General features: G+C 60.2%; 59 protein-coding genes (2 of these 59 cut by a window edge). 30 read left to right on the top strand and 29 right to left on the bottom strand.

Translation table 11 applies throughout. From position 1 onward, the window contains the following. A protein-coding gene (locus AB6B39_RS02545; RefSeq protein ID WP_284371472.1) for a S41 family peptidase crosses the window boundary here: on the top strand, positions 1-1,274 show its 3' portion. 49 nt of this gene lie to the left of the window's left edge; only the last 1,274 of its 1,323 coding nucleotides appear in the window; its start codon lies off the left edge, out of view; the stop codon is at positions 1,272-1,274. A gap of 152 nt (positions 1,275-1,426) precedes the next feature. Next, positions 1,427-2,896, top strand: a complete 1,470-nt coding sequence (locus AB6B39_RS02540) for an alanine/glycine:cation symporter family protein (protein WP_284371470.1) — start codon at positions 1,427-1,429, stop codon at positions 2,894-2,896. A 98-nt stretch (positions 2,897-2,994) separates the two neighbouring features. Here the strand turns inward: AB6B39_RS02540 and AB6B39_RS02535 are convergent, their stop codons facing one another. Beyond that, entirely contained in the window at positions 2,995-4,236 is a 1,242-nt protein-coding gene (locus tag AB6B39_RS02535) for a hypothetical protein (protein ID WP_284371468.1), read from the bottom strand. A gap of 57 nt (positions 4,237-4,293) precedes the next feature. Then, entirely contained in the window at positions 4,294-4,653 is a 360-nt protein-coding gene (locus AB6B39_RS02530; protein WP_284371466.1) for a hypothetical protein, read from the bottom strand. A 225-nt stretch (positions 4,654-4,878) separates the two neighbouring features. Here AB6B39_RS02530 and AB6B39_RS02525 point away from each other — a divergent pair, with 225 nt between their 5' ends. Then, on the top strand, positions 4,879-5,151 hold the full coding sequence (locus tag AB6B39_RS02525; protein ID WP_284371464.1) for a 4a-hydroxytetrahydrobiopterin dehydratase: 273 nt from the start codon (positions 4,879-4,881) through the stop codon (positions 5,149-5,151). 71 nt (positions 5,152-5,222) lie between these two features. Further along, on the top strand, positions 5,223-7,106 hold the full coding sequence (locus tag AB6B39_RS02520) for a DUF885 domain-containing protein (RefSeq protein WP_284371462.1): 1,884 nt from the start codon (positions 5,223-5,225) through the stop codon (positions 7,104-7,106). 109 nt (positions 7,107-7,215) lie between these two features. On the opposite strand, the gene AB6B39_RS02515 is transcribed toward AB6B39_RS02520, so the two are convergent. The 3 genes from AB6B39_RS02515 to AB6B39_RS02505 form a co-directional block, all read right to left on the bottom strand. Next, on the bottom strand, positions 7,216-8,070 hold the full coding sequence (locus AB6B39_RS02515; protein ID WP_284371460.1) for a hypothetical protein: 855 nt from the start codon (positions 8,068-8,070) through the stop codon (positions 7,216-7,218). A gap of 259 nt (positions 8,071-8,329) precedes the next feature. Then, the gene (locus AB6B39_RS02510) at positions 8,330-9,655 is read right to left on the bottom strand and encodes a hypothetical protein (protein ID WP_284371458.1); all 1,326 of its coding nucleotides are present in this window, start codon (positions 9,653-9,655) and stop codon (positions 8,330-8,332) included. Positions 9,656-9,812: 157 nt separating this feature from the next. Further along, a complete protein-coding gene (locus AB6B39_RS02505) occupies positions 9,813-11,159 on the bottom strand; it encodes a hypothetical protein (protein ID WP_284371456.1) in 1,347 nt (448 codons plus the stop codon). 255 nt (positions 11,160-11,414) lie between these two features. Here AB6B39_RS02505 and AB6B39_RS02500 point away from each other — a divergent pair, with 255 nt between their 5' ends. From AB6B39_RS02500 to AB6B39_RS02485, 4 genes are read left to right on the top strand one after another with little or no spacing between them, the layout of a single operon-like run. Further along, positions 11,415-12,254, top strand: a complete 840-nt coding sequence (locus tag AB6B39_RS02500; RefSeq protein WP_371398682.1) for a bifunctional hydroxymethylpyrimidine kinase/phosphomethylpyrimidine kinase — start codon at positions 11,415-11,417, stop codon at positions 12,252-12,254. After that, the gene (locus AB6B39_RS02495) at positions 12,251-13,399 is read left to right on the top strand and encodes a serine hydrolase domain-containing protein (RefSeq protein ID WP_284371452.1); all 1,149 of its coding nucleotides are present in this window, start codon (positions 12,251-12,253) and stop codon (positions 13,397-13,399) included. The genes AB6B39_RS02500 and AB6B39_RS02495 overlap by 4 nt, the downstream gene beginning before the upstream one ends. A 13-nt stretch (positions 13,400-13,412) precedes the next feature. Further along, positions 13,413-13,925 carry a PaaI family thioesterase gene (locus AB6B39_RS02490; RefSeq protein ID WP_284371450.1) on the top strand — a complete coding sequence of 171 codons (513 nt, stop codon included), beginning with the start codon at positions 13,413-13,415 and terminating at the stop codon, positions 13,923-13,925. After that, positions 13,922-14,350: a PaaI family thioesterase gene (locus AB6B39_RS02485; RefSeq protein ID WP_284371448.1), complete on the top strand. Its 429-nt coding sequence runs from the start codon at positions 13,922-13,924 to the stop codon at positions 14,348-14,350. The genes AB6B39_RS02490 and AB6B39_RS02485 overlap by 4 nt, the downstream gene beginning before the upstream one ends. A 62-nt stretch (positions 14,351-14,412) precedes the next feature. On the opposite strand, the gene AB6B39_RS02480 is transcribed toward AB6B39_RS02485, so the two are convergent. Then, positions 14,413-15,198, bottom strand: coding sequence for a SapC family protein (locus AB6B39_RS02480; protein ID WP_284371446.1), 786 nt, complete (start codon positions 15,196-15,198; stop codon positions 14,413-14,415). Positions 15,199-15,395: 197 nt separating this feature from the next. On the opposite strand from AB6B39_RS02480, the gene AB6B39_RS02475 reads away from it, so the two are divergent. Together AB6B39_RS02475 and AB6B39_RS02470 are read left to right on the top strand one after the other, a co-directional pair. Beyond that, on the top strand, positions 15,396-15,815 hold the full coding sequence (locus tag AB6B39_RS02475; RefSeq protein ID WP_284371444.1) for a transcriptional repressor: 420 nt from the start codon (positions 15,396-15,398) through the stop codon (positions 15,813-15,815). Between the two features lie 13 nt (positions 15,816-15,828). Then, positions 15,829-16,752 (top strand): thioesterase family protein, encoded by a 924-nt coding sequence (locus AB6B39_RS02470; protein ID WP_284371443.1) that lies wholly within the window; start codon positions 15,829-15,831, stop codon positions 16,750-16,752. Here the strand turns inward: AB6B39_RS02470 and AB6B39_RS02465 are convergent. The 5 genes from AB6B39_RS02465 to AB6B39_RS02445 form a co-directional block, all read right to left on the bottom strand. Beyond that, positions 16,721-17,611, bottom strand: coding sequence for an alpha/beta hydrolase (locus AB6B39_RS02465; RefSeq protein WP_284371441.1), 891 nt, complete (start codon positions 17,609-17,611; stop codon positions 16,721-16,723). The genes AB6B39_RS02470 and AB6B39_RS02465 overlap by 32 nt on opposite strands. A 20-nt stretch (positions 17,612-17,631) precedes the next feature. Beyond that, a complete protein-coding gene (locus tag AB6B39_RS02460; protein ID WP_284371439.1) occupies positions 17,632-18,330 on the bottom strand; it encodes a crotonase/enoyl-CoA hydratase family protein in 699 nt (232 codons plus the stop codon). Then, positions 18,327-18,932 (bottom strand): FMN-binding negative transcriptional regulator, encoded by a 606-nt coding sequence (locus AB6B39_RS02455; RefSeq protein WP_284371437.1) that lies wholly within the window; start codon positions 18,930-18,932, stop codon positions 18,327-18,329. Before AB6B39_RS02455 ends, AB6B39_RS02460 begins: the two co-directional genes overlap by 4 nt. 434 nt (positions 18,933-19,366) lie before the next feature. Further along, positions 19,367-19,750 (bottom strand): GFA family protein, encoded by a 384-nt coding sequence (locus AB6B39_RS02450; RefSeq protein ID WP_284371435.1) that lies wholly within the window; start codon positions 19,748-19,750, stop codon positions 19,367-19,369. A gap of 2 nt (positions 19,751-19,752) precedes the next feature. Continuing rightward, positions 19,753-22,143, bottom strand: a complete 2,391-nt coding sequence (locus tag AB6B39_RS02445) for a zinc-dependent metalloprotease (RefSeq protein ID WP_284371434.1) — start codon at positions 22,141-22,143, stop codon at positions 19,753-19,755. Between the two features lie 136 nt (positions 22,144-22,279). Between AB6B39_RS02445 and thiE the strand changes: the two genes are divergently transcribed. Together thiE and AB6B39_RS02435 are read left to right on the top strand one after the other, a co-directional pair. Then, positions 22,280-22,918 carry a thiamine phosphate synthase gene (gene thiE / locus AB6B39_RS02440; RefSeq protein WP_284371432.1) on the top strand — a complete coding sequence of 213 codons (639 nt, stop codon included), beginning with the start codon at positions 22,280-22,282 and terminating at the stop codon, positions 22,916-22,918. A gap of 107 nt (positions 22,919-23,025) precedes the next feature. Next, positions 23,026-23,892, top strand: coding sequence for a tetratricopeptide repeat protein (locus AB6B39_RS02435; RefSeq protein WP_284371430.1), 867 nt, complete (start codon positions 23,026-23,028; stop codon positions 23,890-23,892). A 3-nt stretch (positions 23,893-23,895) separates the two neighbouring features. On the opposite strand, the gene AB6B39_RS02430 is transcribed toward AB6B39_RS02435, so the two are convergent. Both AB6B39_RS02430 and AB6B39_RS02425 read right to left on the bottom strand, forming a co-directional pair. Beyond that, positions 23,896-24,096, bottom strand: coding sequence for a helix-turn-helix domain-containing protein (locus AB6B39_RS02430; RefSeq protein ID WP_284371428.1), 201 nt, complete (start codon positions 24,094-24,096; stop codon positions 23,896-23,898). Then, a complete protein-coding gene (locus AB6B39_RS02425) occupies positions 24,096-24,614 on the bottom strand; it encodes a DUF2975 domain-containing protein (protein ID WP_284371425.1) in 519 nt (172 codons plus the stop codon). The genes AB6B39_RS02430 and AB6B39_RS02425 overlap by 1 nt, the downstream gene beginning before the upstream one ends. Positions 24,615-24,673: 59 nt before the next feature. Between AB6B39_RS02425 and AB6B39_RS02420 the strand changes: the two genes are divergently transcribed. From AB6B39_RS02420 to AB6B39_RS02395, 6 genes are all read left to right on the top strand, one after another. Continuing rightward, positions 24,674-25,267 (top strand): hypothetical protein, encoded by a 594-nt coding sequence (locus AB6B39_RS02420; protein ID WP_284371423.1) that lies wholly within the window; start codon positions 24,674-24,676, stop codon positions 25,265-25,267. 71 nt (positions 25,268-25,338) lie between these two features. After that, the gene (gene cobT, locus AB6B39_RS02415) at positions 25,339-27,171 is read left to right on the top strand and encodes a cobaltochelatase subunit CobT (RefSeq protein WP_284371421.1); all 1,833 of its coding nucleotides are present in this window, start codon (positions 25,339-25,341) and stop codon (positions 27,169-27,171) included. A gap of 102 nt (positions 27,172-27,273) precedes the next feature. Continuing rightward, the gene (locus AB6B39_RS02410) at positions 27,274-27,792 is read left to right on the top strand and encodes a hypothetical protein (RefSeq protein WP_284371420.1); all 519 of its coding nucleotides are present in this window, start codon (positions 27,274-27,276) and stop codon (positions 27,790-27,792) included. A 252-nt stretch (positions 27,793-28,044) separates the two neighbouring features. Beyond that, complete coding sequence (locus AB6B39_RS02405; protein ID WP_284371419.1) at positions 28,045-28,365, top strand: hypothetical protein; 321 nt, start codon at positions 28,045-28,047, stop codon at positions 28,363-28,365. A gap of 42 nt (positions 28,366-28,407) precedes the next feature. Continuing rightward, positions 28,408-29,592: a serine hydrolase domain-containing protein gene (locus AB6B39_RS02400; RefSeq protein WP_284371418.1), complete on the top strand. Its 1,185-nt coding sequence runs from the start codon at positions 28,408-28,410 to the stop codon at positions 29,590-29,592. An 89-nt stretch (positions 29,593-29,681) separates the two neighbouring features. Next, positions 29,682-30,830 (top strand): nitrilase-related carbon-nitrogen hydrolase, encoded by a 1,149-nt coding sequence (locus AB6B39_RS02395; RefSeq protein ID WP_284371417.1) that lies wholly within the window; start codon positions 29,682-29,684, stop codon positions 30,828-30,830. Positions 30,831-30,861: 31 nt separating this feature from the next. On the opposite strand, the gene AB6B39_RS02390 is transcribed toward AB6B39_RS02395, so the two are convergent. Further along, positions 30,862-31,887, bottom strand: coding sequence for a hypothetical protein (locus AB6B39_RS02390; RefSeq protein WP_284371416.1), 1,026 nt, complete (start codon positions 31,885-31,887; stop codon positions 30,862-30,864). 224 nt (positions 31,888-32,111) lie between these two features. On the opposite strand from AB6B39_RS02390, the gene AB6B39_RS02385 reads away from it, so the two are divergent. Beyond that, positions 32,112-32,459, top strand: a complete 348-nt coding sequence (locus AB6B39_RS02385) for a VOC family protein (RefSeq protein ID WP_284371415.1) — start codon at positions 32,112-32,114, stop codon at positions 32,457-32,459. A gap of 32 nt (positions 32,460-32,491) precedes the next feature. On the opposite strand, the gene bfr is transcribed toward AB6B39_RS02385, so the two are convergent. The 6 genes from bfr to AB6B39_RS02355 all read right to left on the bottom strand — a co-directional run bounded on the left by bfr (position 32,492) and on the right by AB6B39_RS02355 (position 39,655). Then, on the bottom strand, positions 32,492-32,977 hold the full coding sequence (gene bfr, locus AB6B39_RS02380; RefSeq protein ID WP_284371414.1) for a bacterioferritin: 486 nt from the start codon (positions 32,975-32,977) through the stop codon (positions 32,492-32,494). A 139-nt stretch (positions 32,978-33,116) separates the two neighbouring features. Further along, positions 33,117-33,326, bottom strand: coding sequence for a bacterioferritin-associated ferredoxin (locus AB6B39_RS02375; RefSeq protein ID WP_284371413.1), 210 nt, complete (start codon positions 33,324-33,326; stop codon positions 33,117-33,119). Positions 33,327-33,441: 115 nt separating this feature from the next. Next, positions 33,442-37,533: a DUF4214 domain-containing protein gene (locus AB6B39_RS02370; protein WP_284371412.1), complete on the bottom strand. Its 4,092-nt coding sequence runs from the start codon at positions 37,531-37,533 to the stop codon at positions 33,442-33,444. Between the two features lie 316 nt (positions 37,534-37,849). After that, positions 37,850-38,251, bottom strand: coding sequence for a hypothetical protein (locus AB6B39_RS02365; protein WP_284371411.1), 402 nt, complete (start codon positions 38,249-38,251; stop codon positions 37,850-37,852). Further along, positions 38,251-38,934, bottom strand: a complete 684-nt coding sequence (locus tag AB6B39_RS02360) for a helix-turn-helix transcriptional regulator (RefSeq protein ID WP_284371410.1) — start codon at positions 38,932-38,934, stop codon at positions 38,251-38,253. Before AB6B39_RS02360 ends, AB6B39_RS02365 begins: the two co-directional genes overlap by 1 nt. Before the next feature lie 154 nt (positions 38,935-39,088). After that, on the bottom strand, positions 39,089-39,655 hold the full coding sequence (locus tag AB6B39_RS02355; RefSeq protein WP_284371409.1) for a hypothetical protein: 567 nt from the start codon (positions 39,653-39,655) through the stop codon (positions 39,089-39,091). Between the two features lie 101 nt (positions 39,656-39,756). Here AB6B39_RS02355 and AB6B39_RS02350 point away from each other — a divergent pair, with 101 nt between their 5' ends. The 3 genes from AB6B39_RS02350 to AB6B39_RS02340 all read left to right on the top strand — a co-directional run bounded on the left by AB6B39_RS02350 (position 39,757) and on the right by AB6B39_RS02340 (position 42,390). Further along, entirely contained in the window at positions 39,757-40,455 is a 699-nt protein-coding gene (locus AB6B39_RS02350) for a response regulator transcription factor (RefSeq protein WP_284371408.1), read from the top strand. Between the two features lie 2 nt (positions 40,456-40,457). Next, the gene (locus tag AB6B39_RS02345) at positions 40,458-41,783 is read left to right on the top strand and encodes a sensor histidine kinase (RefSeq protein WP_284371407.1); all 1,326 of its coding nucleotides are present in this window, start codon (positions 40,458-40,460) and stop codon (positions 41,781-41,783) included. A gap of 94 nt (positions 41,784-41,877) precedes the next feature. After that, positions 41,878-42,390 carry a hypothetical protein gene (locus AB6B39_RS02340; protein ID WP_284371406.1) on the top strand — a complete coding sequence of 171 codons (513 nt, stop codon included), beginning with the start codon at positions 41,878-41,880 and terminating at the stop codon, positions 42,388-42,390. 106 nt (positions 42,391-42,496) lie between these two features. Here the strand turns inward: AB6B39_RS02340 and AB6B39_RS02335 are convergent, their stop codons facing one another. From AB6B39_RS02335 to mtaB, 3 genes are all read right to left on the bottom strand, one after another. Next, complete coding sequence (locus tag AB6B39_RS02335) at positions 42,497-43,294, bottom strand: SDR family NAD(P)-dependent oxidoreductase (RefSeq protein WP_284371405.1); 798 nt, start codon at positions 43,292-43,294, stop codon at positions 42,497-42,499. An 88-nt stretch (positions 43,295-43,382) separates the two neighbouring features. Beyond that, positions 43,383-45,176: a signal recognition particle-docking protein FtsY gene (ftsY, locus tag AB6B39_RS02330; protein WP_284371404.1), complete on the bottom strand. Its 1,794-nt coding sequence runs from the start codon at positions 45,174-45,176 to the stop codon at positions 43,383-43,385. Further along, the gene (mtaB, locus tag AB6B39_RS02325; RefSeq protein ID WP_284371403.1) at positions 45,169-46,464 is read right to left on the bottom strand and encodes a tRNA (N(6)-L-threonylcarbamoyladenosine(37)-C(2))-methylthiotransferase MtaB; all 1,296 of its coding nucleotides are present in this window, start codon (positions 46,462-46,464) and stop codon (positions 45,169-45,171) included. Before mtaB ends, ftsY begins: the two co-directional genes overlap by 8 nt. Before the next feature lie 134 nt (positions 46,465-46,598). Between mtaB and AB6B39_RS02320 the strand changes: the two genes are divergently transcribed. The 6 genes from AB6B39_RS02320 to AB6B39_RS02295 all read left to right on the top strand — a co-directional run bounded on the left by AB6B39_RS02320 (position 46,599) and on the right by AB6B39_RS02295 (position 50,422). Further along, a complete protein-coding gene (locus AB6B39_RS02320) occupies positions 46,599-46,964 on the top strand; it encodes a DUF6249 domain-containing protein (RefSeq protein ID WP_284371402.1) in 366 nt (121 codons plus the stop codon). Positions 46,965-46,969: 5 nt separating this feature from the next. Continuing rightward, positions 46,970-47,491 (top strand): RNA polymerase sigma factor, encoded by a 522-nt coding sequence (locus tag AB6B39_RS02315; RefSeq protein WP_284371401.1) that lies wholly within the window; start codon positions 46,970-46,972, stop codon positions 47,489-47,491. After that, a complete protein-coding gene (locus AB6B39_RS02310; protein WP_284371400.1) occupies positions 47,488-47,835 on the top strand; it encodes a hypothetical protein in 348 nt (115 codons plus the stop codon). Before AB6B39_RS02315 ends, AB6B39_RS02310 begins: the two co-directional genes overlap by 4 nt. A gap of 76 nt (positions 47,836-47,911) precedes the next feature. Then, a complete protein-coding gene (locus tag AB6B39_RS02305) occupies positions 47,912-48,736 on the top strand; it encodes a UDP-2,3-diacylglucosamine diphosphatase (RefSeq protein ID WP_284371399.1) in 825 nt (274 codons plus the stop codon). A 37-nt stretch (positions 48,737-48,773) separates the two neighbouring features. Next, a complete protein-coding gene (locus tag AB6B39_RS02300) occupies positions 48,774-49,685 on the top strand; it encodes an aminotransferase class IV (protein ID WP_284371398.1) in 912 nt (303 codons plus the stop codon). A gap of 20 nt (positions 49,686-49,705) precedes the next feature. Beyond that, positions 49,706-50,422, top strand: coding sequence for a hypothetical protein (locus tag AB6B39_RS02295; protein ID WP_284371397.1), 717 nt, complete (start codon positions 49,706-49,708; stop codon positions 50,420-50,422). Here the strand turns inward: AB6B39_RS02295 and AB6B39_RS02290 are convergent. The 5 genes from AB6B39_RS02290 to AB6B39_RS02270 form a co-directional block, all read right to left on the bottom strand. Continuing rightward, entirely contained in the window at positions 50,398-51,330 is a 933-nt protein-coding gene (locus tag AB6B39_RS02290) for a sterol desaturase family protein (RefSeq protein WP_284371396.1), read from the bottom strand. The two genes, AB6B39_RS02295 and AB6B39_RS02290, sit on opposite strands and share 25 nt — an antisense overlap. Positions 51,331-51,432: 102 nt before the next feature. Beyond that, the gene (locus AB6B39_RS02285) at positions 51,433-51,852 is read right to left on the bottom strand and encodes a Fur family transcriptional regulator (protein ID WP_284371395.1); all 420 of its coding nucleotides are present in this window, start codon (positions 51,850-51,852) and stop codon (positions 51,433-51,435) included. A gap of 65 nt (positions 51,853-51,917) precedes the next feature. After that, entirely contained in the window at positions 51,918-52,349 is a 432-nt protein-coding gene (locus AB6B39_RS02280; RefSeq protein WP_284371394.1) for a GNAT family N-acetyltransferase, read from the bottom strand. Continuing rightward, positions 52,346-52,942, bottom strand: a complete 597-nt coding sequence (gene tsaB / locus AB6B39_RS02275) for a tRNA (adenosine(37)-N6)-threonylcarbamoyltransferase complex dimerization subunit type 1 TsaB (protein WP_284371393.1) — start codon at positions 52,940-52,942, stop codon at positions 52,346-52,348. Before tsaB ends, AB6B39_RS02280 begins: the two co-directional genes overlap by 4 nt. A gap of 21 nt (positions 52,943-52,963) precedes the next feature. Then, complete coding sequence (locus tag AB6B39_RS02270; protein ID WP_348520169.1) at positions 52,964-53,542, bottom strand: NifU family protein; 579 nt, start codon at positions 53,540-53,542, stop codon at positions 52,964-52,966. A 143-nt stretch (positions 53,543-53,685) separates the two neighbouring features. Between AB6B39_RS02270 and AB6B39_RS02265 the strand changes: the two genes are divergently transcribed. After that, positions 53,686-54,672, top strand: a complete 987-nt coding sequence (locus tag AB6B39_RS02265) for a M48 family metallopeptidase (protein ID WP_284371392.1) — start codon at positions 53,686-53,688, stop codon at positions 54,670-54,672. After that, positions 54,665-55,657: a M48 family metalloprotease gene (locus AB6B39_RS02260; RefSeq protein WP_284371391.1), complete on the top strand. Its 993-nt coding sequence runs from the start codon at positions 54,665-54,667 to the stop codon at positions 55,655-55,657. The genes AB6B39_RS02265 and AB6B39_RS02260 overlap by 8 nt, the downstream gene beginning before the upstream one ends. On the opposite strand, the gene AB6B39_RS02255 is transcribed toward AB6B39_RS02260, so the two are convergent. Next, on the bottom strand, positions 55,632-55,729 hold the final stretch of the coding sequence (locus tag AB6B39_RS02255) for a copper chaperone PCu(A)C (protein WP_284371390.1). The gene runs 379 nt beyond the window's last position; only the last 98 of its 477 coding nucleotides appear in the window; the start codon falls outside the window, past its right edge; the stop codon is at positions 55,632-55,634. The two genes, AB6B39_RS02260 and AB6B39_RS02255, sit on opposite strands and share 26 nt — an antisense overlap.

The following is a 55,729-nucleotide window of genomic DNA, read 5'->3' as shown; positions in this document are numbered from 1 at the left end:
CTCTGGCGCTGAGCCTGGGCGCGTCTCCCCTTCGCGCTGCGCCGGATGATCCGGCATCCGTTGAGGATGAAACCGCCGCCTTTGATGCATCGGCCCTGTGGGACGAGGTGCGCGCAGACTTCGATCTCTTCTATGCCTATCGCGACCGCAGAGGGTTCGATGCCGATGCCTATCTCAACCGGGTCGGCGCTTATGTCACCGCAGCGGACAAGCAGGCGGAATTCCGCCGTCGCCTCAACCGCGCTACCTATGCCTTTACCGATCCGCATCTGGGCTTCGGCCCGTCGGACGATCAGGACTTCAATGTCATTCCGACCGCGTCCGACCTTCAGATCGGGTACGAAGCCGGGCGGTATGTCGTGCTGGATGTGCGAGCCGGATCTGCTGCGATGGCCGCTGGCGTTCGCCCCGGCTGGATGTTCACCCACGCAGGTGATGAGCCTGTCGATGATGCGACTCGCAAGGTTTTCGACCCTTTGATCGACAATCCTTCTGACGCACAGCGTGCCTATGCCGCGACCTTGCTGGCCAATGGTCGGCGTACGGGCGACCGCGCGCTGGGGTTCAAAACGGCTGATGGCGAGGCCATCGATCTGGTTCTCGCCAATCCGCGAAACTTCGCGTGGGTGGTGACAACCCAACCACACATTGAAACAAGATGGATCGTTCAGGATGACGGCACGGACATTGCCGTGTTGCGGATCAACAACCGCTTGGGCGACAATGATCTGATCATCGGCTTCGATGCCGCCATGCGCGCGGTTCTGGACGCGGACGGGTTGATTCTGGATCTGCGAAACACACCGAGCGGCGGCAACACGGAAGTGGGCCGTTCGATCATCGGGCATTTCGTCGAGGCCCCGACGCCCTACCAGATGCATGAACGGCCATCGCTGGAGCGCGAGTTCGGCGTGCCGCGTCGCTATGTCGAATATGTCCTGCCCCGCAGGCCTGCCTTCGATCCGAAGCGGACCGTCGTGATCGGCGGATACTGGACCGGCAGCATGGGCGAAGGCATCATTGTGGGCATGGACGCAGCCGGCGTGCAGACGATTGCGTCCGATATGGGCGATCTTTTGGGCAATAAGAGCGATTTTACTTTTGCCGGAGGAGCGATCACCCATTCGATCCCGACCGAGACGCTGTTTCATGTGGACGGGACGCCCCGGGAAGACTTCGTGGCGGACATCGCCCTTGCTGCGGCTGACAGCGATGAAAGAGGCAGCGATCCGGCGATAAGGGCCGCCCTCGATTATCTAAGCGCTGATAATTAGCCTGCAATCCATGGGATTTGCGTTTTGGCCTTGCGCGAGCCTTGGCGCTTGCGGCACAGGGTCCCAAACGTCATGACGACATGCGGGCCAGGGGATTGAGCCCGGATGAACATTGTCAACGCGACACGCCCTGAGGGGCCAGAGGGGAATTCATGGAAAGTCTGATTCAATGGGTCAATAACCAGGTCTGGGGTTGGCCTATGCTGGGATTATTGTTGCTGACGGGAGCGTTCCTTACGGTTGGCCTCCGCTTCATCTCGATCTACAAGATTCCCTACGCCTTCAAGCAACTGTTCCGGAAGCGTGGTGCCAACACCGATGACGGCGATGTCTCGCCCTTTGCCGCTTTGATGACGGCCCTGTCATCGACGATTGGCACCGGCAATATTGCCGGCGTTGCCGCCGCGATCGCCATTGGCGGTCCCGGGGCTGTCTTCTGGATGTGGGTTACAGCCGTTCTGGGGACTGCCACCAAATTCTCCGAAGGGGTTCTCGCCGTCCGTTACCGCGAGATCGATTCCAACGGAAACCGGGTCGGGGGTCCGATGTATTACATCAAGAACGGACTTGGCTCGAAGTGGATGCCGCTGGCCTTGTTGTTCTCATTTTTTGGCATGTTCGCATCTTGGGGCACGGGCAATTCCATTCAAGCCAACTCTGTCGCGGACGTTCTCAATGCAGAATATAATCTGTCACCATGGATCACGGCAGTGTTCCTTGCGGGCGGCGCTGCTGCGGTGATTCTGGGCGGCATCAAGCGAATCGGGTCGGTCGCGTCCAAAGTCGTACCGTTTATGGCTGGAGCCTATATTCTTCTCGGATTGCTGGTCGTCATCATGAATATTTCTGCGGTCCCCGGCGCCTTCTCGACGATCTTCAAAGGGGCCTTTGGCCTGCAGGAGGCCGGAACCGGCATCAGCATCGGCCTCATGGTTCTGGCCATGCAGAAGGGTGTCGCGCGCGGTATTTTCTCGAACGAAGCCGGACAGGGCTCCGCTCCTATCGCGCACGCGGCGGCGCAGAATAATGACCCCGTCAATCAGGGCACGATCGCCATGCTGGGCACGGTGATCGACACACTATTCGTCTGCACGATCACGGCGCTGGTCATTCTGACATCGGGCGTGGTTTCGCCGGAATGTCTGGCTGGACCAGAAAATTACCAACAGCTCATGACCGGGATGCAGCCTGCGGGCTGTGATACGGGCGCGCCGCTGACCAGTTCCGCCTTCGCCGCGCAATATGGTGAAATGGGACGCCACCTCATCCCAATCGCTCTGACGATCTTCGCCTTCACGACCATCCTCGGTTGGAGCTATTATGGGGAGCGCTGCGCGGCCTTCATGTTCAGCGAAAAGGCCATTCTGCCTTACCGCATCATCTACATCGCCGTCGTGTTCTTCTCGGCTGCTGCGATCGCGCTGGAAGATCAGATCGGCAATATCGTCAATCTGTTCTGGCTGATGGCCGATACGCTCACCGGACTGATGGCCGCGCCCAACCTGATCGCGCTGATATTCCTGTCTCCCGTCGTGTTCAAACTGACGCGCGACTATTTCGACAGGGACAAGGAAGCGACCGATGGTCTGATTGATCAGGACGATCTGCCTCGCGGCAGCTGATCAGGCTTGATCGAGGTCGGTCTTCAGACCGACCAGCGAAAAGCCCGCCTCACTGAGGCGGGCTTTTTCATGGCTGATCTAAACGACCGTCGCGGCGATCAGCGCCTCAAACGGGCGGGTCCCACGGGCACCGGATCGGGCCGAGGCGGGGTATAGGCCGGGGCCGACGCGCCATAATTATTCGTGCGGAAACGATCCGTTTCGTGGCCAGATGCCGTCGAGGGGGACGCGGCGTTGTAGCTCTTCGTCGCCGGATCGAAATGATAACCCGACATCTTTCGGTGGACCGTCGGCTGAGACGTTGTCGATTGATGTGTCGTCCGGCTGGTCGTCACATACGTTTTATGGCGGGTCGGAATCTTCATCGTGCCCTGGTAGCGTGACGAATGCAGGTTCGACGGCGGATGGCTGCGAGTCACAATTGGTGATTTCACGGTCGGTACTGTGACAGTTGGCGCCTGCATTGTCCGGGTGGCGCAGACAACCCGTCGCCATTCATAGCGCTCATCCTCGATCAACTGACGAGTCTGAACCTGTGCAAATTCGGCTGGGACCTCGACCCGGCTTTCGCCGCCCGGATGAACCAGCGTATCGATATGCAAGCTCCGATATTGTGCAGGGACAGGAATTTTACGAACCCCGCCCGGATCCGTCACCACTTGTTTTGCGATGGTTTCCGTTCGGGCTGGGACCCGTGTGCGGTGGATTCGGCCCGGCTCGCTCATGACCTGACGCTTCACGGTCACGGACTGACCCGGTTCTTCGACCAGGCACCAGATTTCGCACATGGGGCCGCATTTGGTTCCGCCCGACGCGCCATATTGCGTGGTGGACCGATAACCCTGACCTTTGATTCCAGCGTCGGCGGTTGAATGAATGATGTAGCCCTGTGCCCTTAACTGTGCTGGATTGCCGCGTTTCCAGACCAGCCGCGGAGCCGATGTCTGCAGCGTCTCCACCCGTGTCTGGAAGCGCGGGGTCGTTACACTCAGTTTGTCATACGCGGGACGCGTGACGATCTGTTCCGTTACGGTTTCATAGGTCGGTTGGCGCACTTCATAGCGGACACTGGCTTCCCGGACCATGACAGCCTGACTGCGCGTTTCGAATTTTGGCGGCTGGATCTGCGGGACGCTATAGGCGTCGCGCGTCAAGACCTTCTGCGTCGCATTCTGATAGCGTGCCGGGATTTTCACCCGAGCATAACATTCCCCGGCGACCGGGTTAGGCGGCACCAGATCAGGCGTATAGGCAGGCCCGCCTGCCAGTGCGGGTGACGCCACAAGGGGCAGGGTGAGCAGCCAAAGTGCAGTTCCGGCGAGAGCGCGGCAGTCGGTCATGTCGATCCTCCTGAAGGTCCAGACTAGTCGAGAACCATCACAGGGTGCAAGTTATGGTTAACGCATCCGCTCATTACGTCTTCGCAACAATGAACGCGCCCGTGGCAGGGCGAAACTGGCCAGAAGAGCGCCGATCAGATTGGCGAGCGCGTCCAGCCCGGAGGCGGTGCGGCCTTGGGACATAACGCCCTGAGCCAGTTCGACCCCCAATCCGAATAGCGCTGCGATGGCAACGATCCAGACCGGTCTGCAGCGCGGCCAGCCGAGCGCCATAAGTCCTGCGAGTAGGCCGTAGGCCAGCAAATGCTGCACCTTGTCGGCATGATTGACACCAAGCGACCCGGTGAAAGGCTGTAGCGACAGGACCAGAATCACCGTCGCGACAGCGACGGCGAGTATGCGAAATACCCAGATCATATGGCCGCGCAGTGACCTGCTTCTCTGGCGATTGGAAGGCAAAATCGCGGCACGGACATGAAAACTGTCAAATGAAGCCAGGCCCATCATGACCCGTGCATGGACCGGATATGATTAACTCCGACTGAACGACACCCTTATAGTTAATCTGGTCAGACGTTCTGAATAGGGTTAGGATGGGTCCGTGTACGGCCAATATCTGCCGTCTAGACATAAGGATGGCTGATGGAACGGCTCGACCCAAAGGACGTCGCAGACGCCTTGCCCGGATGGACAGGCGGTGATGACTTCATCACCAAAGTCTTCAAATTCGATGATTTTGCGCAGGCCTTCGGCTTCATGACCCGTATCGCGATCACGGCGGACAAGATGGATCACCATCCGGAATGGTTCAATGTTTATAATCGCGTCGATGTCACGCTAACGACGCATGATGCGGGTGGCGTCACCCAAAAGGATGTCACCCTGGCCGAAGCCATGGAAAAAGCGGCGGGCTGACGCACGCCACCATTGTGATTCCGGGCGTCAGCCACAAGTCTGCGCTCCGACCATTCAGACTGGATATTCCGATGACACTCATGCTTTCCCGACCCGTTCTGTCGCGTCACCTGCGCCTGTCCGCCGCCAGTGTTCTGGCGAGCCTGTTTCCCCTGATGGCAACAGCGCAGATCAGCGATGCGCCACTCACCGACTATAGCTGCCCGGAAGGCCGATTCGTCAGCACTGAACCCGGTGCCGCCTGTGCTTTGCAGGATTCACTGGACCGGCTGATTGCGGATTTTCATGCGACCGAATTGATCAACAACCCGATCACGGCGGGGGAGCGCGGCGACCGCGACGCTCTGCGAAGATTGCCGGATGTCAGTGTCGAAGCGCGACAGCAGGCACAGGCTAGACTCGAGGCCATCCTCCGACGGCATACGGCGCTGCAGCGACGTCCGGCCTTTGCCGACCTGTCCGAAACCGATCGCATGAATTATGAAATTCTGGGCTTCGTTCTGGACCAGCGTCAACGCCTCGCCCCGTTCGATTCCTCCCGTCTGCCCTTCGTCAACGATAGCGGCTTCTTCAATCAGATGAGTTATGTCTCGCGGCAGACACGCTTCGCAACGGCCGACGACTATCAGGCCTATGCGGCGCGACTGACGAAACTGCCGCGCTTCTTCGCGCAGAATCGCGACAATATGCGGCGCGGCATGGCCGAGGGTTACACGGCCAATGCGGGAATCCTGACCGGTGTCATCGATACGGTCCGGGCCCTGTCCGAAGGGTCGGCACAGGACCATCCGCTATTTGCGCCGTTTAAGGACTACCCGGACACGATTTCGGCCGATGAGCGCGACCGGCTGACCGCTCTGGGCCAGGCCGCATTGGAGACATCGGTGCTGCCAGCCTATGCCGAGCTGCTTGAATTTCTGGAACAGGAATATGCCCCAACGGCCCGGACAGAAGCCGGGATTGGCGGCACGGAAGCGGGGCGCGACTATTACCGCGCTCTGGTAAGGGATTTCACGACGCTCGACCTGTCGCCTGACGAGGTTCACGAGATCGGCCTGCAGGAAGTCGCGCGGATCCGTAGTGAAATGGACGCGGTCATCGCCGAGTCCGGTTTCGAAGGCAGCTTCGCCGAGTTTCTGACATTCCTGCGAACCGATCCGCAATTCTACGCCAAGAGCGAGGAAGAGCTGCTGAAACATGCGTCCTGGCTTGCCAAACGCATCGATGGGGCCATGCCGAAATTCTTCGGTCGCATGCCGCGCTTGCCTTACGGCGTCATCAAGGTGCCGGACGAGATCGCGCCCAACTATACGACGGGCCGTTACTGGCCAGGGTCACTGGAGGCCGGGCGGTCCGGATCTTACGTGGTCAATACCTATAATCTGGCGATGAGGCCCCTTTACAATCTGCCAGCATTAACGGCGCATGAGGGCGTTCCGGGCCACCATCACCAGATCGCTCTGGCGCAGGAACTCGACGACCTGCCGGAATTTCGTAAATCGCTCTATGTCGTGGCCTTTGGCGAAGGGTGGGGACTCTACACGGAAAAGCTCGTCGCCGAGATGGGGCTTTACGACAATCCCTACGAAAAGTTCGGCCAGCTGACCTATGAGATGTGGCGCGCCTGCCGACTGGTCGTCGACACCGGCATGCACTGGAAGGGCTGGACGCGCGAGCAGGCGGAAAGCTGTTTTCTGGAAAACTCCGCCCTCTCGGAGAGCAATATTCGCACCGAAGTCGACCGCTATATCAGCTGGCCCGGTCAGGCTCTGGGTTACAAGATCGGCGAGCTGAAGATCCTGGAACTTCGCGAACGCGCCGAAAACGCGCTGGGTAGCGATTTCGATATCCGGGCCTTCCACGACGCGGTTCTGGAGAAGGGCAGCCTGCCCCTGTCTCTGCTCGAACGTCAGATCGACCGTTATATCGCCGAGACCCGCACAGGAACAGAATAGCTCCGTTCGAAGCAGCCCTTTTCCGATCGGGAATTGGCGACACCGCAAACAAAAGGGCCCCGGACGTTACGTCCGGGACCCTTTGCAATTACGTATGTGTCCAGTTGGACTAGAAGCGATAGCGACCGCGCAGCATCAGCGGAACGGAGATGCGCTCGCCGCCCTGATTGACACCGGCCAGACCGTTCGCCACATTGATCGACGTCGTATTGGCATCACCACCACCTGTGTAGCGGATACCCGTCTCAAGGCCGATCGTGCTGTAGCGCGTCAGAGGCGTTTCGAGACCGACGAGACCTGCCGCGGAAGGTACCCAGCCAGAGTCCTGGAAGGCGATCGGCGCACCGACAGCAACGCCGCCGATTGTCGCGTTTTGAATGGCAATGCCATCCTGATAGGCAGCCCCGACACGACCTTCGACATAAGGTCGGACAGACCGCACGATCGGCGCGGCTGTCGGGCGGAAATACTTACGCAGCCCCAGCTCGACACCCGTCGAACGATAGTCTGACAAGGCACCGGTCATGACCTGACCACCATTCACTGTGCCCCAGTTGAACACGCCGGCGCTGTCCGCTTCGTCGATGAAGCCCATCGCCGTCACTTTCGTGTCAGGCGCCAGAGCATAGGACAGACCCAGCTCAGCCCGCTGACCCGTGTCATAGGCTTCGTCGAAGTCGACATCGCGAACGGCGGATGCCGCAACAGTGCCGTCGCTGCCAGTGACGGCATCACCGCCAACATTGAAGGACGCGCCAATGCCGCCTTCAAGGTTCCAGCGGGAAATACATCCCGATGGAGCTGGACGGTGCTTTTTCACCGTGACGCCGCATTTCGATGTCGGCGCGGCAGCATAGTAGCCACCATAAGCCGGTCCGGCATTATAGGAGCTATGGCCCCCAATTCCCAAGAAAGAGCACCCCGAAAGCGAAATAGCGGCGGCTCCAAGAAGCAGTTTGCGCATGATTGTCATCCCTGATCCGTCAGTCCCGGATCGGCACGATGCCAATGGGACACTGTCTCACGGACCGGACCGTTGCAACGTCCGTGCCAGACTGTGCCGAAATGAATCGAAAAAAGAGATTTCTTGAGGAAAAAACGCGGCAGGCTTTGGACAAAGGCTTTGCGAGTTCCGTGCCAAGGTTAACGCCTGCGCTGACAACCAGGTGCATGAAACTGCAGATCGGACCTTGCCGACCTGCATAGGGATGATGAGACTGGAATCAGAAGGACAGACGTCCGCGCAGTGTTAGCGGAATGGTGACCCGATCTTCGGACGGGGCCGCCGAGTCCATATTGTCGCGCCAGCGCACGCCGGTTTCGACACCGATCGCAGCCCGCGGACCCAGTGCAAGCTCGGTCCCCAGCACGGCAGAGGCGGTCGGGCTCCAGCCCGCATCGATAAAACGTCGCTGACCGTAAACGGTGCCGTCATCATTATAGGTCTGCACGAAATCCACGTCATTATTGTGTGCGATGCCGGCGGATGCGGCGAGATAAGGGCGGAAGGCGGGGTCGTGACCGACATAGCGGCGCACGCCGGCTTCGATCGTCGTCAGGTTCAAATCAGAGAAGGTGCCGTCGAGGCTGCGCGGCGTACTGCCCGCATCAGGCGTGAATGTGGTTCCGGCCCACGTACCCGGCTGCACGGTCGTATAGTTGGTCACCGTCTGCCCTTCGGCAGAGCTGGTGCTGATCGATCCGAGGACGGTCGTATTGCGTGACAGATCATAGGATAGCGCACCGCCAATCGTAGTCGCACTGCCGAATGCGTCTTCATAGGCGATTGGCTCGATTTCGCCGACGCGAATACCGATGGATGTGTCGCCATCCGGCGGACCGGAGCTTTTCTTGGTGAAGAGCTTGCCGGAGCTGTCAAATTCCGTGCCGACGAAAAGCTCGACGCCGAACGGCATGCTGGCACCGCCACCACCCGTGACGCCGCAACAGACCGGACCGCGCAATTGCGGAACGCCGTAAGGGGCCGGATAGGGCTGCGGGACATAGATCGGCGCGCCGATGACCGTCTGGACGCCGCCACCTGCAACGTTTCCGCCGGCAAATCCGCCGCCTGCCTGTGTTGTCACGGCTGCGCCAAAGGGTGCGCCCGCACCCAACGTCGTCACCGGCTGCTGAAACCCGCCAATGGCTTGACCTGGTGCTGCAAAGCCCTGAGCCGCAAAGCCCTGAGCCGCATAACCCTGAGTCCCATACCCTTGGGCCGCAAATCCTTGCGCGCCGTAGCCTTGCGACAGACCGGCTGTTTGGGCCCCGTAAGATTGCGCCCCTTGGGTTTGAAACCCGTATCCGGCTGCGCCGTAAGGCTGCATGGGCTGACCGGCGCTATAGGCACCCATCTGGCATCCAGCAGTCCCGCCATATCCGTAGGACATGTGCTGATAGCCCTGCATGCCGCCTTGACCGGACGCCGCTGCCTGACAGGCCGGATGACCCGCCATAGATGGGTGCGTACCGTAATGTCCGCCACTGCCATACCAGGAACACCCTGTCAGGGCCGCTGCCGAAATCGCCAGGAGTGCAAGCCGCATCTTAGGCCTCCGTATCCTCATGTTCGCGATGACGGCGAATCCTGCCGATACGAACGTTTACTTTGTTATGGTTAAAGGCTGTTAGCCTTAAGAAACCGTTCTCAAAGGCCGAACAAATCCTTAACAGAGCGGGTTTTTTCACCCGCCCCACCGGTCTCTAGAAGTTGAAGCTGCCGCGCAGCGTCAGCGGCACGGAAATATTTGTGTCGCCCTTCGCGCCATTCGAATAATCACGCGCACCTTCGACCCGCAGACCGGTTTCGAAGGCCAGGGCCGTCGCAGGCGTGACCTGCCATTCGACACCGGCGCTCAGACGACCGGAGGGAACCCATTGTGCATCATAAAGGGCCACTCGGCGCGTCGGCGGTGTGGCCGCGTTGCCGTCCAGATCATAGCCTGCAATGTCGAGATCGTAGGAGTTGGGCGTTTCAGCCTCATAGACGGACCGATAGGATAATTGCCGCTGATCGATGGTGAAGGAGGCATCATTATAGCGAGACGCGCCTGCCGACGCGCCGAGGAAAGGCGTCACAGTCCGGCCCGTATCCTGTCCCGCGACGGGATTGAGATAGAATCGACCGCCCGCTTCGAGGTCGAGCCGTTCCATATCGGAGAAATCATAGGAATATTCGCTCAAGGTCTGCCCGGTCCGGAAGCCGGTCGCCTGCGACGTCGCGACCAGAACGAAATCATCATAGATACGCGTTGTCGCCTCTTCGAACACCGTGCCCTCGACGCTCACTGCTCCGCCGCTTGTACCCTCGGCCCGCGTATAGCCGACCCGGCCAAAGACAGTCGCCCGGTCGCCGAGAATGAATTCGCCGCCAACACCGATCGTCGTCGGGGTCGACCAAGCATCCGACAGCGAGATCGATCCCTGCGATACGTCGTCCCAGTCTTCCGGATTGGTCTGAAGCCGGTCATCGGCATAATAACGGTAGGTCGTGACAGCGCCGTCGGCGATCGATCCTTCCGTGCGACCTTCCTGATAGAGATTGGGCTGATAGCCATTGGTCGGGGCCAGCGGAAAAGCAGTATAGTCGATCGCATTGCCCGAAATGCTGCGTTCAGCCCCCAGATCCAGGCTGGCGCGGAATTTGGGACGGCGCAAGGTCGGCGCGGATGTCCGGGCCGGAGCCTGGGCATAGGGGTTGCCACCGGCATGGCTGCCATATCCGCCCGACGTATATCGCGGTTCTCCGAATTGCGGTTGCTGCGGAAAGCCCGTGGGATTGGCCGCGCCGGGGTACGCTTCGGCCTGTGGGCGGACCACAACCTGTGACGGATGACAACCGGGAGGCAGCGGCGCGCGCGCATGGGTCACGACACAGCGACCCGCCGCATCATAGGGCGCAGTGCTATAGGGCGAACGGCCATAGGGTGCGTTAGCCGCCTGACCGGATGATCCGGAAAAAAGGCCGCCAACCCTGTCGCCAAATCCCCCCAGATAGGAGCATCCCGACAGGAGAAACGCCGAAAAAGCCAAAGCTGCAAGACGCATCACGTCCCCCGCACAGTCGAACATAGAAGGCGGACAGGGCCCGCCATGGTTAACGGCTCATGGACTGTCTTGCTTAACAAGCGGTTTAGCCCGGCGAAGTTTGACGATTCGGCCTTTGCGACGAACCGTCACGGGATTGCGTCAACCAATTGCCGCGCGGACGATTGTTGAGAGGCGGTTGCTGACAGGTGAACGACGGGCAGGCGATTGACGGGCAGGCGAACGACGGGCATCGCGCCAAACGTGACCCGCGTTCTGATGATATCCTCTTTCACGGCGACCAGCCACGTCGGCTCTGTCGTCAGCGCCTTCGTGCTGCGCCGTATGGGCATCGATGTGACGGTCCTGCCGACGACCCTGTTCGGGCGGCATCCCGGCTGGGGTTCGCCGGGTGGCAATATCGTCCCGTCCTCACAGCTGGAGGATATGTGGGACGCCGTGCAGACCCAATCCCGGGAGCAGGGCCTGCCCTTCGACGCCGTCATGACCGGCTATATGGGCGAAACGGGGCATGTCGAATTGGCGGAAACGATCATCCGGACGCTGAACCCTCCACTGGTTCTCGTCGATCCTGTCATGGGCGATGGCAGTCGGGCGCGCGAAGGACTCTATATCGATGCGGATCGCGCCGAGGCGATCTGCGACAGGCTGATCCCGCTCGCCAATATTGCCACGCCCAATCTTTGGGAGTGGCGTTTCATGACCGGCAATCTGTCGGAAGACGACCCGATCCCGCCGCGCCCGCTGACCGGGATCAACGAGACGCTCGTTACCTCCGTTACCTCCGGTCCGCAGATCGGGGCCATGCTGTTCGAGGCGGGTCGGACACATACGATCATGCATGACCGTTTCCAGGGCGTTCCCAATGGCGGCGGCGATGCGCTGGCTGCCGCCTATCTGGGCCATCGCCTGTCCGGAACTCCGCCCCGCGAAGCGATGGGACGCGCCGTGTCGGCGATCTTTGCCGTCATGCAGGCCGCCAATGCCGCCGACGCCGGAGAACTCCCCTTGATCCGGGCTCAGCATTTTCTCCAATCCGCAGCGACGGGTGCGCATGACGACGCAGCCCCCAACCTCACCATAAAGACCACGCCATGAGCGATACTATCCCGCTATCCGGAACGATCGATCCTGGCTTCGAAGCCGTGCGAACGGCCATCCTCGATAACTTCGCGCAAGAGGAAGAGCTGGGCTGTCAGGTCGCAATCTTCAAAGACGGCGAGCCCGTCGTCGACGTGCAGGCGGGGTGGTCCGATCGCCAGAAGACGCAGCCCGTCGCGCCGGATACGCTGTTTTCCGTCTATTCTTCCGGCAAGGCGATGGCGGCGCTCGTCATCGCCTGGCAGGTCGAACAGGGCCTTCTCGACTATGAACAGCCCGTCGCGGAAATCTGGCCCGCCTTCGGCGCGCACGGGAAAGGTGCGTTGACCCTTGGACAGATGATGAGCCATCAGTCCGGCCTGTCCGGTATTCGCAATCCGGATTTCGCGCCCGAGGACTGGATCGACTTTGACGTCGTGATCAAGATTCTGGAAGATCAGGCCCCCTTGTTCGAGCCAGGCAGTCAGAGCGGCTACCATCCGATCACGTTCGGCTTTCTGGCCGGCGAAGTCGCACGACGGGTTGATCCGGACGGGCGGCATCTGGGGCAAATCTTGAGTGACGAGTTGGCTGGACCGGCCAAAGCCGATGTCCATATCGGTCTTGACCCGAGCGATCACGTCCGTGTGGCCCAGGCCGTCAAACCCCGTGCCATGGCCGATCTGGGGCGCCTTACCGAGATCAAACGGATCGCCTTTCTGAAACCCTGGTCATCGCCGGCGCGCATCTCCGGCGAACAATGGCGTGAGGCAGAAATGGCCGGGTCCAATTGTCAGGCCACGGCTGCCGGGATTGGGCGGATGATGGGGGCTTTCGCCCATGGGCAGATCGCCGGGCGCAGAGTTCTGAGCGAAGCGACAAGAGACGCGGCGACGGCGTCGCGTATCAAGGGACTGGACGCCGTCCTTCCGTTTACCATCGACTTTGCCGCAGGCGTAATGCGCAACGATCCGAATTATGCCTACGGTCCGCACCCTGACACGGTCGGTCATTCCGGTTGGGGCGGATCGGCCGTCTTCGCCGATGCGAAAACGGGGCTGCACGGGGCCTATGTCATGAACCGTCAACGTAACTATCTGATGGGCGACCCCCGGGCCAACCGGGTTATCGATGCGGCCTTTGCCGCGCTCGACGCCGCATAAAGGACGACATCCCATGGATATGAATGAACGTCTGAAACTATTCTGGGATGTCGGGGCGGCGATGGTTGCCAGCACGCCCCACGCCAATGAGCTCGGCATCAAATTCGTCGCGATCGACGAAGGGCAGGCCACGCTCTCCCTGCCCTATTCGACGCATCTGATCGGCGATGCACGGACGCGTGTCGTTCATGGCGGTGCGGTTACGACCCTGCTGGATCAGGCTTGCGGGCTGGCCGCCTTCACCGGCTTCGACACGATGGGGGCACTGGCGACCCTGTCGCTGCGGATCGATTATCAGCGCGCCGCCAAACCGGGCGAGACCATTATCGGATTGGCCGAATGCTACAAGACGACCAAACATGTCGCCTTTCTGCGGGCCGTTGCACATGACGGCGATGAGAGCGATCCGATCGCGACGGCGCAGGGCACTTTCATGAGCACGGGGCCGCGCCTGTCCTTCGAAGATGCCATCAAGGCGCGATTGTCGAAAGGCCAACGACCCGACACTGCGGGAGACCCGTCATGAGCCTGTCCGACATTCCATCCGAGAAGACCATTCGCGATCTGCTGACCCGCATTCCCTATGCACAGACATTGGGGATCGAGCCGCATTTCATGGGCGAGGAATTCACCCTGATCCTGCCCTACCGTAAAAGCAATATCGGCAATGCGACACTTCCGGCCCTGCATGGCGGTGGGGTTGGCGGCTTCATGGAAGTCTGCGCCATCGTCCAGATCATCCTGAACAATCCCGACCGGCAATTGCCCAAGCCAATCGGCATTACGGTCGACTATCTGCGCCGTGGGCATCCGGTCGACACGTTTGCGCGCGCACAGATCTTTAAACAGGGCGCCCGCGTTGCCAATGTCCGCGTTCGGGCCTGGCAGGACCGGTTCGACACGCCGATCGCAGCCCTGTCGGGTCAGTTTCTGATGGGCAAGGAAAGCTGACGGGCCAATAAAAAGCCCCGGCAAGGGCCGGGGCTTGATGACATCAATCGTCTGGCTTTGCTTTAGGCTTTGCCAGCCTCCTGTTCCGCCGTCGCGCGACGCAGCGTCATATTGACCAGGCGCTGCCAGTTGGACAGCGACACCAGATGCGCATAGGCCACGGCCAGAATGCCGCGATCAGCCAGGCTCTTGGTCGTTTCGGCATCAAGCGCACGCAGCTTATCTTCGGAAATCGCGAAATAGTCGGCGATTTTCTGACGCTCGGCCAGGCTGCCATCCGGGTTATTGCCCTGAAAGTTCATTTCCTTCGGCTCGAACAGGTCCAGACGCTTCAGCTCTTCGACCATGGTGGCCGTCGCCTGACGGTCACGTTCGAAGTTCTGCAGGAATTCAAAGGCTTCCTTCGTATATTGCGATGTGTCGTCCTTTTCGAAGAAGCTCTGTGCGGGTTTCTTGTCGGTGACGCAATCGGCGGCCTCGTCGACACAGACGACGAAACGCTCATTATTGGAATCGTTGGCCAGCACGAACGGATAGCGGCGGGCAAAGGCCGGCATGTAGAAATCCGTATGATAGACGCCGTTCTCGATGAACAGGTTCTCGCCCGTGCGGATGCCCATCACGGCCAGCGGAGAGCGGTCTTCACCGGCAAAAATGATCGGGAAGGAGGCTGCAGCCGAGCCGAATTCCGGGGCTGTGATCGGCAGAAAATGCTGATCCGCCATGAATTCAAACGGCTTGTCGGTCGGCGTGACGCCGAATTTTCCGTGCTTACCGCGGCTCAGCGGAACCGGGTTTTCGTAGAACATGACATTGCCAGTCACGCTGATCTGCTGCTCTTCAGCCATTTTCGCCTCTTGATGAAGTCGGAGAGTGGAAGGGAGAAACGCCCGTCCCGTTCGTGCGGCGCCGCCCATGGGTCATTTATTAAGCCCGCGCCATAGCCGAACCGTCTGCCCCCATCAACCGGGCTTTTCAGGTCGGGCCATTGCCCTTTGCCATCCGGGCGCACATCCCCTATCTGTGCGCTATGGGAACCGCGAACATGACAGACAGGCTGGCAGCGGCACGGGCGCTTTGTGAAGCCAGTGGCGAGCGGTTCACCCCGCTGCGCGAACATGTGCTGGAACTGGTCATCGCCGATGGCGGAGCCGTCAAAGCCTATGACCTACTCGACCAGCTCAAGCCCGAACGCGGCAGCCCCAAACCGCCCACCGTTTACCGCGCGCTCGATTTCCTGTCGCGCCTCGGTCTCGTGCACCGGGTCGAAGCGCTCAATGCCTTTATCGCCTGCGATCATAGCCATGAGGGCGATCTGGCCGAGTTCTTCATTTGCGAAGCCTGCAGCCATGTCGAGGAGCGCCACGCCCACGATCACGCTGACTGCAAGCCGGACGGGTTCGAAATCACCCGGTCCGTGATTGAGCATTACGGCACCTGTGCCGATTGCCGCGCGGCGGCCTAGGGCCTGTCCGACAATGTTTCGCACGACATGGGCTGGCGAATGTTCAGCATGGGAATGTGATGAGCTCGGCCATCTCAACATGTCGATCTATCTGGAAAAATTCGAACAGGCCCGCATGATCCTGTTCGTCCGGCTGGGTCTGGAAACCGCGTTCCAGCCTAAAGCCGTATCGACCATCCGGTCCCGGGACGTGCACATCAAATATTTGGCCGAAGCCCGGCCCGGTCAGCCGTTGCGTATCGAGAGCGCGCTGATCGATCTGGAGGCCAGCACGGCCCGGGTCGGCCATGTCATGTACCATCTCGATGGTCGGATTGCCGCGACGCTGAGCGAGCATATCGAACATGTCTACCTGCCGGAGAACCGGACATTCCGGTGGCCGTCCCGCCTGCGAGAGTCGGCAGACAAGATGCGCGACCAGCTGCCCGCCCCGGCGCGCGCCAGAAGCATCGCCATCGATACGCCAGTCCCGGCCTTCGATGCCGCCACCTTGGACCAGGCGGGTGTGGGGACACTCGGAGGCGGAATATTCCGGCCCCATGAAACACTGGCCGCCGGTCACATTCCCTTTTCCCAGATCTTTCGCCGGGTAACGACCACACTCGGCTGGTTTCGGGAAGGGTGGGGGGAATTTGCCGATCCAGACTTCATCGCCGCCGGCTTTTCAGCCGTCGCGCTGGAAATGCGTCTGGTCATGCACCGAATCATCACGCCTGGAACTGCCTATGAATTGCGTTCGGGCGTAGCGCAGAGCGACGGCATGGTCCGCACGATCATGCATAATTTCGTCGATCAGACCGATGGCGCGGCCTTGGCGGGCGGTTACGCGGCTGGGGCGCTGTTCGATCTGAATACGCGCCGTCTGGTGATGCCGACCCGGACACAGCGCGACGCGCTCGACGCGGTCACGATCGCGGATCTTGCCCCGCCCGCTTGAGGACGGACTGCAGGACGCGGCCGGCGAAATCCGGATCGTGCAGCGGAAAGAGGTGGGCCCGTTCGGGCTCGAATTCGACCGATATGCGTGGTTGCAGCCTTTGCAGCGTCCCGCGTTGGGACCGCGTACTGACGCGCCCGCGCGCCCCGGCGAAAATCAGCCGCGAATTATCCGGAAGTCGCGGCACCTGTTCGAATAGATCATGGGACTGCGCAACGAAGATCGCCTGCTCCCACGCCGGATCGCAGGCCAGGCGCACACGCCCCTCATCCGTGGGGGACAGACCGCCTTCCAGATAATTGCGCAGGACGGGATCGGGCACACCTTTGAAAGCGCCGCGGCCCTGATAGCGCTTGAACGCGGCCTCAAGACTGTCAAACTCGGTACGACGCTGCCCGGCTTTGCGCGCAATCGGTATGCGGCGCTTCATATAGGCCCGGCCCCGGCGCGTCGCGGCAATCGTGCGAAACAGCCACGGGACCAGCACGGGATCGAAGCCGACATAGCCGGAAAGGTGGTGTGCGATCTGCGGCAACGCCAGGATCGCACTGACCGCCCCGTAACTATGCCCGGCCAGCACGACGGGCCCGTCGACGCATTGATCGAAAACCCGGGCAATATCCGCGGCGAATATCTGCCAGTTCGGCAAGTCGGACACAGGCGTCGGCAGGGCTGTGCGGCCATGTCCGCGCAGATCCAGCGCCAGCGCTGCGATGCCGAGCGGTTCGATGATCGCGCGGTAGCTCTGTGCATTGAATCCATTGGCATGACAGAAGACGAGCCGGAGCGGCGCGCCCGAATCGCCGAAGCGCAAAGCCGACATATCGCCATCCGGCAGCGTGATGCTGACGCGCTGCATGCGGTCGTCCGGGTCGACGCTCAGCCGATCTGCAGATCCATATCGTCGATAATGGCCTGTTTCAGCACGGGCAGCAGTGTCTGATGACCGCGCGGCTTGTTGATCGCAAAGGCATGCAGGCTGACGCTTTTGAAGAAGGCGACGGCCTTGGCCACGCCGGCATCGACATCATCCACGGCGGCGTCCAGATAGCCGACATCGACCGCCGCGTCCGGCGAGAACATTTCGCCATTGATAAAGGCACGCGAGAAATAGCGCTGATTGAGACGCGGCGCCGCCAGTTCGCGACCGAAATTATGCATGGGAAGACCCTTGGCCGTTTCCGGCAAGCCGACCTGGAACGCGGTTCCAGAATGATCGCTGCACCCAATCCTGTAATCCGCCGCCAGAAACAAAAAGGCTCCCAAGGCGACGATATGACCATCGCCAGCCGTAATGACGGGCTTACGTGTTTCCATCATCCGGACCGCAAAGTCGGACCCCCGCTTGACGAGTTGCACGGCTGTGTCGCCGCCCTGCATCAGTTCCTTCAGATTGTATCCGGCAGAGAAAATACCGTCACGTCCGCGAATGACGATGATCTTCGCCTCCCTGTCGGCGCGGTCCATCGCCGCATTGATCGCGTCAAACATCAGATTGGAAAAGGCATTCGCCTTGCCATCGTCGAGACGAATGGTCGCGACATCATCAGTGAGGTCGTAGCTTAGAAGGTCGGTCACGGCGTTTCCTTTTTCATTATGCGAGTCATCTCGTCGGCAAATGCGTGTTCACCGCGCATGCGCGCCGCGTCAATAATACGTTTTTGCATGGCGGGACCCGCCTTTGCAGACATTTTCCGGAGTGGCTGACATGTCTCCACCACAAGGCGGAACGCCCGGATACCGTTTTGTAGAGCCGCCACATAGGCTTTCGCATCCGCAACGGCCCAGCCGTCAGGCCCTTCATAGGCCTGTGTCATATCGTTGAGATGGGGCAGCACATGCTCGTCCGGCAGGGACTGCAATCGCCCGCGCAGCTGAACCGAAGCATAATTCCATGTCGGGACATGGACGGTTGGATCGTCATAAAGCTGCGCCGATACATAGCCATGCGGGCCTGAAAACACAGCCAGCGCCGCCCCGCCATCCAGATGATCGCAGATCGGATTGTTCCGCGCCAGATGTCCATAGAGCGTCCCTTCCGGCCCCTCGTCACGCCATAATAATGGCAATTGGGTTGCGTGCAGACCTTCAACGACGAGCAGAGCGAAACCGTAATCGGCCATGATACGCCGGACAAAGGCCGGATCGTCATCGATATTCTGGCGGGGCGGATAGGACATGGCCGCGCCATACGTCATCCCGGCCCTAGCGAACAGGCCCGCCGGGCATCGCGTGCCCGGCCTGTAGTGGGTGAGGCTAAGAAAGCATGGAAAAGGGAGGGGGATCGGATTTGTGGGATTGGCGGTAGAATGCTGAAACAACAATCGTCCCAAAAGCCATAAGCGAGGTTCTATCTCTCTAACGCCTTCCCAATTCTTCCGCTCAGGCCGGCTCGACCATGTTGCCCATCTCCTGCCGTTTTATCCAGCAGAGATGGTTGGGTGATGGACCCACCAATCAAGTCGGTGGGAACGGACAGGTGGAAGTATCCTTATCGAAAGGATGGGGCAGCCCTCTACCCTCCTTCATCACCGGACTTAATCCGGTGATCCATCTCTCAGGCCCATCGGTCAGCTTCAAGGCTCTGGATCATCGACCCACCCTTTGCCCACCCTTAGTCACCGTCCAGCGTTGCGCGCAGCCCGGTAATGTTTTCGTCCCAGTTCTGGCCGTCAAAAGCGATGCGCTGAGCGATCGTCAGACCCTCGACGCAGCGTGCATTGACACTCCACGCCTCCGGGTGGCTGCGTGGGCGATAGAGCGGCTTGATCCCGCAGGTCTGGCAGAAGAGATGCTCCGCCGTCTGTGTCCCGAACCGGTAGGAGGTCAGATGATCCCGACCGGACAGAACGCGCAGATCGGCGTCAGGGACGAAGACATGCTCATAGGCGGTCATGGCGCAGAGCGAGCAGTTGCAGTCGGTCACATCGACCAGATCGGGGCCATCAAATTCGAACCGCACCGCGCCGCAGTGACAGCCGCCGCGATAGGTCGGCATGTCTAGTGCAATCCGTCCTGCCCGATCGGACTTCCGGGCGGCAGGGTTTGCGGGTCTGGGATGAGGGCCGCAACGTCGCGCTCCGCATCCAGTAGGCGTTCTATTTCGCGGGTCAGCCAGCGATCGAAAACCGTCCCAGACAGTGAGGCTTCGAGCTGCATGCGACCCAGCGTTTCCTCGGCTGCGGCGCGGATGATCGGTGGATGTTCGCCCGCAGCCAGATCCGCCAGCGCATAGGCGAACCGGGCCCGTACAGTGTTGGCGATGTCGGCCTGCCGTCCGTCACGCGAAAAGCCCATGACGGTGGTGCGGGTCTGCGCCATCAATTCGTCAAGCCCGGGATTGGCCGCGTCGCGACGGTGAAATTCCGCTATCCGGGCCAGACGCCGCGCGTCCAGCAGAACATCGAAGGTCAGGTCCGCAGCCGTGTCGGCGGCGGCGGTCACGTCGAAGGCCGGGCTGGCTGTCTGACGGAACAGTTCGCGGTCGCTATCGGCGAAGCTGAAGGAGCCCAGACGCGGTGTCAGTCGCGCCAGAACGCTATCGGGAATGTCGAGCGCTTCCGGATCGAGCGTGGCCAGGACCGCCGAGAGGGCGGCGCGCTGCCGCGCCGGTGACACGATATCGGCAGCTATCGCCGCGCCGTTCGGCCCGTAATCGAAGCGCATGCCACCGATCGACTTGGCCGCAGCCGCTGTCTGGTAGCGATGGTAGAGATAGATCGGCACGAGCGCCGCATTGAGGTCGGACTGGTTCCAGCCATCGGGCAGGTTGTCAGGCCCGAACCGGTCCAGCGCGATGCGGCGAACCGCCATCACCTCACGCAGGGTCGCCACCGCGTCGGAGCCGTTATCCCAGACGCTGCCGTCTGGATGGCCCGTGCCCGCGCTGCGGCCATCGGCATCGGCGACATAGGACAGTCCGGAGCCGTAAGCCTCCCGGATCAAGGCTTCGCGTTCAGCGTCCGTATAATCGCCATAGAGCCATTTCGTCGTAAAGATGTCCCAGTCACCAATGCCGACACCGTAAGCATTGGTGACATCCAGGGAGCCATCCACGATGCGTACATCCATGGCCGGATAATCCATGACCGAAGCCTTGTCGTCGGAACTGCCCGCGAAATTATGCATGAAACCGAGCGCGTGGCCGACTTCGTGGGCGGAGAGTTGACGGATGCGCATCAGGGCGAGTTGCACGGGATCATCCGGATCGCCGCTATCGGTCTTATCCGCCCCCAGCAGCCCTTCGAAGATCATCCGGTCCTGACGCACGCGCAAGGATCCCAGATTGATATGCCCTTTGAGCATTTCGCCTGTGCGCGGATCGGACACGCCGCCACCATAGGACCAGCCACGCGTCTGGCGGTGCACCCATTGCACGACCGTGTAACGCACATCGAGTGGATGGATGTCATCGGGAAGGATTTCGACGCTGTAGCCATCCGGGAAGCCGGCCTCCGCAAAGGCTTCGCCCCACCAGGCCGCGCCTTCAACCAGGGCGGAGCGGATCGGTTCCGGCGCGCCGCCATCGATATAGACGATGATCGGGTTGATCGTGTTGCCGTCTGCGTCCTTTTGTAGACGGTAACGGCGGGCAAGCCGTGTTTCGATCGGGGCGGAGAGCGGCGCACTGTAATCATAATGGACCTGTTCGATCGCGGCGATGCGCGGATCGGACTGCAGCACCGAGTAACCGTCATCGGGCAGGCGGACGAAGCTGTGATGCTGGATCAGGGTCGCCGTCCTGCCATTGGCAGCCGTGGTCGCGACTTCGCGGCCCGGGTCTGACGTTTCCAGCGTGAAGAAGACATCGAATTCCGCGTTGTCCGGAAAGCTGAACACATTATCGGTGTCAATCAGCGTGCGGTCCGCCTTGAGCGCGAAATTGCCCTGGCCGGCGTCGGACAGATATTGTTGCAATCCCAGCACATCGCTGGTCAGAAAACCTGTCATGTCGATCAGAAGACCGTCACTACGGTCGATAATGTCGAAACTGGCGAGAAAGGACGGAGCGAAGCTTTCCGCCACGGCGCGTTCTTCCAGCGGATTGTCCGGACTGGCCCGGTAGCGCAGATTGGGCTGTTCCAGCACGATCCGGTCGCCCCGCTGACGGAAAATTACGACCTTGCCGCCATCGCCCCAGCCGCGATCCAGTCCGACCGGGTTGGAGCCCAGCCCCGCCGTCAGCCGGGCCGTATGGATCGCTTGCAAGGCAATGCCGTCATCGCCCGGTGTCGGCAGGGTCGCCAGCACCTGCCCGGTCGCGTCGTTTACATGCAATGCGAGAAAGCCATCACGATGATCCGTTCCGGCAAGCGGGTCTGACGAGCCTGACGGCGCGGGCTGACACGCAACCAGAATGAGAGAGAAAAAGCCGATAATAAGAATACGCATGAAGCTGTCATGACGGAGGATTGCAGAAAACGAAAGCCCGTCCCCAGCAATAAATACCAAGACTGGGAACTGCGCAGCACGAAAGATAAGCCCAACATCACTTGGCAAATCGTGCCGCAACCGCCATTTCAGCTCCATGTCCGAGCCTCGCTGCCAGCTTTACCTGATCACACCGCCGCAGATCGACGATCTGGAAGCGTTTCTGGAGACGCTGGATGGGGCTCTATCGGCGGCGCCTGTCGCCTGTCTGCAGATCCGGCTGAAGGGCCTGACGGATTCAGCGCTGGTTCAGATGGCCACGCCCATATGCAAGCGGGCGCAGCAACGCGGCACGGCTGTCATCCTTAATGACCGCCCCGATCTGGTCGATGCAATCGGCGCGGACGGGGTCCATGTCGGGCAGGACGATATGGACTATTTGTCATCGCGGGAACTGCTCGGCGGGGATGCCATTATCGGCGTGACCTGCCACAATTCGAAACAGCTCGCCTTCGAAGCGGCGGGCGCAGGTGCGGACTATGTGGCCTTTGGCGCGTTCTTCGAGACGCCGACGAAAGACCCCAAAACCCGCGCCGAGCTGGAGATTTTGTCATGGTGGCAACAGGCCATGGAAACACCGGTCGTCGCGATCGGCGGCATCACGCCGGACAATGCGCAAGCCGTGATCGCGGCGGGCGCGGACTTTATCGCGGTCTCGAGCGGGGTCTGGCAGTATCCGGACGGCGCGGCGGCGTCTGTGCGTTTGCTCTCCTCGCTCTGTGCGGAGTTCAGCTAGCGCCCAACCCAGCGCTCGCCAACGCACCGACCACATCCTCCGTTCAGACGACCGCCGACTTCGAAACGGCCCTCAACGCCTATCAATCAGGGGACATTGACCGAGCCTTGCGCCTCGGCAAGATGGCGGCGGATCATGGTAGCCTCGACGCTGCCGTGCTGTGCGGACATATTCTGCGCAAGGGCGAAGCCGGTCAGCCCGATCTGGTCGAGGCGCGCCGCTACTACGATATGGCGGCGGCGCGGAGCCATCCTGACGCGCTAATCGCGCTGGGCGAAATGGGGTTGGCGGGCGAAGCCGGCCTCGACGATACGGACGCCTATGCCTATCTGCTGCGCGCGTCTGACGCCGGGCGCAATGATGCAACACTGGCGCTGGCGGATATGAACCGCACCGGACGCGGCGTAGCCCCCGATACGCAGGAAGAGCGTCGTCTGCTGGAACGCGCCAGCGCCGCCTTTGATCGGGACGCAACCAAACGTCTGGCCGACACCTATCTGGAAAGCGATCCGGCGCGCGCTCTCGAACTCTATGAACAGGCCGCGCAGGCCGGGAGCATCGACGCCGCCTATGCAGCAGGCGTGATGTATTCACAGACCTTCGAAATCCGTCCCGATGAGGAAAAGGCTGCCTACTGGCTCGGCCTTGCCGCTAAAGGCGGCCACGCCGCTGCTCAGGCCGATTATGGGCTGATCGTCTATCAAGGCGCAGGTGTATCACGCGACGATATGGCGGCAGCGGACTGGTTCCGCCGCGCGGCAGAAGGCGGCGATACGGAAGGCATGTTCCTCTATGCTTTCACCTTGGCCAAGGGCGAAGGCACACCCCAGGATTTCGGCGAAGCTTACTACTGGCTGCTGAAATCAGGCGACAGCACCATCGACGATTACCAGCAGGACCGCGCGACGTTGCGCGAACGGCTCGAAGCCAATGTCGCCCCGGACGTGCTGGAGGCCGCGCGCGCCCGGCTTTAGCCGCTATTCCCGATCAAGCAGATCGCCGGGCATGCAATCGAGCGCCTCGCAAATCCTGTCGAGCGTTTCGAACCGAACACCCTTGACCTTGCCCTGTCGCAACATGGAGACGTTCTGTTCGGATATGCCGATCCGGGCGGCCAGTTCCTTGCTCTTCATCTTTCGCCTCGCCAGCATGACGTCGAGCCTGACGATAATCGCCATCAGACGAACTGCCTGTTTTCCTCGGCCAGATTGATCGCAATCCGGAACACGCGGCCCAGCATCAGCAGCGCCGCACCGATCAGCAGAGTCATGATGATCTCGCTGTCAATGCCAACCTTCAGCATGGCATTGCCGCCGCTCATCGCCTCCAGAACAGCTCTGACCGATGGCCAGAGAAATGTCAGAACCCCAATCGCCAGATGGGCCTGACCAATCCGGATGACGGAAACCGCCATACGTTCCGTCAGCACCTCACCGCGCGCCAATATGTGAAAGAGCTGTGCGATGGCTATAAAGATCAATGCATGCAGACCCACGAGAATGACAACGAAGATCATCGCCAGATGACGCGGCATGCCCGACAATGTGTAAGGCCCGTCACTTAATTGCGACAGCTGCAGGAAGGGGTAACCCTGCAAAAAAAGGACCACGCCGAAGCCCAGTCCCGACAGGATAGCTATGATTGCCAAGGTCCGGCACCAGCGGATTGTGTGTTGCGGCAAAGATATTGACGTCATGGCAACCTCCATTTATTCATGTTTTACATTAATAATCATACCTGAAACAGGAATGTCCAGTGAAAAATTTCTCTCTCGCCCTGTTTCTCCTAGCGCTGGCTGGCTGTGCCAGCATTCCGCTGACCTCTCTGCCGAAGCTGATGCGGCTCGACGTTGAAACGATCCACCCGGAAGCCCTCGAACTGGCCGTCATCCTGCCCGATAATGTCGGGGTTAAACCGGAAACAGCACGGCTGAGCATTGCATTGGAAGATGATGACACGGGCGAAACGATAAGAATCCGGCAGGTCGTCGATATGCCTGTCAGGACGCCGGACCGGGTACTGCAGCGCGCAACAAAGGCAGGTCAGCATGTTCACCCGTTCAAACTTTCGGAGAGCGCGGCGCAGGCACTACGCACCTTCCGTGTGGATGCGTTGCGCATGAAAGCGGAAAGGGACGATGTCACAGCCACATTCGGCGCATCCGTCGGGTTCTGCCAGCTGGACAATCGCACCTTCCCGGATGCGCTGCCAATACGGGTCTATATCAGGACACAGGCAGACAGCGCCTTCTTTCAGCTTCTACGCAGGCAGACGATGGACACGTCCGCATTGGCTGAGACGATGAACACATCCGATGATCATTTGTGTGAAACGACTGCCTCCGACTAGGGGTATAAAGATCAACTGAATACAGATCGGCGCTACCCAAGCGGGCCGCTCATCCGTAAACAAGACGCGACATGATTGACGCTCCGAAACCCATCGACACGTTCAAGCGCTCGCTCGCCTCCGCCACCAAGGCGATTGCAGGGCGAGACGATCTGGATGTGTCCTTCGGCGGTGACGTAGCCGGGCTGGTGCGCGATCAGGTCATGCTGCCGAGCCTGCCACCGACACCGCGACCGGAGGTGATCGCCAAGGCGCGCGGCGAGGCCGACGGCCTGGCCCTTCGGATCGCGCTGCACGACGCCGATATTCACAGCGCCAACCTGCCTAAATCCGGGGCCGCACGCGCTGTGTTCGAAGCGCTGGAACAGGCACGGGTCGAAACGCTGGGCGGGCAGCACCTGTCCGGCGTGGCCGATAACCTCACCGCGGCGCTATCGGCCCGGGCCAAGCGGCGCGGGTTCGACAAGCCCGACATCGCAAAGGACGACACGAGCTTTGCCGAAGCGATCGGCCTTTATGCGCGCGAGCGGATGAGCGGGCGCGAACTGCCGGAGACGACGAACGGCATCATGACCGCCTGGCGCGACGAAATCAGTCAGCGCAGCCAAGGCCGGATCAAGGCTTTGCTCGACCTTATTCACGATCAGGACGGCTATGCCAGACAGGTCAATGATTTTATCGCCGATCTGACGCTGGACCATGATCAGGCCGATCCGGACGCCGATGACGATCAGGATGAGGAGAGCCAGCAGGACGAGGAGCAGGAACAGGAAGACCAGTCCGCCGACGCGCCCAATGAGGAACAGCAGGGTCAGACCGAAGTCTCGGACGCCGACGCGCTCGAAGACGATTCCGACGAGGCGCAGGACATCGTCGATGCCGAAAACATCGACGGTGAGTCCGATGACAGCGAACAGTCGCCTGATGCCCCCAGCCAGCGCCCGCAACCGCGCAACAGCCCGACCCCCTACCGCATCTATACGACCCGCCATGACGAGGTGATCAAGGCCGAGGACCTGTGTCCCGTCGAAGAGCTGGAACGGCTGCGCGGCTATCTGGACGGGCATATGGCGGGGCTGTCCTCCGTCATTGCGCGTCTGGCCAATCGTTTGCAGCGCCGCCTGCAAGCGCAGCAGCAGCGCAGCTGGACCTTCGATCTGGAGGAAGGGATGCTGGACACAGCACGCCTGACCCGGGTCATTATCGACCCGATGAGCGCACTGACCTTCAAGGAAGAGAAGGAAACCGATTTCCGCGACACAGTGGTCTCCATCCTGATCGACAATAGCGGATCCATGCGCGGGCGTCCGATCATGGTCGCCGCCGTCTGCGCCGACATCATGGCTCGCACGCTGGAACGGTGCGGCGTGAAGGCGGAAATTCTCGGCTTCACAACCAAGGCTTGGAAAGGCGGCAAGAGCTTTCAGGACTGGATGGCCGCCGGCAAACCCCGTCAGCAGGAAGACGGACCCGGACGCCTGAACGATCTGCGCCATATCGTCTACAAATCCGCCGACATGCCGTGGCGACGCGCCAAGCGTAATCTCGGCCTGATGATGCGCGAAGGGCTGCTGAAGGAAAATATCGATGGCGAAGCGCTGGACTGGGCCTATCGCCGCCTGATGGCCCGACCGGAACAGCGCCGCATCATGATGGTCATCAGCGACGGCGCGCCCGTCGATGACGCCACGCAAAGTCAGAACAAGACCGGCCTGCTCGAAGCACATTTGCGCGAAAAGATCGACATGATCGAAAACCGCTCCGACGTCGAACTCGTCGCTATCGGCATCGGCCACGATGTCACGCGCTGGTACGCCAAGGCCGTGACGATCATGGATGTGGAGCAGCTAGGCGGAGCCATGACGGAGAAACTGGCTGAGCTGTTTGACACAGGGCGAAGATAACGCTTGGTTGATTAATTAGACAAGATTGTTGACATTTCCATCAACCTTCATTATCTGGCCTTCATGAAGAATTCATACACAACACAGGACGTCCTCGATTTCATGGACTACCTCGCTGGAAAAGGCTTGCTCAAGGCTAACACTGCCAACGCTCGTAAGAGTGCCGCTTCGGCATTATTCGATGTCTTAGAACAAGATGAGCGCCTAGATGTCAGAGAGATTGACCTCGACTCGTTAGCCCTACGATTTGCTAACAAGCAAGGCGATAAATTCACGCCCCAGAGTCTAAAAACTTACAAATCTCGTACTAAGTCTGCCCTTGCAGACTTTATATCTTACAGAGAAAACCCGCTTGGCTTTTCTCCAAAGTCTCAAACACGAAAAAGCAGTAAGAACAAATCTAAGACATCAACGAATATTACACAGGGCACGGACCAAACCCCTGATCGAAAGACTTCTTCGTCAGTAGAGGTGGATGAGTCTGCGTCATCTAACGTCGTTATTTTCCCAATTCCATTGCGCGCAAATTTGACTGTCAAAATCGCTAATTTGCCTAATGACCTTACAACGGCTGAAGCTCGCAAGATTTCAGCTGTAATCAATGCTCTAGCGATGAATTAAAATATTGTCGGAGCAACCTTATACAGAAGGTTGCTCCGATTTGGGATTGGCGGAGCGCAAACTCGCCTTATCGACTGATAACCGATTGACATTCCCTATCAGGCCCGGCCCCGGTTTCCAACCCCGGGTAGCCGGGCCTTCATTTTGATCTCTTTCTTGGAAGCGGCGGTCTAGATATTGAGTGTCTGGAGCGACACCAGAAACCAATCCCGGCCTCCACGCGTTATCCTCCCGACATTTTCGGAGAGACCCATGATCAGTACGTTTCTTGACACTTTCAAACCCCGCAAACGCTCCCGTCTGACGAATGCCTTGGACCTCTTTGGCAGTGACAGACCGTTCTCAGGACGGCTGTCGCGTGCCCAACTCCGTTCGGCCTTGCGCCCGGCTAGCCGTGGCGCGCGTCGGGCAATGACGCGGACGTCCGCTTTTGCCACGGCGCATCCACGTGGCATCGGACTGGGCGTTGGTGCCGTCGCTGTCGCAGCGATCGGCCTGTATGCCTATGCGCGCCTGCAGGAGACCCGGACGGACGACACGACCGCGCGAAGCAAAGACACTTTGTCCGAATAAGAGCGACTCCCCTCTTCGCGGTTCGCCTGTTAAAGACAGGGCATGAAACTCTTCCTCAAGATCCTACTCGGTTTCATTCTGCTGATCGCCTTGGCCATCGGCATCCTCTGGTTTGCGGCGAAGCAGTCGAACAAGCCTGGACCGCCTGCGGATCCCCTAACGTCACTGGACGATGCGGGTCTGAAGGCCGCCATTGACGGTATTGCTGCGGAGCGCAAGCTGGTTGGCATGGCCGCGAAAGTGATGGTGGGGGGCGACGTCATCGCCCAAGCCGTCACGGGCTGGCGCACCAAGGACGAACAGACCGCCCTGCAGCTGGACGACCTCTATCACATGGGCTCGATCGGCAAATCGATGAGCGCGACCGCGATTGCGCGGCTGGTCGAAGCCGGCGCGATGAGTTGGGACGATACGCTCGGCAGCCGGCTGAGCGATATGGAGATGGACGCGGCTTGGGCGGATGTGACCCTGTCGCAGCTGCTGACCCATACCGCGAGCATTCCGCGTGGGCCGATTTCCGGCATGATCAATCAGGTATCCGAACCGGTCCGCCTCGCCGAAGTGAGGCGTGAAATGGCGGCAACCCTGCTGTCCGAGCCGCCGCGCGTGGCGCCGGGCAGCGCCTTTGCCTATTCCAATGAGGGGTTCATGCTGGCGTCCCTGATGGCGGAAGAGGCGACGGGGGAACACTGGGAAACCATCATCCGGACGCAACTGGCCGCGCCGCTATCGATGGACAGGCTGGGCTTCGGCGCCCCGACAGGCGAGGACACAGCCGAGGTTCCATGGGGACATCGCAAGCTGGGCCCGGCCAAGATCGCAGCTGACCCCTCGGAGGCGGCGGACAATCCGCCATGGATGGCCGCCGCCGGGACAATGCACATGGGACTGGATGATCTTTTGTCCTACGCGCAGGCGCATCTGGATGCAGGACAGTCCAGTCAGGCCATTCTCAGCCCGGCCACCTTCGAGCGGCTGCATACGCCGGACATGAACGATTACGCCTATGGCTGGGTCGTACAGAGCCGCGATCTGGGCGACGGCCCGGAGCCCGTCATCTGGCACAATGGATCGAACACCATGTGGTATGCGCTGCTGGTCCTGCTGCCCGACCGCAATGCGGCCATCACGCTGGTCACCAATGACGGATCGCAACTGAGCCTGACCCAGCGCCGCTTCGACGCCTTTGCGATGGAGATTGCGGAAGCGATCAGCACGCGCGGCTGACCCTTGCGAATCCCGACCCTTGCGCGAGCGCAAGGCGGCAATCCCTTTTGGAGCGCAGCTATCTTCCACCATATTGGGAGGAGGACCCTATGATCTATCGGCGTAGCTTTTTCGGGATTTCGGCGCTGGCTCTTCTGGCAGCCTGCGCAACGGCAGGGACGCCGTCCATCGCAGCCGATGTGACGGCCCCGATTCTGGTCAAGCCGGATGGGTCCTATGATACCGTCCCGCTGGCCAAGGACGTGATCACCCTGAAAGTGATGCAAACGACGGTCAAGAACCTGTCCGACTATCCGACCATCGAAGAAGGCCTACAGGGCAATCTCGCGCATATGAAGGCGATGGCGGACAAGGCCTGCACAACGGGCAGCAAGCCGGACATATTGCTCTATCACGAGTTTCCACTGACGGGCTATTCGTCCGGCACGCGGACGGAAAAGCTCAAATATACGGTCCAGATGCCGGGGCCGGAAACGGAGTTTCTGGGCGAGATCGCCCGCGACTGCGACACCTATATTGTGTTCGGATCCTATGCGACGGATGATGACTGGCCCGGTCATATTTTGTCGCTTAACGGCGTAATCAACACGCAAGGCGAACTGGTCGAAACCTTCTGGAAGACCCGCAATATCAAGCGGCTCTATCCTGACCGGGAAATCACCACGACCACGATCGAAAGCGTGCGGGACCGCTACCGCGCCATGTACGGCCCGGAAGCGGAGTTTCCGGTGGTCAAGACCGAGTTCGGAAATCTGGCTGTCTCGACTGTGCAGTTCGACCCGTTTGTCTTTGCCGCCTATTCGATGCGCGGGGCGGAGATCATGCTGCGCACGGCCACCCTGTTCGCCGACTACGACGTGATGGCAACGGCGGCGCAGAACAATGTCTATTCCGCCATGGCCAATATCGCCTTCGACATTCCGGGCTATGATGCGGGCGAGTCGATCATTGTCGATAATTGGGGCAAGGTGCTGGCCAAGTCAGAGTCCAAGACCGAAGACGACATCATCGAAGCGCAGATCCCGATCGCCGAATTCCGCGAAGGGCGGCGCATTCCCAACTTCGCGATCGATGTGACCATGCCGGTAATCGAGCAATATGTGCAGGAATTTCCGCTCAATCACATGGACGTGCCGCGCGAAGAACTACCCGAAACAGGACAGGCGATGAAGGCGTTGATGGAGCGGGCTTCGCGCTTCAACTCGGACGAAGAAAAAGCGAAGTATGAAGGCAAATAGGCCTTTTTCTTATCTGGATAGGTGCGCCGCCCTAGAAGACCGGCATCTCGCCCGTTGCGGCCCAGGGGATGAAAAAAGCCAACGCGACGGATACGGCAAGTCCGAAGAGCAGGCGCCCGGCGTCGCTGGTCACATCGCGTAGCGCTTCACCGCGGTCGCGCAGACCTGCAACATAGGTCACGGCCAGTTCGCGACCTGCAATCAGGCCGAGGAAGACCCAGGTCGTGCTCATCGGAATGTCGTTCATTTCCTTGAAGATCAGCAGAATGACCCCGAACATGATATCGACCAGCGTGCCAACCCGCGGATCGTGCGTGTTCGTCTTGACGTTGACGATCTCCTGGATCTTGCCGCCACGACGGCTGAACGTATAGGCGAGCAGGGCCAGCGTCAGCACCGCGCCCATAATGACTGTCGATGCGGCCATGGTGACTTCCGTCTGGCCGCCCACTTCAACCGTCTGACGGGGCAGGAAAACGAAGATGTTGGCCAGATCCTGCGCCAGCCACTGCCACCACAGAAAGGCTGTCGTCATCCACTGGAACACATACCAGTAGGGAGCTGCGCCCTGTTCCTGCGTATTGGCGATCCAGCGCTCATAGAAGCGCGAAATCAGCGTATAGACGACAATGCCGGCCCCGAATGCCACGGCATAACCCAGCGCCGATTTCAGCAGCATATTGCCGAGCAAACCTTCCGTTTCGCGCCCCCCCGTCAACGCGAACATGGTCAGGACCAGGAATGTCGTGGAGACCGGGACGGAAGCGCGGGTCAGCAGAATCAGCACGGCCGGCGGGATGATGTGGTACCACTTTATCCCGTCCGCCGGATAAGGAATGTTGTTCAACCGGTCGAAGGCGACATCCGTATTATATGAAAAATAGCCATAGGCCATGACCGCCACGAGAATTGTACCCGCAAACAGCCACAGTACGACCCAGCTGCGATGCTGATTGGAGCGGAGAAACGTGCCGAGCGTCTGAATGGCGTCGTTGGCGATGACGGAGTAGGCGGCCAGCGCAAAGCCGATAATGCCGAACAGTTCGATACCGGGCATGAAACACCTTTCACACGTCCCGCATCGATGCAGGCCCTTGATCGGGCCCGCCGGGCCGAAGTCTGCCTTGCGATAAAGAATGCAGGCTGAAACGCCAAGTGACAGTTTTACGACGCAAAGTTTTTCTGTGGATGGCCAGTAAGAGGCACGCGCGCATATTTGCTAGACGGTATCGCACATGATTAGACGGTTGCCTTCTTCGGATCAGGAACAGGACCAGGCCCATGCCGCTGCATATTGACTATGTCGAGTTCACTTCGCCGCGGCTGGAGGCAACGCAGGCCTTCTTCGACGCCGCCTTCGGCTGGTCCTTCGTGGATTATGGCTCGGATTATCGTGATATACAGCAGGCCGGTCTGGGCGCCGGACTGGAGCGCGGTGATCTGGCTCCGCCTCTGGTCGTACTGAAATCCACCGATCTTGAAGCTGACAGAGACAGGCTGATTGCGACCGGGGCGGAACTGACGCGGGATATTTTCGAGTTTCCCGGCGGGCGACGGTTCGAATTCCGTGAACCCGGCGGAACGGTCATGGCCGTCTGGGCGACGCTGGAAGGCCCGACAGAAGGCTGAGGCGACAGGTAAATATGGCGAATGAAGGCTGACTAGCCCTCTGCGTCTGCTGCCGTGCTCTGCATCTGGATATAGCGTTCGATCCCCATCTGCTTGATCTGATCGAATTGCGTTTCCAGAAAGTCGACATGTTCTTCCTCTTCGACGAGGATACGTTGCAACAGATCGCGCGTGCCGTAATCCTGCACAGATTCGCAATATTGGATCGCGTCCTTATACATCGGGATGGCGTGCTCTTCGAGTTTCATGTCGCATTCGAGGATTTCCCTGACGTCCTCGCCAATATGCAGCTTGCCGAGATCCTGCAGGTTCGGAAGACCGCCGAGAAAGAGAATCCGCTCGATAATCTCATCGGCGTGGTTCATCTCCTCGATGGATTCGTCATATTCCTTCTTGGCCAGACGCGTCACGCCCCAGTCCTTGAGCATGCGCGAATGCAGGAAATACTGGTTGATCGCCGTCAGTTCAGCCTTCAGCGCCTTGTTGAGATGAGCGATGACTTGTGAATCTGATTTCATGAGCGCTGATTAAAGCTGCGGATTCAGGCCTGTCAAACAAGAAGCGGGTTTGCGATTTTCATTCGCAAAGATTTATCAGTGCCTGCGTTTCAGTCGCGACTGGCGCACCCTGAATCGATCTAAGCGGGCCTGAAGCCCCCTATTCGGCTGCGTCCAGCATCGGGCGGCTCTTGCGCCAGCTCTGCAACCGGGCATCGATATCGCTGCGGCACTGACCACATTGAAACCGCGTTCCACACGCACGCTGCACACAGGCCGCCGTTTCAGCGCCCTGAGAAGCCGCCGCTTCGACGGCGCGTGTGTTGATATTGTTGCAGATGCAATGGATCACGAGATCGGTTCTACGCAAATGCGAATGATTGTCAATACGAGTGTGAAAAGAAATGGCTGCCCGCGAACGGGCAGCCATAACGGGGGATCGATGACGCGTGATCGGGGCGGACTCTCCGCCCCTTCGAACGGGTCTAGAACAGCCCAAAATCGATCAGCTCATCCAGGACAAACATATCGACGTCCTGTTTCGACAGCTGCGCCAACTCCTCGACCGGGACGGCATCCACCGGCAGTTCGGAGACGACAGCCCTGTCGTCGATGGCCTTCTGTGCGCTGGCGGCCAGACCGAAATCGTCACGCGTCAGATCGTCCAGATCGACATTGGACAGGGTCAGCGTAATCCCGGCGGCAAAGTCGAACAGCACATCGGCCCCGACCTGCGTGGCGGCCGCCATGATTTCCTCGAATGTAAGCCCGTCGAGCCCGTCAATCACGTCGACACCGATTTCGAAATCAGCGATCCGGTCATTGCCGCCATTCACCAGGTCGAAAATAAACGTATCGATCCCGCGCCCGCCAAACAGCGCATCATCGCCCAGCCCGCCGTCCAGCGTATCGCCCAGAACATTATTATAGGCATCGACGAAAGCTTCGGCGGCGGCTTCGGTCAATGTCCTGAACTCATTGCTCATGGCCAGATCCAGCACAACTTCGGCTCGGCTCAATGCGCCGCTTTCCAGCGCATTGAGATAATTCTGCAGGCCCGCCGCATCGGCATCCCGGTTGAACACATTCTGATAGAGCAGCTCGATGAAGGCCTGATTGTCTAGCGAGCCATAGGTCGCCGTGAACTCGGCAGACGCCACGAACTCGGCGGCGATCGCGGCCAGTTCCACCGTATTGATATCAAGACCGTTTGAATAGAGCTCGAACCCGGCCGCATCGGGATCCCGATCGAAAACGGCCTGATAGAGACGGTAAAGGGCCGCCTGCGTCGGCGAAACGATGACATTGGTCGCAAACGCAAAGGCATCCAGTGAGATCAGATCGATGAATTCTGCGCTATTGATGAATTCAATGACGATCTCTGCACGCGTCAGACTGCCGGCTTCCAGCGCATCCAGATAGGCTTGCAGCCCCGCCGGATCGCCCGCACGCCCCAGCACGTTCTGATAGAGTTGTTCCAGGAACTGCGTGTTCGTCAGATTGCCGTAGGTTGCTTGGAACTCTGCCGATCCGATGAACTCGGCCAGCATGTCGGCCACTGTCAGATTGCCGATCAGAATGCCCTGCAGATAGATGTCGAAGCCTGCCAGATCAGGATCGCGCCCGAAGACGGCGACAAAAGCCCGGTAGATGATGCCTTCAATATCAGACAGGCCGACATCGATATCACCGACGAGAACGTCGTTGCCGGCCCCGCCTATGACGATGTCGCGCCCAAAGCCGCCAAAGATATTATCATTGCCCCCAGCCCCGTCCAGCGTGTCATTGCCATTCAGACCGAGCATGAAATCAACCCAGCTATTACCGGTCCGCACATCGTCGCCCGCCGTGCCGTCATAGCGCGATGTACGTTCCTGGCCGTAGAAGATCAGAATGTCTTCGTCTGTCCCGGTTCCGAAACCGAAAGACCGGATTCCGACATCTTCGAGCCCGTCACCATTAACGTCGCCGACGGCGAATACGCCGCCGCCCCCACCGCCGGCGGCAAAGAAGACATCTTCACCGAAATCATAGACGAACGTCGCCGCCTGATCGCCCGCGGTCAGATCCCCGGTCAGCCCTTCGCCACCATATATAACCAGCAGGCTGTCGCCTTCCGGACTACCCGTGGCGCGGTTGATCCCGGTCACCAGATCGTCATAGCCATCGCCATTGAAATCGATCGCCAGCAAGCCCGGCCCCTGCCCGGCAGTTGTGCGATCCGTATATTCGATATTCACGTCGGTATTGCCGAGAAAGACCGACCCTTCGGACGGGCTCTGCGTCAGTATCTCGCTGTCGCCGTAAAACATCCGGACGACCCCGCCGACCAGTGCGGCGTAATCCGTAATGCCATCCCCGTTGAAATCGAGCAGGGTCGCTCCCGCAATGGAGCTGGCGGCCAGAGGCTGATTGCTTCGAAGACCGAGACCGACATCTGCCGCTGGATCGAAAAAGCCTTCGGTAAATTCCGGGAAGACGACACCGCTTTCAGTTCCGAAATAGACGACCCATTCATTGTTGATCGTCGTGTCGTTCTCGTCACCCCCATTATAGATCAGGTCAAGAAAACCGTCGCCATTAATGTCTTCGGCAGCGCGCAGCGAAGCCGAAATACCGTTGGCCGGTGTATAGCTGACACCATTGAACGTGCTGGCATCATCCGGATCGATGACTGCGGCAAAACCGTCGCGCGATCCGAAGATGATCGTCTGATCACCCCCGCCGGTGATATTCAGATCATCAATCCCGTCACCATTCACATCGCCGAAAAAGATCGGGACATCATTATTGTTCCCCAGAATCCGGAAGCCATTGGTTCCGTCCAATGTGGACACATTGATCGGCTGGGAGAAATCGGTCGTTCCACCAAAGATGACGGCGATCTCATCAACATTGCCCGTATAAACGATGACATCGCCGACACCGTCGCCATTAATGTCGCCCGCCAGGGAAAGTGTGGCATTGACCGTAGACCCGTCAGCAAAGGCAATCCTGGCGTCGGCCTGCGCCTCACTACGCTGCCCGATCCCGTTTTCCGAACCAAAGAAAATATAGCTGGGACCAGGGAACGCGCCCGTATCGATGACATAGATGTCGTCGAAACCGTCGCCGTTCAGATCACGGACTTGGACGACCGGGTCACCGACACCGCTGCTTCGCGTATCGGTGAACAACGTGCTATTTCCGTCGATCGTGATACTGCCCACCTGTCCGCTGGAAAGGGCGCGCTCCAGTCCAGTCGGCAGAGGCACACCCGAGCCGCCACAATCGCCGCCTAGCGAACGGCCATCATCCGCGATGCCGAAACCGTCTGGCAATGTGTAGGTCTGCGTATAGAGATCCGACGGCGCTGCCCCGTCGACCGGCTGATCCGAAGTCCAGCCGACGACAATCGACCCGTCCGCCATCTGGCTGATCCAGGGCTCGGATTGCTGACCGTCTGTGGAGGCATGGACGAGCGCAGGTTCGCCCTGTGCATTGCCCTGAATGTCGAACAGCTGGACATAGATGTCGAAGGTTTGATTGTCCTGGTTTTCCTGCTGCCAGGCGACGACGAACCCGCCTTCGACCGCCGTTATCGCGGGCTGATAGCGGGTCTCGGAGCCATTATCCGCGATCGTCACCGCCGTGAACGGACCTGTCGAACCGTTCGCCGAGACGAAGGCCGTCAGCACGCCCTCCCAGGTCGAGACATAGACATAGCCGGAGTTCCCGATCAGGGCGGCATCGACTTCATCGCCGTCGGAATGTTCAGGAATAGCCGTCCGGGTGATGAGAGGATTGGAGGACCCGTCCCCTTCGAAAGAATAGGTATTGGTGTCCGTGACCACAACGACCTGACAATCGGCCGTAATAATGACTTCGGGCTGGAACAGATCACTGTCCGTGCTGGCGATCAGGAAATCTTCACTGGTCGCGCGACCATCATTGTTGAAATAGCGCCCGTAAATATCCGCATCGAAGAAGTCGTCGGACCGCTCATCGACCCAGACGATGATGAAGCCGACATCCGTGCGGGCCATGGTCGGGATCTGCTGATCGTCTTCTGTTGTGGACGCAACCAGAGTCTGGTTGCCTCGCGCCGTCCCATCGGCATCGAATGTCTGAACGTACGTGTCCAGCTGGTCGCCGCCTTCGGGATTGAGCGCGGACCAAGCGACGGCGAACCCGCCATCCGTCAAGCTGATCACTTCCGGATCGGCATAGGAAAAGGCATTGTCGTCATTGACGCGGAAGGCGTTGGTCCGTGGCGTTCCGTCGGCATTGAAGATGCGTGCGGCGATACTGTTGATCTGAAAACCCGACAGGAAGAAGTCGAACCCATTGACCCAGGTGACGACGTAACCGCCATCCTCCAGCACTGTAATTTCACCAAAATTGCCGCCTGCGTCGCCGACGGCACCGACCAGACCAACATCTCCAGTCGCCGCCAGGCCCGGCCCCGTATTAGACAGGGTCACGGGTCCGTCCGCCTGCAAGACCGTTGTCGCATCCGTCTTGGCCTGAGGGGCCAGGGAGAGGCCAGACAGGCCATCGGTAAAGTCGATATCATTCGGGGTGTCGATGCGTCGCATGATCTATCCTTCCGTGTTTTCGGGTGACGTCAGACCAGCCGAATCCGTTCGGTCCCGAAGGTCCGTTGAGCGATTTCGAGATGACGGAGCGTCCCTCTGACTCTATCGTTAAAGCTGCATTCTAAGTGTTGTAAAGCATCCGCTGTCGACGGCGCGCTTTCTAACAGCAATTGTCATGGGAGCCGGACGATCAAGGTGCATTCGAGGCCAAAAAAGCGAATAGGAATTAATCTAATTTATTAAATGATTGTCCGGCTTAAGTTTCTGTCGACGCGCCGTCGGGACGTTCCGATGAGCCAAGAACAGACTGATGCGGTCAAGCGTCGAGCGTTGATCCGGATTGCTGTATTGCGCACTGTGCGTAAGCGTGACTGCGCTGCGTGTCGCCGCGTTGACGTGATATTTCGGCCAGCCGCAGCCAGGCATCCGATGACCCGGCGCGACCGGCCTGCAGGAACAAGGCCTGTGCCTGAGCATTGTGGCCGGACCGCTGGGCCTGCTTCGCCTGCCAGTACAGCGCGACCGGATGCTCTGCCGCTGCCATTTGTTGCAAATCCGCAACCGTTATGGCCTGAAAGTCCAGAGGGGTTGCAGCGCGGCCAGCCGTCGCTGCGCAGACGACGCTGACAGCCTGCCCAGACACACCGTCCGACGTACCCATGGCTGGGGCCAGCAGGGCCGACAAGACCAGAACCTTGAGAAAAGATGCCTGCAACATCACGCGGCCATCCCCATATGGCGGGAGAGGTTGCCGATCATGGCGGCCGCTTCGAGGGAGCTGCCGACGCCGAGCTTTTCTCGGATCGATTGCAGATGGGTCCGGATCGTCGGCAAGGACACGCCCCGCATTTCGGCGATACGTTTGGCCGGCATGCCCTGACCTAGCAGCAAGGCGCATTCCGCTTCGCGCTCGGATAGCGACCATCTGAGCCGCACCGCGCGTTGTATCTGTCTATGGTCGATCATAAGCGCGCGCGGCGGTAGGACACTCAGCAGAACCCGTCCCTGCACGGTCAGGGGTGTCACCAGAACGGACAGGCCGTGCGCATGATCGGGTAGTGAAATATGCACCGTCCGTCCCTCACCGCTTTCGATCACGTCGATAACCGCAGCGCGCAGATCCAGGGAGGCCGATCCGGACCGCACGGCGATATGGGTCGTGCTGCCCAGGGTCGGGCACAGCCGGACCAGTTGCTGGAATTCCGCATTGGCGTAATGGATCTTGCGGTTTTGATCGACCGCACACAGGGCGACCGGGCAAGCCTTGACCATATCCGGCAGCAAGTCGTCGCGCGGCGTAACATGACCCGGTGCAGAGGCGGTGCGACCGCCTATATCCGCCGCAGGGTCCGTCCAGCCTTGGTCCACCTGTTGCTCGATCTGCTCAGCCCATTCCGACATGTTCCCATCGCTTTCCACGCCAACACATCCTGATCGGCATGGGGCGGAATTATGGGAAGGCGCCGGGTCAGGCTAATGACAAACCCTGTAAGCTCCAACATTACGGTCTTTGTAAGACGCCTCGGCGCGCCTTGTCGTTAAAGCGATCTCTATGTCAGTCGACGACGAATATATAAGTACCCGCCTCACCCTGATTGCGGATTTCGATCCGGTAGCGGGCGGTCACGTCCGGGGTGAAGCGGCAGACCGTCTGGTTGTCGCAAAACCGCGACTGGCCATCATCATCGAGAATATTGATCGTATAGTCTCCCAGCCCCGAAACGGACACTTGAGTTTCCTCGATACCGTAAAAGATTTCCTGGAATGTGTCCGTCTCTCCGGTCGCCAGCTCTGCGACACGGTAGCCAGGCCCCTGAACCCTTCCGCGCATGGGTGGCAAAACCTCATCGACCGGCTGCCAGCGATCGGCCAGATTGGCGCTGCCGCCGATCGGGCGCGCCTTCATCGCGACCAGACGCGTACCCGCATTTTCCAGAGCAGAACGATCGCCCATTTGTTCGGCGGCGCGGCCTTCAGTGATCACTGCTACCAGCTTGGCATGACTGGCCGGCACATCGATAGGCGCGACCTGATCCGCTGCGGGCGCGTCGGCACAACCCGCAAGAGCCGTCGCGCAGGTCAGGCCGATCATCGCCTTCAGCGCTGTCTTTCTTCCGATCATAGTCTCACCTCCACCGCCAGACGGGCCTAAACCGCGTGCGGGTTTCCCATTTCTTGTCCCGCAGACATCCGGTATCAACAACAATTATGATGAGTGACACGATGAAAAATCAGCCAAAAGCACTCATCGTCGAGGATATTGAGGATATTGCCCGTCATACGGCGCGGACGCTGGAAGCGGCGGGTTGGACCGTCGAACATGTCATGACGGGTGCTGAGGGCCTGCAGCGCGCACAAGAAGACCGGTTTCATGTCCTGATCTTCGACCGGATGCTTCCGGACGCCGAAGGCCTTGATATTGTGGAAACGCTCAGGGCCAAAGGTATCATGGTCCCGGTTCTGATGCTGACAGCGCTGGGCCAGACGGAGAGCCGGGTAGAAGGTTATGAGCGCGGAGCCGACGACTATATCGCCAAACCGTTCGAACCCGCCGAGCTGGTTGCGCGGGCCGGGGCGCTCTATCGCCGGGGGCAGACACAGGTGAAGGCTGATCTGCACAGGATTGCCGATCTGGAAATCCGGACCAAGGCCCGAACCGCGCATCGCTCCGGCCATCATATCGCGCTGAGCCCAAAAGAGTTCGATCTCCTGGAATATTTCGCCCGCAATACGGGCGAACTGGTCACGCGCGACATGCTGCTGCGAGATGTGTGGGGCATGCATTTCGACCCTGGAACCAATGTCGTTGACGTTAACATCTCCCGTCTGCGTCGCAAAATCGACGGGGATTTCGACACGGCCCTTCTCGTGACGGAACGGGGCCTCGGTTATCGCTTCGGGCCCGGACCCAGTCGCGGCTGACCATGCGCCGCCATTCCATTTTCACCCGGCTATCGCTATGGCTCGGTCTGGCGCCGGTGCTGGCGTTTATGGTGGTCGGCATCATCGTCATCCTGATGTCGCGACAGGCGCTCAGAACCGAACTCGTCAATCAGATCAATGACGACATGGCGGCGCTGGTCCTGATCGATGCGGATCGCGGCAGCCTGGCTCTGGAACAGGCCATCGCCCAGCGGATTGCCTTCAATACTGATCGTGCGGGCGCGCCTTATTACCGTCTCGAACGGGGCGGCGACGTTCTTGTCGGCAATATGGATCAGCGCGTCAGCGAGTTCACCCGTCCCATCGAAGTGGAGCAGGCCGGCGTTGGGCTGCTGGTTCGTGGCACGCCCCTGCGTGACCAGCGCACCCTTGTCGTCGGGCGCGACATGATTGCCGTTGCCCGAAGCGTTCAGATCTTGAGCGCCATCATTGCCGGAGGCGCGCTGCTGCTGGCGCTGATCTCCTTCGGTCTGACGCGCTGGCATATTGACCGTCTGCGGCGGCGCACAGGGCAGCTGAACGACACGTTCGATGATATTGCCCGTGGCCATCTCGACGCGCGGATCTCGATTGCTGACGGCCTAGATAGCGTCGACGAACTGGATGAGCTGGGCTTGCACATTAACGGCATGCTGGATCGGTTGAACCGGCTTTTGACCTTGCGAAAGCGGCTGACGGATCAGCTTGCGCATGAAATCCGGTCTCCGCTCGCCCGGCTCGACGCGACATTGGGACATGCGGAGGACGGCGGAAAGACGTCGATCGAAACGGCGCGCAAGGATCTGAGCCACACGCTGGTACTCTTGGACGGATTGCTGGATATTTCCGCGCTGGAGGCGCAGGCTGGCGATCGCCGCAATTTCAAACCGATTGCTCTGGGCGAACTCACCGCCGAACTGTTCGATCTGTTCGAACCTCTGGCGGAAACGCATGATCTGACACTGGTCATGAGCGCGGAAGAAACGCTGCGCGTATCAGGCGACAAAGCGCAACTGGGCCGGCTCATCTCCAACTTGTTCGACAATGCCATCAAATATGCCACGGCCAGCCCGATCATGGTCAGCGTGTCACGCGACGGCGATCAGGCCTGTCTGAGCGTCAGCAATCACGGCCCTGAAATCACCCCGGCCCTGCAGTCGGAAATCTTTACGCCTTTCTTCCGCCACCCCGACGCGCCCATGGGCAAGGGCCATGGGCTTGGGCTTGCCCTGTGCCGGTCCATTGCAGCCCGCCATTCCGGCTCATTGACCGTGACGTCGGAAGACGGCGTAACAACTTTTACCCTGTGTCTGCCTCTATCGGACTAATGTAACGCCGATTGTCATCCGGCCTCATCATAATTGCTGATGTCGTGCATGCGAAAGAATGGTGTCACCGTCCCACCAATCACTGGAGGGAACCATGAAAACCAAACTGACACTCTGCGCCATGACTGCGGCGCTTCTGCTGACCGGATGCGGCGCGACAGGCATTGCCAGCGCCATGGCACAGAAAGTGGCGTCCGATTCCATCACGGCGGCACAGGAAAAAAGCCGCATGGCTGCAGTCGAGCGCAACGCACTGGCCGCTGCAAACCGGGATGGTGACGCCATTCTGACCTGTACGGAGATCAATGTCCAGCTGGCCGAAGAAGCCGTGCTGATGGCCGAAGCAGCCGAAAATCTTGGCATCCAGGTCAATGATTATCAGGGCGACGCAGCACGCAACTCTGCGATCGTTCAGGCCGGGATGGCGACTGGCGCCGGCAAGGCGATACCGGTCGTCGGTGGGCTGGCCAATATGGCCGCAACGGCCAAGCGCGAAGAGCGCGCCAAGCTCAAGGCAGAGGCCGAGATCCAGTTCTACGGCTCAAGAGCCCGTCGCGACGTTCTGACGGATCTGTCCGAAAAAGCGGGCTGCGGCGACCCATCCTGATCACGGATTGATCCGTAATCATCTGCATCAGGTCGGCCCGTCATAACGGGGCGCAATTCGAAAGACCGGCCTGAGCCCTCGCGCGGACGACCTTTTTTGCAGGTCGTCAGCGCGGGGGCATTCGCGCGCCCGCATCGGTGCGAATATATTCACCGTTAATATAGCCGTGTTCGATCATGAAGCGGACGACATCGGCATATTCATCGGGCTGTCCGAATCGGTTCGGAAACTGGACATGAGCCCGCAGTGACTCTTTCACTTCCGGCTTCATCTGCTCATAGATCGGCGTTTCGTAAAAGCCCGGCAGGATCGTGTTCACGCGAATGCCTTCCCGCGCCAGATCGCGCGCCATTGGCAAAGCCATGGACAGGATGCCGCCTTTGGATGCAGCGTAGGCGACCTGGCCGATCTGCCCGTCCTGCGCCGCGACCGAGGCCGTATTGATGATCACGCCCCGTTCGCCGTCCGGCTGGGTCGGGTCGAGCGCCATCATGCCGGCGGCCGATTTGGACGCGCAGAGAAAGCTGCCAATCAGATTGATATTGATGATGCGCATGAACGCATCCGCATCGTGCGCCACGATTTCGCCCGTGTCGCGTTTGCGCGAGGCGGTCTTGATCCCGCCGCCAATGCCAGCGCAATTAACGAAGATCCGTTCCTGTCCGATTGCGCCGCGAACCGCCGCAAAGCCAGCATCGACAGACGCATTATTCGCAACATTGACCTTGGCGAAGACGCCCCCGATCGCCTGCGCAACGCTTTGGCCCCGCTCCTCGTTCATGTCGAAAATACCGACCTTGACGCCGGCAGCGGCTAGCATGCGGGCCGTGCCCTCGCCGAGACCGGATGCCCCGCCCGTGACGATGGCTGCCAACGGGGTAGACAGGGTGGTATCAAGTTTCATGGGACGCTCCAGAGAGTAAAATCGCGCTCTGCTATGGCGAGACAGCGATCAGGGCAAGGGGTGGTAACGCGCCGCCTCTGCAATCGCTTCAGTCCGTCTGTGGGTTTGCTGTGGGAGTCACCGCATCGGCCACACCCGAAAGGGCGGCAGCGAAGACCGGGGCAGAAAAGATCTCCAGGTCCTCGATCGCTTCGCCAATTCCGATAAAATGAATCGGTAGCTTGTATTTTTCCGACAGCGCGACCAGAACCCCGCCTTTGGCCGTACCGTCCAGCTTGGTCATGATCAGGCCGGACACATTGGCGGTTTCGCGGAAGGCTTCGACCTGCGACAGCGCATTCTGGCCGACCGTCGCATCCAGCACCAGCACGCTGTGATGCGGGGCTGAACTGTCCGTCTTTTCGATAACGCGAATAATCTTGGCCAGCTCGTCCATTAGCTCGGTGCGGTTCTGCAGACGTCCCGCCGTGTCGATCATCAGGATATCGTATTTTTCGTCCCGCGCGCGGTTCATGGCATCAAAGACGAGACTGGCTGCATCCGCGCCGGGTTTGCCTGACATGACCGGCGCGCCCGCCCGTTCGCCCCAGACCGTGAGCTGCTCCACAGCAGCGGCGCGAAAAGTATCTGCCGCGCAGATCAGCACGCGCTGGCCCTGATCGCCGAACCGTTTGGCGATCTTGCCGAGCGTCGTCGTCTTACCCGAGCCATTGACGCCAACGAACAGAATAACCTGTGGTCGCGCCAGACCCAGTACGAAGGGCGTTTCCAGCGGAGTTAGAATGTCGGAAATCGTTTCCGCCAGAGCGACCTTGATTTCCAGATCAGTGACTTGCTTGTCGAACTTGTCTTCGGCGAGATTGCTGCTGACCTGTTCGGCTACGTCCGAGCCCAGATCGGCCATGATGAGAATGTCTTCCAGATCCTCCAGCGCTTCGCGGTCGAGCGTGCGCTGATTGAAGCTCGCGGCCATCTGGTCCGACATGCGGGATGTCGACCGACGCAAACCCTTGGAAATGCGGTCGAGAAAGCCGCCTTCGGCCGTGACATCCGGTTCGGGCTCGGGCTCGGGTGACAGACCCGCAGCGATCCGTTGCGCGCGGCGTTCCTCGGCAAGGCGTTCGCGTTCGGCTTCTTCGGCCTGCTCGCGCGCCTTGCGGTCGGCGGCGCGGGCAGCGCGGCGTTCGGCTTCTTCCGCTTCGCGGGCCAGCCGTTCGATCTGGGCGGTCTGGCGAGCCTCTTCTGCACGCGCAGCCACCGCCGCTTCCTCGGCCAGACGACGCTCTTCGGCCAGGCGGGCGTCCTCGGCCAGACGCTCCATTTCCAGCCGCGCGCGTTCCGCGGCCTCCTCTTCGGCCTTGCGTTTTAACTCTGCCGCTTCGGCTTCAGAAGCGGCACGGTCGATCTCTGCCTGACGCGCCGCTTCCAGTCGCGCCGCATCTTCGGCCCGTGCCTTGGCTTCGACCGCCTGTCGTGCCGTCTCTTCTGCTTCGCGCGCTGCGCGTGCCTCAGCGAGCCGGGCCTCGTCAGCGAGGCGTCTGTCGTCCGCCGCCTTGGCCGCGGCCTCTTCCGCCTCGCGTCGGGATTTTTCTTCGGCGAGTTGTTTGGCACGTTCGACATCGCGGGCAGCCTGAATTTCCGCCTGACGCTTTTCTTCCGCTTCGATAGCGGCTTTTTCCGCGTCCGAGACGTCGGACGAGCCCGTGTCCTGTTCCCGGGCAGATGCCAGGGCAGCCGCATTGATCGCCGCCATACGCGCGGCCATCTGCGCGTCGATCTGCTGCTGCTGGGCCGCGCGTTCAGCGGCCTCGAGAGCCAGTTTCTCGTCTTTACTCTTGAAACCGAGTTTGGAGAGGAAACCGCGTTTCTTCTTCTCAGCCATGAAGGCTCCCCATGAGATGGTCGTCTGTCGCACCTATCACGGTGACCCTAGCAAGCGAACCCGCAGGCGGTGGATTATCGACGCGGACAAGGCTGAAATCGGGCAGGCGGCCCTGACCGTTCTCTTCGAACAGCGCCGTATCGGTATCGCCGATGCGTGCGGCCAAATGCGCGGCCTTCACTGCCGCTCCCGCTTCGCGCAGCAACCGGGCGCGGACCTTGACGATATTACCGTCGACGGGAGGGATCCGGGCCGCAGGCGTGCCTTCTCGCGCCGAATAGGGAAAGACGTGCAGCCACGGAATACCGATGTCAGCGACGATCGTCCGGCTATTGTCGAACATGGCGTCATCTTCCGTCGGGAAGCCTGCAATCATGTCCGCACCGAAGGTGATCTCCGGGCGACGCGCCTGCAGCTCCGCACACAGGTCGACGACCTGCTGCCGCGAGTGACGGCGCTTCATCCGCTTCAGGATCATGTCGTCACCCGCCTGCAGCGACAGGTGCAGATAGGGCGTGATGCGGGGTTCGGAGACGATCAGCTCGAACAGGACCGGATCGACCTCTGCCGGATCGATGGAAGAAAAGCGCAGGCGCGCCAGCTCGGGTACCAGTTTCAGCACGCGCCGGACCAGATCGCCCAGCGGCGGCTGTCCCGGCAAGTCCCCGCCCCAGCTCGACAGGTCCACGCCTGTCAGGACCACTTCACGATAACCCTGCCGCACAAGGTTGCGCACATGGCTGACCACTTCGCCCGCCGGAACGGATCGCGCATTGCCGCGACCATAGGGAATGATGCAGAATGTGCAGCGATGATCGCAGCCATTCTGCACCTGCAGAAAAGCCCGCGTCCGAGACTGTGCCCGCCCATCACCCTTCAGCCCGGGACTATTCTCACTGCCAAGGAATTGCGGGGCGCTGTTCCGGACAGCCATGATGTCGTTGACGCGAATGCGTTCCGTACCCGCACCGAAATGCTCAGCCGCGAATGCGCCTGGCAGCATCTTGTCGTGATTGCCAAGCACCTGATCGACTTCGGGCATGGCGGCAAAGGCGGTCGGGTCGATTTGCGCCGCGCAGCCGGTGACGATCACGGTCGCGCCCGGTCGGTCGCGCCTTGCCTTACGGACCCGCCGCCGACTTTCGGCGACGGCCTCATTGGTGACGGCACAAGTATTGATAATCACCGCATCCGTCAGCCCATCATCCCGCGCAAGCGTGACCATTGCGTCCGATTCGGACGCATTGAGGCGGCACCCCAGAGTTATGACTTCAACAGCATTTGTCACGGTCCCGCCATGTGGTCCGCCGACCTATCCGGGTCAAGTTTTGCAGGCAGACGAGAAAAATTTCGCCCTCCTGCATCCAAAACCGCCTCTCGTGACGTCTGACTAGTATAAACGTTCTTCAAAGGAGACATCACATGGAAGACATTCTCGTCCCGATTGCCTTTTTCGCAGTCATCCCCGTCATTGTCTGGGCGGTAAGTGCCTATCGCTACAAAAGCCATGCAGAGACGGTGAAAATTCTCGACACCATGGCGTCCAAGGGAGAGACGATCACTCCGGAGATCGTTGCCGCCCTCGGTGTCCGGCGTCGGCCTAAGCACGCCGACCTGAGAACCGGAATGATCCTGATTGCGATCGCCCTTTCAACGGCCATTCTCGGGATTCTCATCCCTGATGCCGAAGCCACGCGAATATTCTTCGGATTTGCCAGCTTCCCCTTCCTGGTCGGCCTCGTTCTGGTCGGCCTGTGGACGCTGATTACTCGCAAGTCGGAAGACTGAAGACTTTGCGTCGAACACACTCACATCATGCTGAGGCGTTCGACGCTATTGTCCGCACTCACCAAGGTGCAGTGCGGACATTCCTGCGCCGGTTGACCCGGAACAGTGCCCTCGCCGACGAGCTGGCGCAGGAAACCTTTCTTACCGCCTTTCGGACCGGCGAGACGATTGCGACGATCAGAAACATGCGAAGCTGGCTGCTGCGCCTCGCCTATCGTCAGTTTCTCGATAGTCATCGTCGTGACAAGCGCCGCCGCGATTTGGCTGCCGGAAATGCCGAGCCCGATGAGGCCGGACACAACGATCATGGCACACGTCTGGATATTGCGCGCGCCATGGATAGCCTGCCGCCTGAACGCCGCGCCTGTGCCATGTTGTGCCTGGCGCTGGGTCATAGTCACGGCGATGCGGCCCAGATTACCGGCTTGCCACTCGGAACAGTCAAGTCGCATGTCAATCGCGCCCGGACTGCGCTACAGGATCGTCTGAGCGCCTATCAAAATCATATTGCAGGAGACGCGCCATGAATGACGAAACGTTGAAAACGCTGCTCTCGGCCTATGCGGCGCCAACGCCCGAAGACGGTTTCTCCGACAGGGTGATGGACGCGGTGATGGCCGAGCCCACGCCGCAGACGATCGACCTTTCGGATTACAGGATCCGGCCCCGCCAGCCTTGGCGCGGCTGGGTCTTGGCGGCGGTGCTGGGGCTTCTTGCCGGCCTGATCTGGACGCGGCTCGGCATTGCCTTGCCCGACCTGCCCGAGAGCAGCCAAATGCCCGACCTGTTCCATTCCGGATGGGGGCTTTATGCACTGTTCGGCCTCTGCCTGGCGGGACTGCTGCTGTTCATCGAAACCGAAGCCTATTGAACGGCGCTGCGATCGTCACAGGGCTGTAATCCGCGCGTCACACGCTGGACACCAAATCACCCTAGCGGCGCAGCCCATGTCGCATTACCGCACCATATTCATCTCGGACCTGCATCTGGGATCCAAGGGCTGCCAGGCCGAAGCGCTCTGCCTGTTCATGAAGGAACACACATCCGAGCGGCTTTATCTAGTCGGCGATATCATCGATGGCTGGCGCATGCGCAAGAAATGGTACTGGCCACAAAGCCACACTAATGTCGTACGCCGCATCCTGACGGCGGCCAAGCGGGGCACGGACGTCACCTATATCATCGGCAACCATGACGAATTTCTGCGCGGTTTTCTCAAATTCCGGCTGATGTTCGGCGATATCGCGGTTCGCAACCGCGCCGTCCATGACGGGCAGGACGGCAAGCGCTATCTGGTCGTTCATGGCGACATGTTTGACGGGCTGATGCGGGCGGACCGCAAGTGGATCATGCATTTGGGCGACAGCGCCTATAATCTGCTGCTCTGGGTCAATACGAAGCTCAACGTCGTGCGGCGACGCCTCGGCATGGATTACTGGTCGCTATCGAAAATGCTGAAATCCCGTACCAAACGCGCAATGAATTTCATCCAAAGCTTCGAAGGCCATGTCGCAGATTATTGCCGACGCAAGGGCTTTGACGGAGCGATCTGCGGACACATCCATGTTGCCGAGCAGCGCGAGATCGACGGGATCACCTACAAGAATACGGGCGACTGGGTCGAAAGCTGTACGGCGCTGGTCGAGCATTTTGACGGACGCTGGGAAATCCTCCACTTCGCCCCGCACGCCGCCCTCATCGCCGACCGCGCGATTTATGGGGATACAATCCCGCAAGCGTCCACACCTGCCGCTCTGATCCCGGCTCAGTAGGGCTTTCCCCTTCGTACGGGCCTGCTAGAAGGCCCTCATGTCCTTCGGAACCCACGCCTACGTTCCGGACGCGCGCAATGCGTCCGTCAAGTTCAATGTCAACGGCATGCTGGTCCCACGCGATCAGGCGGTGGTGAACGTCTTCGACAGCGGCTTCATGCTGGGTGATGGGGTGTGGGAAGGCTTGCGCGTTCACCACGGCAAGGTCGCCTTTCTGGACGACCATCTGGACCGGCTGTGGGAAGGGCTGGCCGCACTGCATATCGATCCGGGCGTGACTCAGGAGGAACTTGCAGAGCGTCTGTCGGAAACGCTGGCAGCCAACGCCATGACCGAGCATGTCCATATCCGCCTGATGGTGACGCGCGGTCTGCGTTCGACGCCCTATCAGGACCCGCGCGTTATCATCTCGCCCGCGACTATCGTCATTGCCCCGGAATATAAGCAACCCGATCCGGCGACAGCAGAACGTCCGCTCAAGCTGCAAAGCGTTGCGACCCGCCGGGGCCGCCCCGACGTGCAGGATCCGGGGCTGAATAGCCATTCCAAGATCAACTGCATCACGGCCTGCATTCAGGGCATCGAAGCCGGCGCGGACGAAGCCATTATGCTCGACCCGCACGGTTTCGTCGCCACCTGCAACAGCACCCATTTCTTCATTGTCCGCAAGGGCGAAGTCTGGACATCGACGGGCGATTACTGTCTCGGCGGGATCACGCGCAGCAAGGTGATCGCACTCTGCAAGGCCAATGACATTCCGGTCTACGAACGCAATTTCACGCTGCGTCACTGCTATGCGGCGGATGAAGCCTTCACGACGGGTACCTTTGCCGGGCTAGCCCCTGTCGGCGAGATCGACGGCCGGACAATCGGTAACGGCACGCGCGGCCCCATTGTGGAGCGGCTGCAGCAGCTCTATCTCGCCTTGATCGCGCGCGACACGCAATAGGCCTCTAACCCAAGAGCTGCATGATGAGCCAAATTCTCTGCCTCTGGTCCGGGCCGCGCAACATTTCCACGGCCATGATGCGAAGCTTCAGCGCACGGACTGACACGGTCTGCTGGGACGAACCGTTCTTCGCCGCCTATCTTGACAGGACGGGGCTGGATCATCCGGGCCGCGAAGAGACACTCGCCGAATGCGAAACCGATCCGGAAACGGTGGTGGCGCGGATCATCAAACCGGTTCAGGCCGACTATCATTTTCAGAAGCATATGGCCCATCATATGATCGATGGCATGCCGACCGACTGGATGGATCAGGCCCGCCATGTGCTGCTGATCCGGCATCCGGCCCGGGTGATCGCATCCTATGCGAAGGGGCGACCGGATTTCGTCGCAGATGATATTGGCTTTCCGGGACTCCTGGCCCTGCACAGTCACATCACGGACCGCCAGGGGCGGACTCCGCTCGTCGTCGATTGCGACATGATCCTGAGCGACCCGGAACAGGCCTTGCGAGCGATCTGCCAGGACGGGTTCGACATTCCGCTCGACCCGGCCATGCTGCAATGGGAGGCAGGCCCGCGCGAGGAAGATGGACCCTGGGCTCCTTACTGGTACCGCAATGTCATCGCCTCGAAAGGCTTCGGTCCGCCGTCTGGCGCTCTGCCCGCCGTGGCAGACCGCTACGCCGAGATTTATGCGTCCAGCCTGTCGGCTTACAATACGCTGCTGGCGCTCTGATCGGCATTGGCGGCAGGTGGCGCCTTTACGTCTTGGTCACGGCGTCCAAACCGTCTGACGGCCCAGCCCGATATCCACTGCCCGTACCGGATGAAGGGATGCAACTGACCGCGAACGGCATCGTCCGGCGCGTCACTGACGCCTGTCGGGCGGTCGCACCAGCCCGGATCGTGATAGGTCCGGAACAAAATGTCCCAGAGCGGAAACATGTCGCACAGGTTCTTGCCATAGACCGCCGGATCATCGGCGTGATGCCAGCGATGATAGTTGGGTGAGGCGAAGACCTTGCGCAGCCGTCCGTGATCGAAGGGCAGGCCGGAATGGATGTAGAAGCTGTACCAGGTCCGCAGCAGACCGGCCACCCCCACGATGATGAGCGGCATGTCGAGCCATCCCAGAACGACGAGGCTGACGAGGCTCATCTGCAATGATTCCAGAATATGGATGCGCGCCGCCGTCGTGTGATTCATGTCGCGATCAGAATGATGCAGCGAATGAAACTCCCACGCCCAAGGACGATGCAGAAGCCGGTGGCTCCAATAATTCTTGAAGTCCAGAATGATGAGCGCGAAAACAAGCTGTAGCCAGAACGGCCACCCATCGATCACGGCAAAACGGTCAATCCCGACTGTCTCCGTCCAGAACCCGTCAATGCCTTCATAGAACCAGACCAGCATCGCCATCCAGATGAAGCTGTTGGTCAGGGCCAGCGCGACATTGTTCGTCGTGCTCCAGATCAGTCCAGAATTGGGGGCAAAAGCGGCCAGCGTCACCCGTTCCCCGGCACGCACAAGCGACCAGAGTCTATAGGCCAGCAAGAGCAGCGGAAAGACCAGCATGGCCTCGAACATCGACCATTCGCGCGCAATCAGCACGAACATGACAAAGACTGTTTCGAGGAGATCCATGTGCCCATTCTACACAGGGACAGGTAATGGCTCGCTAAGGAACAGCGCTAATAAAAGGTCAAAACGGGGTGCGCCGCTAGGCGGTCCGAGACGACGGGGGCTTCAGCTTTTTTTCTTGCGCCCGTAAAGTTCCAGCCGGTGATCGACCAGCTCATAGCCGAGCTTTTCGGCAATGCGGTGCTGTAGTGCCTCGATCTCGTCATCGACGAACTCGATGACTTCGCCCGTCTGCACGTCGATCAGATGGTCATGATGGTCTGCATCCGCAGCCTCATAACGCGCGCGGCCATCCCGGAAGTCATGCGTTTCGATGATGCCGGAATCAGAAAAGAGTCGGACCGTGCGGTAAACAGTGGCCAGACTGATCCGGGAATCGATCTTGGACGCCCGGGCGTAGAGCTCTTCGGCATCAGGGTGATCATCGGAATTAGCGAGAACCTTGGCAATGACCCGGCGCTGCTCCGTCAATCGCAGCCCGCGTTCGACACATTTTTTCTCGATCCATGTTTCCGTATTCGGCATGGGGTTCGCTTAACCTGATGCGGCCCCGCCGTCCAGCCGCACGGGAGCATCCCAGGCGACGGGCTTCACCGCAGGTCAAATCCATAGGTGATCGCAGCAACACGCCCACCTGGACGCGCGTAATAGCCGGGGCGCCGCCCGATCGGACGGTAGCCGATCCGTTCATAAAGCCGCTTCGCCGCATGATTATCTTCGGCCACTTCCAGGAAGATGTGGCGAAGGTCTTCCCCCGAGAGGCATTGCGCTGCGTCGCGCAGCAACGCTGCCGCATGGCCCTGACTGCGCGCATCCGGATGGGTTGTTATGGTGAGAATTTCCGCATCCACATCGGACCGTCGTAGGATCATGAAAGCGGTAAGCGGCGTGCCCGTGCCGAGGCACAGATCCCGCTCTATATGCACCGCCATGTCCAGAGCGGACCAGCCCTTGTCAAACCCTGCCGCATGGATCGCCGCCATGGCCTTGGCATCCGACGGGGCAAGGACGCGAACCATCATGAGGCCGGAAGCACTTTGCCGCCCGGCAGTTTTGCGTCCGGCGCGCGCGCATAGAGCGGATCGGCCGCGTGATCCGCAGGATCGGCCGCCATGGCGAGCTGTGCCAACATACGAACATCGACCCGTTCGGCCGGATATAAGGGAGCGGAATGCGCCGCTGCCAGCGCTTGGGCGTCATTCATCGACATTGCCTGTGGCAGGACGCGGACCCGGCCCTGTTCATGGATGGCGGCAAAGACCTGCCCGCGTTTGACGTCACGGAAAACCGCAACCCTGGCATCGGGCCAGGTCGCGGCTTCGATCATTAGCGCGTCCATGCCCAGCACGGGCAGGCGACGCGGCAAGGCAAATCCCTTGGCCAGTGACAAGGCCACGCGCAGTCCGGTAAAGCTGCCAGGCCCGGTACAGACAGCGATCCTGTCAACCGCATCCCGCGCCAGGTCCGCCGCGACGAACAGCTCGGCAACCATCGGCGCCAGCCGTTCCGCATGACCACGACCGATCCGCTCCGACGTAAAGGCCAGAACGCGGTCATCCTGGCTGAGACAGGCGGAGCAGTCAGGCCCGGTCGTGTCCAGAGCCAGAACGATCATGAGCGATCAAACATGATTGTGTCAGGCCGCGGCCTGTTCGACGCGGGTGACTTCTGGCACATAATGCTTGAGGAGATTTTCGATTCCGTGTTTCAGGGTCATAGTGCTGGACGGACATCCGGCACAGGCGCCCCGCATTTCCAGGAATACAGCCCCGTCCGTTTCGTCGAAATGACGGAAGACGATGTCGCCGCCGTCCTGCGCGACGGCAGGCCGGACGCGCAATTCGATCAATTCCTTGATCTGTTCGACGATTTCGGCGGTTTCGCCCTCATAGACACGCTCTTCCACCTCATCTGCCTGAAGCTGTTCGCTCAGCGGTACGCCGCCCGCGACGAAGAAATCCATGATCGCGCCCAGCACGGCGGGACGCAGATGTTTCCAATGCGCAGCGTCGGATTTGGTGACAGAGATGAAATCGGAGCCGAACATGAGCCGCGACACGTCGGGAATCATGAACAGCATTTCCGCAAGCGGCGCCTGAGACACATCCGCTCCGCGCGTGAATTCGACCGGGGTCGCCCCCGGTCCTGCCACGTCGCGGCCCGGCAGGAATTTCAGCGTTGCCGGGTTCGGCGTATCTTCGGTCTGGATAAACATGATGACTATCTGGCGTGGGCATGGACCCGCTGCAAGAGGCTGACGAAGAGTTGAGTGGCAAAATTGCCGCACCCCAGGCTTTTCCGACGGATGAGACGCAGTCTTCGCATTGACCGCACTCCTGCATTGGGCATGGTATGGGCGTGAAACGGTCTCTGCGATTTCCGGCGATCATCCTTGCGACCCTGACCGCTTTGGCCGGGTGCGCCAGCACGGCGACGCGCCTGCCGGAGATCAGCGCGCCCGATCTGCTGGCAGAATCGCTGCTACAGGAAAGCCGGGCCCTCGAGGTCCAATCCGCGCACCGCCATCGCCTATCACGCATCGGTCGCCGCATTCTTCTCGCCAATGCCGAGCTTTGTCCCAAAACCCGCCGCGACATCGGCGTCATCATCCATTCCGATGACAGCTATGCCAAGGAGATGCGTATCGCAGCGCGGCGCGAGCTGGGCGTGCTGGATCGTCCGAGCATATTTCACGTCATCCCGAACAGTCCTGCAGATATTGCCGGGCTGAAACAGGGCGATGTCATTCTGATCGACGAGAAGGCCGTCGATGCAACCGACAAGGCCCTGCAGGACGCGCTGTCATCCGAACGCGCCGCCCTGTCCATCGATCGCGACGGCCAGCGACGGACAATCACGGTTGAGCCGCAGACGCTCTGCCATTCGCGTCTTCGCCTGCGTTCCAGCGCAGCCATCAATGCGATTGCCGACGGACGCCACATTACGGTGACGACGGGCATGATGGAGTTCGCCCAGAGCGATGACGAGCTGGCCATGGTGATTGGCCATGAGTTGGCGCACAATACGATGGGCCATATTCGCAAGGTAATCGGCAATCTCATCCTGTCCGGATTCGCAACGCGCTATACGCGCCCGTTTGAGTCCGAATCCGATTATGTCGGCCTTTATTACATGGTTCGCGCCGGATTCGATCCGGACGGGGTCGAGACATTCTGGCGTCGCCTCGCGGATGTCGACCCCCGCTCTGTCAACCGCGCCAAAACCCATCCGACCTTCCCGGACCGCTATCTGCGTATCGCCGCTGCGCGCGGGGAAATCCGTGCCAAACAGGCCGCGGGTGAACCGCTCGTGCCGAACTTCAAGGCGGACGCTGAGGGTGAGTAAGTCCGTCATACGGACGTCCTTTGTCGGACCTGTCGTGCTGCTGCTGCTCTGCGCCTGCTCCCCGGCGCAAGCCGATGATCAGGCCGAGACGGATCAACCCGGCGAAACCACCGACACCGGCCCTGCCGTCGACACCACATCCGGCACGGTCCTGAATACGGACAGGCTTCAGCGCGAACCGGATCGCTACGCCGAATTCCGGCGGCGTCTGCTGGATCATCAGGCCAGGGCGGCACGGGTTGACCGGATCAGTCGCCGACTGCGCGTGGCGAATGCACCTCTTTGTCAGCGCACGCGCCTCGATGCGGGGCTGAGCGTTCACAGCTTGCTGGATTATCCGGAAGGCATCAGACCGCTCGCCCTGCATTTTTTACCGCTCTCGGAGCGGGGACAGTCGATCCGCAGTATTGTGCCCGGCTCGCCAGGCGACAGGGCGCGGCTACAGCCCGGCGAGACAATCCTGTCGGGCTGGCCGATCGAAGACGACGCTCCGCTCGTGCTGCGCGGAGATGAAGGTCCGGAAACCGTCAGGCTCGAGGCCGAACTGGCCTGTATCGCGCCTACCTATGTCATCGCGTCGGACCGGCTGAACGCGTCAACCGATGGGCGCGATATCGAATTGTCGACTGCGCTGATCGATCAGGTCGGCGATGATGCCGGGCTGGCCTTGATCATTGCCCATGAAATGAGCCACGCGCTGCGCGGCCATACGAGCGACATGTCGCGCTGGGATATGGAATTGCAAGCGGATGGCGATGCGCTGATCCTGATGCATAATGCGGGCTATGACGTCGCCACGACGGTTGCGAGCTGGGAAGCCGGTATCGAAATCCACCGCGAAAGCCAGTCCCTGAGCGCAACCCATCCGCCCGTCAGCATCCGCCTGCAGAATCTGCAGCGCCGCCTGGCCTGGATCGAAGCTGCTCCGGAAGGCCGGCTCGACCTTCCGGATAGGCTTGCTAGCGGCTCCGGACCGGGACGATAAGGGTGACGGTCTCACCGTCCGCATAGGTCAGAGTGACGGGCGCGTCCGTCTGACCTTCTGCGACCGCCATCC

Origin of the sequence: Algimonas porphyrae, assembly GCF_041429795.1 — a bacterium.
Taxonomy (GTDB): Bacteria; Pseudomonadota; Alphaproteobacteria; order Caulobacterales; family Maricaulaceae; genus Litorimonas; species Litorimonas porphyrae.
This window is presented reverse-complemented; position numbering and strand designations above follow the sequence as displayed.

What these genes read in the sequence shown, in the direction of transcription:
- AB6B39_RS02540 (WP_284371470.1), top strand. Translation starts at nt 1,427, where the DNA reads ATGGAAAGTCTGATTCAATGGGTCAATAACCAGGTCTGGGGTTGGCCT.
- AB6B39_RS02535 (WP_284371468.1), bottom strand. Translation starts at nt 4,236, where the DNA reads ATGACCGACTGCCGCGCTCTCGCCGGAACTGCACTTTGGCTGCTCACC.
- AB6B39_RS02530 (WP_284371466.1), bottom strand. Translation starts at nt 4,653, where the DNA reads ATGATCTGGGTATTTCGCATACTCGCCGTCGCTGTCGCGACGGTGATT.
- AB6B39_RS02525 (WP_284371464.1), top strand. Translation starts at nt 4,879, where the DNA reads ATGGAACGGCTCGACCCAAAGGACGTCGCAGACGCCTTGCCCGGATGG.
- AB6B39_RS02520 (WP_284371462.1), top strand. Translation starts at nt 5,223, where the DNA reads ATGACACTCATGCTTTCCCGACCCGTTCTGTCGCGTCACCTGCGCCTG.
- AB6B39_RS02515 (WP_284371460.1), bottom strand. Translation starts at nt 8,070, where the DNA reads ATGCGCAAACTGCTTCTTGGAGCCGCCGCTATTTCGCTTTCGGGGTGC.
- AB6B39_RS02510 (WP_284371458.1), bottom strand. Translation starts at nt 9,655, where the DNA reads ATGCGGCTTGCACTCCTGGCGATTTCGGCAGCGGCCCTGACAGGGTGT.
- AB6B39_RS02500 (WP_371398682.1), top strand. Translation starts at nt 11,415, where the DNA reads ATGATATCCTCTTTCACGGCGACCAGCCACGTCGGCTCTGTCGTCAGC.
- AB6B39_RS02495 (WP_284371452.1), top strand. Translation starts at nt 12,251, where the DNA reads ATGAGCGATACTATCCCGCTATCCGGAACGATCGATCCTGGCTTCGAA.
- AB6B39_RS02490 (WP_284371450.1), top strand. Translation starts at nt 13,413, where the DNA reads ATGGATATGAATGAACGTCTGAAACTATTCTGGGATGTCGGGGCGGCG.
- AB6B39_RS02485 (WP_284371448.1), top strand. Translation starts at nt 13,922, where the DNA reads ATGAGCCTGTCCGACATTCCATCCGAGAAGACCATTCGCGATCTGCTG.
- AB6B39_RS02480 (WP_284371446.1), bottom strand. Translation starts at nt 15,198, where the DNA reads ATGGCTGAAGAGCAGCAGATCAGCGTGACTGGCAATGTCATGTTCTAC.
- AB6B39_RS02475 (WP_284371444.1), top strand. Translation starts at nt 15,396, where the DNA reads ATGACAGACAGGCTGGCAGCGGCACGGGCGCTTTGTGAAGCCAGTGGC.
- AB6B39_RS02470 (WP_284371443.1), top strand. Translation starts at nt 15,829, where the DNA reads ATGTTTCGCACGACATGGGCTGGCGAATGTTCAGCATGGGAATGTGAT.
- AB6B39_RS02465 (WP_284371441.1), bottom strand. Translation starts at nt 17,611, where the DNA reads ATGCAGCGCGTCAGCATCACGCTGCCGGATGGCGATATGTCGGCTTTG.
- AB6B39_RS02455 (WP_284371437.1), bottom strand. Translation starts at nt 18,932, where the DNA reads ATGTCCTATCCGCCCCGCCAGAATATCGATGACGATCCGGCCTTTGTC.
- AB6B39_RS02450 (WP_284371435.1), bottom strand. Translation starts at nt 19,750, where the DNA reads ATGCCGACCTATCGCGGCGGCTGTCACTGCGGCGCGGTGCGGTTCGAA.
- AB6B39_RS02445 (WP_284371434.1), bottom strand. Translation starts at nt 22,143, where the DNA reads ATGCGTATTCTTATTATCGGCTTTTTCTCTCTCATTCTGGTTGCGTGT.
- thiE (WP_284371432.1), top strand. Translation starts at nt 22,280, where the DNA reads ATGTCCGAGCCTCGCTGCCAGCTTTACCTGATCACACCGCCGCAGATC.
- AB6B39_RS02430 (WP_284371428.1), bottom strand. Translation starts at nt 24,096, where the DNA reads ATGGCGATTATCGTCAGGCTCGACGTCATGCTGGCGAGGCGAAAGATG.
- AB6B39_RS02425 (WP_284371425.1), bottom strand. Translation starts at nt 24,614, where the DNA reads ATGACGTCAATATCTTTGCCGCAACACACAATCCGCTGGTGCCGGACC.
- cobT (WP_284371421.1), top strand. Translation starts at nt 25,339, where the DNA reads ATGATTGACGCTCCGAAACCCATCGACACGTTCAAGCGCTCGCTCGCC.
- AB6B39_RS02410 (WP_284371420.1), top strand. Translation starts at nt 27,274, where the DNA reads ATGGACTACCTCGCTGGAAAAGGCTTGCTCAAGGCTAACACTGCCAAC.
- AB6B39_RS02405 (WP_284371419.1), top strand. Translation starts at nt 28,045, where the DNA reads ATGATCAGTACGTTTCTTGACACTTTCAAACCCCGCAAACGCTCCCGT.
- AB6B39_RS02400 (WP_284371418.1), top strand. Translation starts at nt 28,408, where the DNA reads ATGAAACTCTTCCTCAAGATCCTACTCGGTTTCATTCTGCTGATCGCC.
- AB6B39_RS02395 (WP_284371417.1), top strand. Translation starts at nt 29,682, where the DNA reads ATGATCTATCGGCGTAGCTTTTTCGGGATTTCGGCGCTGGCTCTTCTG.
- AB6B39_RS02390 (WP_284371416.1), bottom strand. Translation starts at nt 31,887, where the DNA reads ATGCCCGGTATCGAACTGTTCGGCATTATCGGCTTTGCGCTGGCCGCC.
- AB6B39_RS02385 (WP_284371415.1), top strand. Translation starts at nt 32,112, where the DNA reads ATGCCGCTGCATATTGACTATGTCGAGTTCACTTCGCCGCGGCTGGAG.
- bfr (WP_284371414.1), bottom strand. Translation starts at nt 32,977, where the DNA reads ATGAAATCAGATTCACAAGTCATCGCTCATCTCAACAAGGCGCTGAAG.
- AB6B39_RS02370 (WP_284371412.1), bottom strand. Translation starts at nt 37,533, where the DNA reads ATGCGACGCATCGACACCCCGAATGATATCGACTTTACCGATGGCCTG.
- AB6B39_RS02365 (WP_284371411.1), bottom strand. Translation starts at nt 38,251, where the DNA reads ATGTTGCAGGCATCTTTTCTCAAGGTTCTGGTCTTGTCGGCCCTGCTG.
- AB6B39_RS02360 (WP_284371410.1), bottom strand. Translation starts at nt 38,934, where the DNA reads ATGTCGGAATGGGCTGAGCAGATCGAGCAACAGGTGGACCAAGGCTGG.
- AB6B39_RS02355 (WP_284371409.1), bottom strand. Translation starts at nt 39,655, where the DNA reads ATGATCGGAAGAAAGACAGCGCTGAAGGCGATGATCGGCCTGACCTGC.
- AB6B39_RS02350 (WP_284371408.1), top strand. Translation starts at nt 39,757, where the DNA reads ATGAAAAATCAGCCAAAAGCACTCATCGTCGAGGATATTGAGGATATT.
- AB6B39_RS02345 (WP_284371407.1), top strand. Translation starts at nt 40,458, where the DNA reads ATGCGCCGCCATTCCATTTTCACCCGGCTATCGCTATGGCTCGGTCTG.
- AB6B39_RS02340 (WP_284371406.1), top strand. Translation starts at nt 41,878, where the DNA reads ATGAAAACCAAACTGACACTCTGCGCCATGACTGCGGCGCTTCTGCTG.
- AB6B39_RS02335 (WP_284371405.1), bottom strand. Translation starts at nt 43,294, where the DNA reads ATGAAACTTGATACCACCCTGTCTACCCCGTTGGCAGCCATCGTCACG.
- ftsY (WP_284371404.1), bottom strand. Translation starts at nt 45,176, where the DNA reads ATGGCTGAGAAGAAGAAACGCGGTTTCCTCTCCAAACTCGGTTTCAAG.
- AB6B39_RS02320 (WP_284371402.1), top strand. Translation starts at nt 46,599, where the DNA reads ATGGAAGACATTCTCGTCCCGATTGCCTTTTTCGCAGTCATCCCCGTC.
- AB6B39_RS02310 (WP_284371400.1), top strand. Translation starts at nt 47,488, where the DNA reads ATGAATGACGAAACGTTGAAAACGCTGCTCTCGGCCTATGCGGCGCCA.
- AB6B39_RS02305 (WP_284371399.1), top strand. Translation starts at nt 47,912, where the DNA reads ATGTCGCATTACCGCACCATATTCATCTCGGACCTGCATCTGGGATCC.
- AB6B39_RS02300 (WP_284371398.1), top strand. Translation starts at nt 48,774, where the DNA reads ATGTCCTTCGGAACCCACGCCTACGTTCCGGACGCGCGCAATGCGTCC.
- AB6B39_RS02295 (WP_284371397.1), top strand. Translation starts at nt 49,706, where the DNA reads ATGATGAGCCAAATTCTCTGCCTCTGGTCCGGGCCGCGCAACATTTCC.
- AB6B39_RS02290 (WP_284371396.1), bottom strand. Translation starts at nt 51,330, where the DNA reads ATGGATCTCCTCGAAACAGTCTTTGTCATGTTCGTGCTGATTGCGCGC.
- AB6B39_RS02285 (WP_284371395.1), bottom strand. Translation starts at nt 51,852, where the DNA reads ATGCCGAATACGGAAACATGGATCGAGAAAAAATGTGTCGAACGCGGG.
- AB6B39_RS02280 (WP_284371394.1), bottom strand. Translation starts at nt 52,349, where the DNA reads ATGATGGTTCGCGTCCTTGCCCCGTCGGATGCCAAGGCCATGGCGGCG.
- tsaB (WP_284371393.1), bottom strand. Translation starts at nt 52,942, where the DNA reads ATGATCGTTCTGGCTCTGGACACGACCGGGCCTGACTGCTCCGCCTGT.
- AB6B39_RS02270 (WP_348520169.1), bottom strand. Translation starts at nt 53,542, where the DNA reads ATGTTTATCCAGACCGAAGATACGCCGAACCCGGCAACGCTGAAATTC.